The sequence below is a fragment of the Streptomyces sp. APSN-46.1 genome, from assembly GCF_022815725.1.
Classification (GTDB): Bacteria; Actinomycetota; Actinomycetes; order Streptomycetales; family Streptomycetaceae; genus Streptomyces.
Map to the genome: position 1 here is coordinate 170,767 of NZ_JALGRF010000011.1, position 42,402 is coordinate 213,168.

Genomic DNA, 42,402 nt, shown 5'->3' on the forward strand with positions numbered 1-42,402 from the left:
TGCGGCCGTCCTCGCCGCGTTTGGTCGACTCGTTCCCGACGTAACCGCCCGCGCCCTCGGCCGCCGTCCGGGCCGCGACGAGCGCCTTCTGCGCGTCTGCCGTCTCGATGGCCAGGTTCGCCGTACGGATGACATGCGGCCGGACCGCGGCCGACTGCTGTCCCTCCTTGGGGGCCGCGGGGGCCGCCGCCCCGGTACCGGGCTTGCCCGGGGCGGGAGCGGCCGCGCCCTCCTGCGGCTTGGCCGCCGCCTCGCCCACCGCCGCCTTGTCCGAGGAGCCGCTCATGCCGTCCGCCCCGCAACCGGTGAGCACGAGCGCCCCCGTCAGGGAGAGGGCGGCCAGGGCCGCCGCCGAACGGTGTCCGGCCGAACGGTGCCTGGACGAACGATTTCTGGCCGAACGAGTTTTGTGCGTGCTCTGATGCATGGCTGAAACCCCCGAGGATCGGCTGATGTCGCCGGTGTGACGTTCAGGGTCCTGCCGCGGGTTTCGCTTCCGCGGTCCCGAGCCGATCCCGATGCGGTCACGGTCCGGCGTCGGTGATCGGTCTGAGACGATGTGTCCATGGACGAAGCGGACACACGTACGGACCAGCCGGGTCGCGCCGGCCACGTCGTCGTGATCGGCGGCGGTATCGCCGGCCTCGCGGCGGCCCACCGGCTGCTCGCGGGCGGCGCCCAGGTCACGCTCCTGGAGGCCGGACCCCGGCTCGGCGGCAAGCTGCGCGGCGGCGAGCTCGCCGGCGCCCCCGTCGACCTCGGCGCCGAATCCATCCTCGCCCGCCGCCCCGAAGCCGTGGCCCTCGCCCGCGCGGTGGGCCTCGGCGAGGCCCTCCAGCCGCCCGCCACCGCGACGGCCCACCTGTGGACCCGGGGCGCGCTGCGGCCCATGCCGCGCGGCCATGTCATGGGCGTCCCCGGCGACTTGGGCCCGCTCGCCGCCTCCGGGGTGCTCTCCGCCGAGGGCTTGGCCCGGATCGAGGCCGAACACGCGCTGCCGCCCGCCGAGATCGGCGAGGACATCGCCGTCGGCGAGTACGTCGCCGCCCGGCTCGGCCGCGAGGTCGTCGACCGGCTCGTCGAACCGCTGCTCGGCGGGGTCTACGCCGGCAACGCCTACCGCATCTCGATGCGCGCCGCCGTGCCGAACCTCTTCGAGGCCGCCCGTACGCACGCGCTGCTCGGCGAGGGCGTACGGGAACTCCAGCGCCGCGCGGCCCAGCAGCCCCAGGCGGCCGGTCCCGTCTTCGCCGGCATCGAGGGCGGCATCGGACGCCTCCCGGTCGCCGTCGCCGAGGCCTGCCGCGCGGCCGGGGCTCGGATCCTCACCGAAACCCCCGTGCGCGAGGTCCTGCGTACCGGCGAGGGCTGGCGGGTCGTCGCCGGCGCCGAGGTCATCGACGCCGACGGCGTGGTCCTGGCCACCCCGGCCGGGCCCGCCGCCCGGCTGCTGGACGTGCTCGCGCCGACCGCGGCCGCCGAGCTGCGCGCGGTCGAGTACGCCTCGATGGCCCTGGTCACGATGGCCTTCCGGCGCTCCGAGCTGCCCGCCGCGATCGCCGAGGGCGGCGCCAGCGGGTTCCTCGTACCGCCCGTGGACGGCCGGACGATCAAGGCGTCCACCTTCTCCAGCAACAAGTGGTCCTGGGCCGGCGCCGACCCCGAGCTGTTCCTGCTGCGCACCTCGGTGGGCCGGCACGGCGACGAGAAGGACCTCGAACGGGAGGATGCCGAGCTGGTGGAGGTCTCCCTGCGCGACCTCGGCGCGGCCGTCGGCCTCGCGGCCCGGCCGGTCGCCTCCACGGTCACCCGCTGGGACGGCGGTCTGCCCCAGTACCCCGTCGGCCACCTGGGCCGCGTCGACCGGATCCGGGCCGCCGTCGCGGCGCTGCCCGGTCTCGCGGTGTGCGGCGCGCTCTACGACGGAGTGGGCATCCCGGCGTGCGTCGCGAGCGCCGGGAAGGCCGCCGACGTGGTGATGGCCACGTTGGGCACCCCTGGCACGGACCACTGATCAGCACACGGGACAATGGACACATGACTGCACCAGAGAAGATTCCCAACGCGGGGAAGAAGGCGAAGGACCTCAACGAGGTCATCCGCTACACCCTGTGGTCCGTCTTCAAGCTCAAGGACGTCCTCCCGGAAAACCGCGCCGGCTACGCCGACGAGGTCCAGGAGCTGTTCGACCAGCTGGCCGCCAAGGACATCACCGTCCGCGGCACCTATGACGTCTCCGGCCTGCGCGCCGACGCGGACATCATGATCTGGTGGCACGCCGAGACCTCGGACGAGCTGCAGACCGCGTACAACCTGTTCCGCCGCACCAAGCTGGGCCGCGCGCTGGAGCCGGTGTGGTCGAACATGGCCCTGCACCGCCCGGCCGAGTTCAACAAGTCGCACATCCCGGCCTTCCTGGCCGACGAGGTCGCCCGCGACTACGTCAGCGTGTACCCCTTCGTACGCTCGTACGACTGGTACCTGCTGCCCGACGAGGACCGCCGCCGCATGCTCGCCGACCACGGCAAGATGGCCCGCGGATACCCGGACGTGCGTGCCAACACCGTCGCCTCCTTCTCGCTGGGCGACTACGAGTGGATGCTGGCCTTCGAGGCCGACGAGCTGTACCGCATCGTCGACCTCATGCGTCACCTGCGTGCCTCCGAGGCCCGTATGCACGTCCGTGAAGAGGTGCCCTTCTACACCGGGCGCCGCAAGTCCGTCGCCGATCTGGTGGCCGGGCTCGCCTGAGACCTCCCCTGGGGGGAAGGGCCGGAGGACGACCACACCGTCAGGTGAGCGCCTCCGGTGGATCGGGAGGCCCTGCCCCCGAAACGACGCAGCCGGAGATCCCGCCCGGAAGTTCAGACGACTGGCGGCAGCGGCACCCCGCGGGTGCTTGCTGCCCGGTCGTCCAGCGACACCGGTGCGGGCTCCGGATGCGGCGCGCACGTGACACGCCACCCCGGGGTGGCTCCCGTCAGGAGGTACCGCTCCACGTGGCGGTCCACGCAGGCATTGCCTGCGCCGGTCACTCCGTGGCTGCCGGCTCCCACCTCCGTGACCAGAGCGGCCGCCCCGCCGAGCCGCCGTTGCAGCTCCAGCGCGCCCGGGTACGGGGTCGCGCCGTCCCGCTCCGCCGCGACGATCAGAGTCGGCGGGAGCCCCGCCGTCCGCGATCCCACGTCCACCGGGCGTTGCCGCTCCGGCACCGGCCAGTACGCGCACGGCAGGTTCAGAAAGGCGTTCGCCCAGGTCTCGAACGGTGCCCGGCGGGCCAGTTCGGTGTTGTCGCGGTCCCAGGTCTCCCAGTCGGCCGGCCAGGGGGCGTCGTTGCACAGCACCGCCGTGTAGACCGCCGTCGCGTTCTCCGCCTCGGCCGCCGCCGCCTCGGCCGCGGCCGGGTCCGGGGCGGGCCCGGCCAGGGCCGTCAGCGGGCCCGGATCACCCCTCAGGAACGCGCTGAGGGCCGCCGCGTGGTCCGGCCAGACGTCGTCGTAGTACGCGACGCGCAGGGCGGCCGCCTGGAGTTCGCCGGTGCCGACCACCCCACCCGCCGGAGTACGGGCCACCGCCGCCCGGACGCGCTCGTGGCTCGCCGCCACGGCCGCCGGGGTGGCGCCGAGCCGGTAGGCGTCGTGGTGCCGGGCCGCCCAGGCCCGGAAGTCGTACCAGCGGCGCTCGAAGCCCGGCGCCTGGTCGAGGTTGTCGTGGTACCAGACGCGGCGCGGGTCGGGGTTGACCGCCGAGTCGAAGACCATCCGGCGCACGTACCGCGGGTAGAGCGTGGCGTAGACCGCCCCGAGGTAGGTGCCGTACGAGCCGCCCACGAAGGTCAGCCGGGGCTCGCCGAGCGCGGCGCGCAGCACGTGCAGATCGCGGACGTTGTTGAGGGTGGTGTAGTACGGGAGGGCCGCGCCGGCCCGTCGCGCGCAGCCGCGGGCGTACGCCTGGGCGGCGGCGACGCGTTCCTTCTTGTAAGCGGGGGAGGGCTGCTCCGGCACCTGGGTGGGGGCCTTCGGGCGGGCCGCCGGGTCCTGGCAGGACAGCGGGGCGGAGCGGCCGACTCCGCGCGGGGCGTAGCCGACGAGGTCGTAGACGGCGGCGATGCGGTGCCAGTCGGGCCGGTCGGCGAGGAGGGGGAAGGCCATGCCGGACGCGCCCGGTCCGCCGGGGTTGTGGACGAGGGACCCCTGGCGGGCGGCCCCGCCGCGGCCGGTGGCGGTGACCCGGCTGACGGTGAGGGAGATCTGCGGGCCGTCGGGGCGGGCGTAGTCGAGCGGGACGCGGAGGGTGGCGCAGCGGACGGGCTCCGGCAGCTGCTCGGCGTCGGGACAGGGCCGGAAGTCGAGCCGGTGTCCTCCGGCGGTGTGACGCTGTCCTCCGGCGGTGTGATGGGCGGCGGCGGCCGCGGTCTCGGCGGCTCGGCGGGCGACGAGTTCGGCCCCGGCATCCTCGGCGGCCTCAGCTGCGCGGGCGGCGGTGGCCGGGGCGGGGGCGCCGGGGTTCGGGGTACCGGGGCCGGCGGTGCCGGGGCTGGCGGGGCCGGGGTTCGGGGTGCCAGGGCCGGCGGGGCCGGCGGGGCCGGGGTTCGGCGTGGCGAGGCTGCCGGGGCCGGTGGTGGTGGGGTTTGGGGGGACGGGGCTTGGGGTGGCGTGGGTGGTGGTCGCGGGGGCCAGGGCGAGGGTGAGGGCGACGGCCAGGGGGAGCGCGTGGCGTGCGAGTGGCGTCCTCCGCATGGCGACGACCCCTTCATCTCATCGGCTGGTCCGATGAGATTCCGGGGTCGCCGCGTCCCGGTAAAGGCGCACCGCCCGGTGTCGCCCCGAATGCCCCCCGTTGCCGTAGCGCGGCAGGGTCAGGAACTGCTGGAGCAGCTGGAGCCGGACGAGCTGGAGCAGCTCGAACTGCTGCTGGAGCAACTGGAACCGCCGCTGCTCGCACAGCTGCTGGAGGACGACCCGCAGCTGGATCCCGAGGAGGCACAGCCCGAGACGCCGGAGCCTCCGCCGCAGCCGCTCGACCCGCCCCCGGATCCGCCGTCGCCGCTCGCGCACCACACGACGGGCAGCACCTCGGCGCCGGACCAGGAGGAACGCGAGCCCGACTGGGCCGCCGCCAGCCGGGTGCTCCGGGCGGCCGGCACGAGCAGCGCCCGCAGATACGGGTCGCGCAGCCCCGCCAGACCGAGCAACGCCGTCTGGACGTGCGGTGTCCGGTCGTACAGGTAGGCGGACCGCATCGCGCGCAGCGCCGTCCGCCCCGCCGGGGTGAGGCGCCGCCCGGCCCGCGCGACGGCGGCGCAGCCCATGACGACCCCGCCGATCAGTACGGGGAACACCTTCACGATGAACGGCACCTGGGAGCCGGAATCCACCGCCAACCCGACGAAAGTCAGCACCAGCGAGAACGGCAACAGGACCCCGCACACCACCGCCTGGGTCACCCCCCAGCGCCGCCACCGGCGCCCGGCGCCCGGCGGAGAGATCAGCCCGCGCGCGGCCAGCGCGTCCCCGGTCTCCTGGATCGCGGGGTCGAGCATGGCCCCGTACCGCACCTGGTACAGCCACCCGGACGGTGCGTTCGCGTGCGCCTGGAGCACGGCGCGCTCGGCGAAGTCGCCGGCCCGCGCCCCCGGGCTCACCCGCACGATGCCCGGGCCGCCGACGACCAGCCGCCCGTCCCCGAGCATCGAGACGAGCGCGGCGTCGACGACGGCGCCCGGGCCGCCCGCCAGGAACGCGGCCTCGGACAGGTCGTGCAGCCGGGGCTCGGGGCCGCCCGGCGCGGGCCGGGACCGGTTCAGGCCGCGAAAGAGCAGCACGGTCGAGGTGATGACGGCGACCCAGATCGCCGTGGCGAGGAGGTTCACGCTGCTCTCCCTACGAGGGCCCGGGCCCAGCGGACGATCCGGCGGGGCGGGCGCGCCCCGGCCCGGTCCTGCCACCAGGTGGTGAGACGGCGCCGGGCGGCCGGGTCGGCCGGCAGGTCCCGGACCAGCAGGTGCTCGGCGAAGTCCAGCGCGTCCCGGCGGTACCCCGCGGCGGTCATGGGACGGCTTCGGGCGTACCCGAGGAACGCCTCGCGGTACGCCTTCTGGCCGCCCAGGATCCCGGGTAGCTCCGGCGCCACCTTGGCCACGACCCCGGCCCGCTTGGCGGCCAGCGCCCGCGCCTGCACCCGGACCCGCTGCCGGTCGAACCCTTCGGGCACCGGCGTCCCCGCCACCAGGGCCGACAGCAGCGCGGCCTGCCCCAACCCCACCCGCGCCCGCGCGGCCTCCACCAGCGGCCCGACAGTCCGCTCGTGCACAGGACCGGCAGCGCCGGATCCGGCGCTGGGCCCCGCCGAGCCCGCGGGTCCGGGGTTGGGCCCTGCCGAGCCCGCAGGTCCGGTGGTGGGTACCGGCGAGTGTGCGGGTCCGGTGGTGGGTCCCGGCGAGCCTGCGGGTCCGGGGGTGGGTCCCGGCGGGGCCGGGGGGCCGCTGCGGGGCCGGGACGGGCGCGCCACGCGGCGGATCGCGGCGAGTTCGGCCTCCAGCTCAGCTTCCGGCGGGAAGTCGTCGTCCCGCTCCAGCAGCACGCCCGGCGGGTCCACCCGCTCGCGCAGCTCCGCCAGTACGTCCAGCACCACCGCCGGCACCGGGTGCGCGTGCGTGTCGTGCCAGACGCCGTCCCGCTCGATCCCGCCCGCGACGTGGACGTACGCCAGCGCCTCCAGCGGAATCGCGTCCAGTACGGCGGACGGGTCCTCGCCCCGGTTCACCCGGTTCGTGTGCAGGTTCGCCACGTCGATCAGCAGCCGCACCCCCGTGCGCTCCACGAGCTCCGTCAGGAACTGCCCCTCCGTCAGTTCCTCCCCGGGCCACGAGATCAGCGCGGCGATGTTCTCCAGCGCCAGCGGCACCGGCAGCGCGTCCTGGGCGATCCGCACGTTCTCGCACAGCACGTCCAGCGCGTCCCGCGTCCGCGGCACCGGCAGCAGGTGCCCCGCCTCCAGGGCCGGCGCCGGCGAGGAGGTCCGTACGAACGCGATGTGCTCGGTGACCAGCGGCGCCCCCAGCGCCACCGCCCGCTCCGCGAGTGCGGTCAGCTTCCCCGGGTCGGGCCGGTGCGCGCCGCCGAGACCCAGGGAGACCCCGTGCGGTACGACACGGACGCCGCGTTCGCGCAGCCGCAGCAGCGACGCGGGCAGGTGGCCCGGGCAGATGTTCTCGGCCACCACCTCGACCCAGTCCAGCCCCGCGAGCCGCTCCACCGCGTCCGCGATCTCCGGCCGCCAGCCGATGCCCACCCCCAGGTGTGCCATGGGCTTCATGTCCCCTCGCCCCCTCTCGTCGGTCCATGTGCCGGTGTCATGACCCCGACCGGGGCAACCCAACCGCCGCAGGCGAACGTTCAGAGCAACATTTGAGCTTCCCCGGCTCCCCGCTTCCCCGGCTCCGCGCCTCCCCGCCTCCCCGCCTCCCCCGGCGAGGTGTCAGCGCCGCGCCCGGAGCGCCGGGTGGTCCGCGATGACCGTGGCCGAGCCCGGGGCGATCTCCGTGAAACCGGCGTCGCGGACGACCGGCAGGCCGCTTCCGTTCAGCTCCGCCCAGCGCTCGCGCGGGGCCGTCCGTACGGCCAGCCGGAAACCGGAGGCCTGCCACAGGGCGCGCTCCGCGCGGGTCAGCTCCCACCACGCCAGCTGCGCCCCGTGCCCGGCCTGGGCCATCGCCTTGCCTGCGGACATCTCCAGATCCGGGTTCAGCCACAGCACCGGGATACCCGGCTCGACGGGGCCGGCCGGCTCAGGGTCGTCCAGGTCGGTCCCCGACACCTGGAGCTTGGCCAGCTCCTTGGGCCAGCCGTCGAGCGGAACGGGCGGGAACACCCGTACCTCCGCCGCGTCACCGTGCACCGTGACACCGGGCAGGGTCTGCGCCTTGCGCCACTCCGCCCCGCGCGCCCGCCGGACCACCTTGCGGATCCGCGCGTCCTGCCAGTCCCGGACGGCCCCGGCCCATTCGCCCTCGCCGAGGGACCGCTCGTCGCTCAGCAGCACCAGTACCGCGCGGGCCGCCGTCTCCAGCGCGTCCGTCCGGGCCGGGGGGTCGGCCTTCTCGATCCGCACGACCAGGGGGAGCACGAACTGCGGTGCCTCGTCGCGGGCGATCCGCTCCCGCCGGAACGGACTGTCCGCCCCGACGGCGGGTACCTCGGTGGTCTCGTGCGTGTTCCGGCTGCTCATCGTGCTGCTCTTCCCCTGCTCATGCCGCTGCTCATCCCCGCAAAGGATGCCAGCCTCCGCCTTGAGGAGGATGCCGCGGGGGTTCGGGCCGGGTGAGGATCGGGGCCATGAAGAGCGACCTTTTCGCGTCGGAGCACCTGGCTCAGCCGTCCGCCGCACCGGGCATGACCCTCCAGAACGCCAAGTCCGTGAAGTACGCCGTCAACGGTGAAATGCTCGCTCGCCAGGGCTCGATGGTCGCCTTCCGCGGCAACCTCCAGTTCGAGCGCAAGGGCCAGGGCATAGGCGGCATGCTCAAGCGCGCCGTCACCGGCGAGGGCCTGGCGCTGATGTCCGTACGCGGCCAGGGCGAGGCCTGGTTCGCCCACCAGGCCGGCCACTGCTTCATCATCGACTTCGAGCCGGGCGACGCCCTGACCGTCAACGGGCGCAACGTGCTCTGCTTCGACCCGACCCTGTCCTACGAGATCAAGATGCTGAAGGGCGCCGGCATGACCGGCGGCGGCCTCTTCAACAGCCTCTTCACCGGCACCGGCAAGCTCGCCGTGGTCTGCGACGGACACCCGGTCATCATCCCGGTCACCGCCCAGAACCCGGTGTACGTGGACACGGACGCGGTTGTCGGCTGGAGCGCCGCCCTGGAGACCGGCCTGCACCGCTCCCAGTCGGTCGGCTCGATGATCCGGGGCGGCTCGGGCGAAGCCGTCCAACTGATGCTGCGCGGCGAGGGCTTCGTCATCGTCCGCCCCAGCGAGGTGACCGAAACGGCGGCGGCGCACTGAACCTCACCGCTGTCGGCCGCCGCTACGGCCGACGGCGGCCCTGGGTGCTGCGCGGGGTCTCGCTGGAGCTGCCGCGCGGCAGCCTCGTCCGCGTCGAAGGCCGCAACGGCGGGGGCAAGTCCACCCTCCTCCGGCTCGCGGCCGGGATCGACACCCCGACCGAGGGCCGGATCACCGGCCGCCCGCGCCGGACGGCGTACGTGCCGGAGCGCTTTCCGGCGGCCCTGCCGCTCACCGCGGCGGCCTACCTGACCCACATGGGCCGGGTACACGGTCTGCCGCGCGCCGAAGCGGCGCGCCGGGCGGCCGAGTGGCTGGAGCGGTTCGGCGCCGCCGGGCACGCCCGCACGCCGCTGGCCGAACTGTCCAAGGGGAGCAGCCAGAAGGTGGCCGCCGCCCAGGCCCTCCTCGCCGAACCGGGCCTGCTCGTCCTGGACGAAGCGTGGACCGGGCTCGACGTGCCCGCGCGGGCGGAGCTGGACCGGGCCGTGGCCGAGCGGACCGCCGCCGGGGGCACCGTGCTGTTCGTGGACCACGACCCGGCGCGGCTCGCCGGGGGCGTCTCCGGCGGTTGCCGAGTGAGCGGGCCCGACGCGCACTACCGGGTCGAGGGGGCCGCGCTGGTGCCCGTACGGCCGACGTCCGTAGCGTCCGTACCGCCCGTACCGTCCGTACCGTCCGTACCGTCCGTACGACAAGGCGCCGACGCCGGGCCGTACGTACGGATCGAGGCCGCCGGACCGCCTGGTTCCGCGCCGCCCCCGGCGCTGGCGGCCGAGCCCGCGCCCGGCGGGGGCGTGCGGCTGACCGTGCCCGCCGTCCGGTCCGACGCCGTGTTGCGCGAGCTGCTCACCGCGCGGCCGCCGTGGCACATCCGGGAAGTGCGGTACCTGCCGTGAACGCTCTGCTGCGCTACCAGGGCGCCCTGCTGCTGCGCTCGCAGCGCTGGCTCCCGCCGGTGCTGCTGTACGTCGCCGTCCTGGCCGTCGGATTCCGGCCCGGGGACCCCGTGCCGGACTCGCTCGGGTACGCGGCGGCCCCGCTGGTCCCGGTGACGGCCTGGCTGGTGCGGGTCTGCGTCACCAGCGAACCCGACGCGGCCCGGGACTGCGCCGCCGCCGCTGCCGGTCCGCTGCGGGTGCACGCGGCGGCCCTGCTCACCGCGCTGGGCTGGGGCTCCGCCACCGGGGGCATCGGCGGGGCCGCGGTGCTGCTGCTCGGCGAGCACGCGGGGCTGGACATGCCGGCGACCGCCCTGGCCGGGGCCTCGGCGGTGCTGGTGTGCACCCTCACCGGCACGGCCGTGGGCGCACTGTGCGGCCGGCCGCTGATGAAGGCCCCTGGGTACGCAGTCCCGGCGGCGGCCCTCGGCAGCCTGCTGGCCCTGGTCACGGCGGGCTCCCCGGCCCGCGTGGCGGTGACCGGGCTGGTCACGGGCTCGGTGGAGGTCACGCCGGGCGCCCCGGCGGGGGCCGTGGCGCTGGCCTGCGCGGCGGGCGCGGTGGCCTGCGTGGCCAGTGCGCGGCGGGGCTGAGTACGCTCGTGGACATGGAAAAGACCGAGCGGAGCGAGTCGTACTGCCCCGCGCCGGCGGTGCCCGTCGCGGCCGTGGCGGGGCCGCCGTACGCGGACTGCCTGGAGTGCGGCGAGCCCACCGAGTACGGGGTGGACACCCCCGGCGTGGTGCTGTGCCCGGTCTGCGAGTGGCAGGACGCGCAGCGCACCGCCTGCTCGGGCTGAGCGGGCTGATCGACGGGGCTGACCGACGGGGCCGGTCGTCCTACTTTCCGATGAGTTCGGAGACCTTCACGAAGCGGTAGCCGCGCTTGCGCAGTTCCGGAACGATCTTTTCGATGGCCTCCTCGGTGACGGGCGCGGCGCTGCGGGTGCAGTGCATGACCACCACCGAGCCCGGCTTCACCCCGGCGATGACCTGCTCGGCCACCGCGTTCGCGTCCTTCGCGAAGGCGTCCCCGCTGACCACGTCCCACTGCACGGCCGTGACCTTGGCCGTGGACAGGGCCCGTAGCGTCTGGTCGTCGTAGCAGCCGCCGGGGAAGCGGAAGTACGGAACGGTGTTGACCGCCCCCGCCGTGCGGAAGGCCTCGAACGCCCGGTCCACGTCGGCCCGGGCGGCGGCGCCGTCGAGCGCGGGCAGTCCGTAGCAGGGGGACTTGAAGGCGTAGTGGCTGTACGAGTGGTTCGCGATCTCGAAGTTCGGATCGTTGCCGATGGACTTCGCCTGGTCCGGGTACTCCTCGGCCCAGCGGCCCGTCATGAAGATGGTCGAGGGCACCTTGAGCGTGCGCAGGGTGGAGATCAGCTGGGGGTTGTCGAAGCGCTCCCCGCCCGCGGCGCGCGGCCCCTGGTCGGCGGTCATGTCGGCGTCGAAGGTCAGTGCGACGGTCTTGTCCGTGTGCTGCTTCGCCCGCTCGAACACCGGGGTCAGCCCGTTCGGGCCGGGGGCCAGGGTCGGGGCCTTGCCGGGGGCGCCGGCCCGCGGGGAGCCCGACGGGGTTCCCCGGGGAGCCCCCGGGGCCGGGGCGGAGGCTGGGGCGGAGGCCGGGCCGGAGGCCGCGTTGGAGGCGTTGGGGGCGGAGGCCGCGGGGGTTCCCATACGGGCCTGGCCGCCGTCGGCCGACGTGCCGGCGCCGCCCCCGCAGCCGGCGAGGGCGGCGCCGAGGGCGCCACTGAGGGCGGCCGCGGCCGCCGCTTTGCGCAGTGAAAGGGTCACCTACGCAAAATATATGACTATGTGCCAATCAGACTGGCACGGCACTCGTCCACGTCGAACCGAGCCGTCGGATACTGCGGATCGATGGCCTCCAGGTGCTCCCGCAGCAGCGTGCTGATCGCCCAGTCGCGGTACCACTTGCGGTCCGCGGGGACGATGAACCAGGGCGCGGCGGCCGTGGAGCAGTGCTCCAGTGCCAGTTCGTACGCCTCCTGGTACGCGGGCCACAGGGCGCGCTCGTCGATGTCGGACGGGCTGAACTTCCATCGCTTGGCCGGATCGGCCAGCCGCGCCAGGAGCCGCTTGCGCTGCTCCTCGTGGCTGATGTGGAGGAAGACCTTCACTACGGTCACGCCGTCGTCCACGAGGGACTCCTCGAACCGGTTGATCTGCCCGTAGCGGCGGTCGAGCAGGCTCTGCGGCACCAGTTCGCGGACCCGGGCGACCAGGACGTCCTCGTACTGCGAACGGTCGAAGATGCCGATCTCGCCCGGACGGGGGAGTGCCCTCATGATGCGCCAGAGGAAGGGGTGGTCGCGCTCATCGGGCGTGGGCGCCTTGAAGGACTCGACCCGGCAGCCGGCGGGGTTGAAGAGGCCGATCACGTGCTTGACCGTGCCGCCCTTGCCACTGGTGTCCATGCCCTGGAGGACGAGGAGCAGGCGGCGGCGGTCGCCCGCGGTGCTCGCCGCGAAGAGCCGCTCCTGGAGGGCGGCGAGCGGGTCGGCCAGCTCGGTGATGGCCGCGAGGCCGGCCGCCTTTTCGGCGGGGCCGGCCGGGGTGGCGGCGGGGTCGAGCCGGCGCAGATCCGGCCGCTCGCCCTCCGGCACCCGCAGCAGCTCGCGCAGCGGGGTGGCCCGGGGCGTGGCCGGCGGCGTGCCCTCCGGCGCGGCGCGCGGCGGCGGACCGGACGTCCGCGCCTGCTGGCCGCCCTTACTCCGTTTGCCGTCCTTCCGGGCCACTGCTGCCCCCCTCGGTCGGGTCCCTCCGATCCTGCTACGGATCGGAAGGTCCCGCGACGGGAAGTCAGTGCCAGGGGCCGGTGACCGCGAACGTGCGATCGGGTAGACCTCGTCGCCCGGGGTCATGCCGAGGACGTAGAAGCCGGTGACGGCGTCACGAGATGGTCCGTGTCTCACACTCAGGCACGCGTGAGGCCGCCGTCAGGTTCCTGCCGACAGCGGCCTCACGACGTTGGCCCTGGGTAAGCAGTGGGCGGAGTCAGCCCGCGTCGGGCGTGAGCCGCAGCGAGATGGAGTTGATGCAGTAGCGCTGGTCGGTGGGCGTGGGATATCCCTCGCCCTCGAACACGTGGCCCAGGTGGGAGCCGCACTTCGCGCAGCGCACCTCGGTGCGGACCATGCCGTGCGAGACGTCCGCCACCAGCTCGACCGCGTCGGTGTCCTTCGGGTCGTAGAAGGACGGCCAGCCGCAGTGCGACTCGAACTTCGTGTCGGAGCGGAACAGCTCGGCCCCGCAGCCCCGACAGGAGTAGACGCCCTCCGTCTTGGTGTCGGTGTACTCACTGCGGAAGGCGGGCTCGGTGCCCGCCAGGCGCAGCACCTGGTACTCGGACGGGGTCAGCTCCGCCTGCCACTGCTCGTCCGTCTTCTCGACCTCGTACGACATGACTCCCGCTCCCTCTGGCCGTCAGTCCGACAGGCGGGCGAGGATGGCCGGACCGAGGTCCGTGACGTCGCCCGCGCCCATGGTGAGAACGAGATCGCCCGGCTTCGCCATTCCCGCGATGACGTCGGCGACGTCGTCCTTCTCGTGCTCGGCGCTGACGTCGGCGCCCGCGGCACGGGCCGCGGAGATGATGATCTCGCTGGTGACGCCGGGGATCGGGTCCTCACGGGCCGGGTAGATGTCCAGGACCACGGCGGAGTCGGCGAGCGCGAGGGCCTGGCCCATCTCCTTGCCGAGCTCCTGGGTGCGGGAGAACAGGTGCGGCTGGAAGACGACCAGGATCCGGGAGTCCGCGGCGGCGCCGCGGATGGCCTCCAGGTCGGCGGTCATCTCCGTCGGGTGGTGCGCGTAGGAGTCGATGACCTGCACGCCGGCCGCCTCGCCCTTGAGCTGGAGGCGGCGCTTGACGCCGGTGTACTTGCCGAGGGCCGAGGCCAGGTTGTGCGCCGGGATCCCGAGGGCGACACCGGCCGCGAGGGCGGCGACGGCGTTGTGCGCGTAGTGGCGGCCGGGGACCGAGACGGTGAAGGTGAGCATCCGGCCCCCGATGACGACCGTGACCTCGCTGGCCAGGCCGCGCGGGGTGATCTTGGTGATCCGGACGTCGGCGCCCTCTTCCTCGCCGTAGGTGACCACGGTCAGGCCGGCCGCCCCGGCGACGCGGCGGGCGATCTCGGCGGCGCCCGCCTGGCTGTGGGCCACGACCAGGGTGCCGCCGGGGACGATCTTGCCGACGAAGGTCTCGAACGACTCGTAGATCTCTTCCATCGACGCGTAGTTCGCGTGGTGGTCGAGTTCGGCGTTGAGGATGATCGCGACCTGCGGGGTGTACTTGTGGAAGCTGCGGTCGCTTTCATCCGCCTCGGCCACGAAGATGTCGCCCTCGCCGTGGTGGGCGTTGGAGCCCGGGGCGTCCAGGTCGCCGCCGATGGCGTACGAGGGGTCGAGGCCCAGGGCCGACAGGGACACCGCCAGCATCGAGGTGGTGGTGGTCTTGCCGTGCGTACCGGCGACGGCGATCGGGCGCAGGCCGTCCATCAGGCCCGCGAGGGCGTCGGAGCGGTGCACGACGGGGATGCCGAGCTCGGCGGCGCGGGCCAGCTCCGGGTTGTCGGAGCGGATGGCGCTGGAGACGACCACGCAGGTGGAGTCGGCGGCGAGGTGGCCGGCGGCGTGCCCGATGTGGACCGTGGCGCCGTGGGCGCGCAGCGCCTGGGCGGTCTCGGAGTCACGGGAGTCGCTGCCGGCGACCTTCGCGCCGCGCTGGGCGAGGATCTTCGCGATGCCGGACATCCCGGCGCCGCCGATGCCGATGAAGTGCGGACGTTCCATGGCGGTCGGCAGGCCGGGCGGCGTCATACGGGTTCTCCCCAAGGTGCGGGTCGGTACGTCGGAAGTCTCGGCACCCTCGGCGAGGGTGTCGGACGCCAGCCTATTCGTTGTGGGCGAAGAGCTTGAGCACGGGAACGCCGACCTTGTGCCGCGCCCGCGAGGCCCAGTCCCGGTGGAAGAACTCCTCCACGAAGTGCGGGGCGGTCAGAACGATCACCTCGTCGGCGTTGGTCTCTTCCACGACGGCCTTCAGTTTGTCGAGGGGATGGTGCTCGACGATCTGTCCGACGGCCGTGGCGCCCTTCGTGCGCAGGGCCTGCAGCGAGTGCTCCAGGGCGTTCTCGGCGGGACCCCGGGCGGCCTCGCCCTCGGGTTCGTCGGCTTCCCGGAGGGCCTCGGGGAGCTCACCGAGCGCTACGTCGTCGATGGCGCGCAGCAGTCGGTCCTGGTCGCCCCGGGGCTGCATGAGGACGACGAAGGAGACCGGGTCGTCTCCGTGAAGGGTGGTGACGAAGTCCACGTCGACCGGGGTCAGCGGCTGCTCGATCATCAATACGCTCGTGAACACGGACGCCCTCTCCTTCATGGGCCGAGGCCGGTCGGCCGGCCCCTGCGGAAACCATCCTGCCCCGCTGTCGCGCGGGGCCTCGCACGGATATATCTGCCCAGGAATGTGCCCATCGGAAGCTAAGCGGAACGACAAATTCCGCTTCTTCTCAGATCCGACGGTAGCTCGTGAAGAGGAACCCGGCCTCTTCCAGTACGGAGGCGGGCGCCAGCCGGTGCGGTACGGCGACCGAGGGGCCCCCGGCGATGCGCTGGGCGTCGCCCGCGGTGAGCATCGGGGAGATCGTCAGGCACAGCTCGTCCAGGGCGTCGGCGGCCACGAACTGGCCCAGCAGCCGGGGGCCGCCCTCCGTGAGCTGGCGCCGCAGACCCCGGTCCGCGAGCTCCCGTACGACCCGGGCCGGGTCCACGACCGAGCCGTCGCCCGCCAGGACGACCTCCGCCCCGGCCTTGGCGGCGGCGGCCACCCGGTCGGCGGGCGCGGCGGCGCCGGTGACCACCAGGGTGGGCACGAGCGGGGAGGTGAACAGGGGCAGCGAGAAGTCCAGGTCCAGGCTCGCGGTGATCACCGCGATGGCGGGGGCGGGGCCCTGGCCGGCCGCCTCGCGGCGGGCCGCGAAGGCCTCCCGGGCCCGGGCCGGGCGGTAGCCCTCCTGGCGAACCGTTTCCGCGCCGACGATCACCACATCGGCCAGTGCCCGCAGCGTGCCGAAGATCCGCATGTCGGTCTCGCCGGAGATGGGCTGCGAGCGCCCGTCGTGCTGGGCGGCCCCGTCGAGGGTGGAGACCATGTTCGCCCGCAGCCAGTGGGCGTCGCCGGCGAGCGGCGGGTACGCGTAGGCGTCCGCGAGCTCGTCCAACGACCACTCCCGGTCGGCCTGGGCCGCCGAGGTCGTCGCTGGTGTCGTCGCTGATGTCTGATCGGTCACAGGGAACAGGCGTCGCATCGGTGCAGTGTTACACGCCCCGTAGAGTGAAGGGCTGTGTCAACCTCTCTCTCGACCTCTGGTCCCGCCATCGGGCGGCAGCCGACAGCCGACGCCGGCCCGCTCGCCCTGTGCGCCCGCGAGCCGCACGTGCCCGCCGAGCGCCTGGTCGCAGAGATGGTGCCGCCGCCGCGCTTCGACGCAGTGCGCTTCGACACGTACGACCCGGACCCGGAGCAGCCGAGCCAGACCGAGGCCGTCACCGTCCTGAGCGGCTTCGCGGCCGGTCTGGGCGGGGCGCACGCGAGCGGCGCCGGCAAGCGGCGCTGGTTCGCGAAGAAGCCTGCCGCGCCGACCGCCCCGCGCGGGGTCTACCTCGACGGCGGCTACGGCGTCGGCAAGACCCACCTGCTGGCCTCGCTGTGGCACGCCACCCCGGCCGAGCCCGCGCTCAAGGCCTTCGGCACCTTCGTGGAGCTGACCAACCTGGTCGGCGCGCTGGGCTTCCAGCAGACGGTGCGGACGCTGGGCGGGCACCGGCTGCTGTGCATCGACGAGTTCGAGCTGGACGACCCGGGCGACACCGTGCTGGTGTCCTCGCTGCTGAGCCGGCTGGTCGAACAGGGCGTGGCGCTGGCCGCGACCTCCAACACCCTGCCCGGCAAGCTCGGGGAGGGCCGGTTCGCCGCCGTCGACTTCCTCCGGGAGATCCAGGGCCTGTCCGCGCACTTCCGGCCGCTGCGGATCGACGGCCAGGACTACCGCCACCGCGGCCTGCCCGAAGCCCCGGCACCGTTCTCCGAAGAGCAGGTGGCCAAGGCCGCGTACGCGACCCCGGGCGCGAGCCTGGACGACTTCCCGGGCCTGCTGGAGCACCTGGCGCGGGTGCACCCCAGCCGGTACGGGGCCCTGACGGACGGGATAGCGGCCGTCTGCCTGACGGACGTCGGCCCGGTGCCGGACCAGTCGACGGCGCTGCGGCTGGTCGTCCTGGCGGACCGCCTCTACGACCGCGAGATACCGGTGCTGGCGTCGGGCGTGCCGTTCGACCGCCTCTTCAGTGAAGAGATGCTGAACGGCGGTTACCGCAAGAAGTACTTCCGCGCCATATCGCGGCTCACCGCCCTGGCGCGCGACGCGAAGGGGCTTGTGGCCCAGTAGGTTTGGGGCGCCGGGCTGCTTCCGCTGACGCGGCCCGGCCGTTTCCACTTCTGCGAAGGGATCCACCATGGCCGCCACACGCAATGCGCACGCCGTCTGGGAAGGCGACCTGCTCACGGGCAAGGGCGTCGTCACGCTCGACTCGTCCGGCCTCGGCAACTACCCCGTCTCCTGGCCCGCGCGCACCGACGAGCTGGCGAACGGGCGGACCAGCCCGGAAGAGCTCATCGCCGCCGCGCACTCCAGCTGCTTCAACATGGCGTTCTCGAACGGGCTGGCGAAGGCGGGCAACCCGCCCACCAAGCTGACCACCTCGGCCGCCGTGACCTTCGTGCCCGGCCAGGGCATCACCGGCATCCACCTCACGGTCGAGGGTGAGGTCCCGGGCCTGGACAACGACGCCTTCGTCGCCGCCGCCGAGGACGCGAAGAAGAACTGCCCGGTCAGCCAGGCCCTGACGGGCACGACGATCACCCTCTCGGCCAAGCTCGCCTAACGGCTACCCGCCACGTCCCCCGGCCCCCCGGGCTCCGCCCCACCTTCAGTCCCGCCATCTTCAGCCTCGCCGGCGTTTGAGGCCCCGCCGGGCAAAATCAGCCTCGCCGGCGAGGCTGAAATGCGGGCCCGCTGCCTCAACCGCCGGCAGGGCGGGATGTACCCGGCGGGGCTGAAGATGGCCGGTCAGGCCGAAGGCGGCGGGGCTGAAAGGGTGACGCGGTCGGGGCGGGTCGAACGCGGCGGGGGGAGGAACGCGGCCCGGCGTGGTACCACGGCCCGGTCCACATCTCCAGTCCCGCCACGGGGAGTTGCCGATGCCCCTCACCCGCCGCACCCTGCTCGCCGCAGGCGGCATCGCGTTCACCGGGACCCTCGGCGCCCTCTTCGCCGGGAGCGTCGGCGCGGCCCGCCCGGCCCGCCCGGCCGCCACCCGGGGGTACGGGCCCCTGCTCCCCGACCCCCGCGGCCTTCTCGACCTGCCCGCCGGATTCTCCTACCGCGTGCTCTCGCGCGCCGGCGACCCCCTGCGCTCCGGCGAGGGCACCGTCCCGGCCAACTGCGACGGCATGGCCGCCTTCGGGGCCCCCGGAGACCGGGTCCGCCTCGTCCGCAACCACGAGAACCGCACCACCGCCGCCCTCCGCGTCCCTCCCGTCGACGGGCTGACGTACGACCCGGACGCCCTCGGCGGCTGCACCGTGCTCACCCTCGACGCCACCGGCCGCCGGGTCTCCGCCGAGCGGGTCGCCCTCGCCGGTACCGCCGTCAACTGCGCGGGCGGACGTACCCCCTGGAACACCTGGCTCAGCTGCGAGGAGACCGAGGACCGCGCCGGCACCTCCGGGTACGCCCGCGACCACGGCTACGTCTTCGAGGTGGACCCGGCCGACCCGCACCGCTCCGGCGCCGTCCCCCTCACCGCGATGGGCCGGTTCGCGCACGAGGCCGTCGCCGTGGACCCGTACCGCGGCGTCGTCTACGAGACCGAGGACGCCTTCGTCAAGCCGTTCGGCCTGTTCTACCGGTTCCTGCCGGCCCGCCCCCTCGGCGGACTCGGCTCGCTCCGGGCAGGCGGCGCCCTGGAGGCCCTGCGCGTCCCCGGCCTGCCGGACCTGGCCGTGGTGGACGAGCCCGGGGCCGAGTTCCCGGTGGAGTGGGTGCCCGTACCGGACCCCTCGGCCGCCGGGACCCCCATCCGCCTCCAGGACTTCGGCCCGGGCGGGATCACCCACGCCCAGAAGCTGGAGGGCTGCTACTGGGGCGACGGCGGCGTCCATTTCGTCTCCAGCTTCGCCCGCGGCAGCGAGGGCGCGGGCGCCGACCACCACGGGCAGGTGTGGTTCTACGACCCGCGCCGCGCCCGGCTCCGGCTGGACGTGCGCTTCGGCCCGGCCGCCGACGTACAGCTGCCGGGGGACTCACCCGACAACATCTGCCTGGCTCCCGACGGCGGCCTGATGGTGTGCGAGGACGGCGGCGGTGCGCAGTACGTCCTCGGGGTCACCCCGGGCGGCGAGGTCTACCCGATGGCCCGCAACGCGGACGACATCGGGCAGCCGGGGGCCCCGGAGTGGGGGGAGTTCGCCGGGGTCACCTTCTCCCCCGACGCCCGCACGATGTACCTCAACGCTTACGCTCCGGGCACCACCTTCGCGGTGACGGGGCCCTGGCGCTGACCTCGCGGTCCCGTCCGAAACGGTCGGATCCGTAGGGCGTGTCACCGACCGGCGCCCCTCGGGCCACAGCACGTGTACCGGAATCCGTTGTGTTCGGCGTGGACCGCCGGTCTGGGTCAGACAGTGGCGCCGATCCTCTGGGCGAACCGGCGCAAGCCGGGGATCTCGCCATTGAGTGCGAGCAGTTCCGAAGCGATCGACCGGACCTTGGGGCGTCGCGCTTCCTGGGGGGCGTAGCGCTCCAGGGCCCGGAGGGTATGGAACGCCTTCTCCGGCTCTCCCATGTCCCGCCACACCCGGGCAACGTCCATGCACATCCGTCCGCGCCGTTCGGCATTGGGCAGGCGCTCGGGAGGGATCTCGGCGGCGTAGTTGAGGGCTTGGTCGCCTTCACCGAGTGCGTGATGGACGGAGATCCTGAAGACGCGGGTCTGGTCGATTCCGAACACGCCGGGGATGTAGAGCTTCTGGGATTCGGTCTCCCGGCGACCGGCCGTCTCTTCGGCTTCGCCCATGTAGTCCGTGGCCTGGCCGCGCCAGCCGGCCTGGGCTGCGCTGTAGCCGGCGGTCAGCAGCAGGGTGCCTTTCATGGCGAGCTCGTCGGGGCGGCGTCCGAGCCGTCCGGCGGCTTCGTTGAGGTGGTCGATGGCGGCCTGATATTCGCCGGCGCGGCGCATGGCGATACCCATGGAGTGTGCTGCCTCACCCATCACGACGGGGTTGCCGGTCAGGTGGGCTTGCGTGCGGGCCCGGTCGGCTGCCACCCATGCGAACCCTTGATAGTTCTTGATCGCCAACTGGGCCAGCAGGACGTAGGAGCGGGCGGCGACGTCATGCGCGTTGGATGCGAGCGATCCCGCGATGAGCTGGGGAAGCTTGCGTCCCAGCTCCGTGTACTGAGCTTCCTGGAAGAGGGTCCGTGTCTGGGTGAGCGCGGTGACGAGTGATTCTCGGGTGACCGGCCGGGCGTTGGGGAGACGGAACAGCGAGCGTTCCACCAGGTCTTTCGGATCAGCCGTCGCAGCCACGGAGGAGGCGGGGAGGGCGGCGGCGATCCCCACGCCTAGCCCGAGGGTCAAAACCTTACGCCGGTGCACATCGTCCCTTTCCAGTCCCACAGCTTCTGCGGACACATCCAGGACATCACATAAGGCTGCCAGCGTGGCGGAATCCGGTGAGACCTTGCCGTTCTCCACCCGGGACATCCACGACGCGGAGTACCCCACCCTGGCGCCGACTTCCCCCTGAGACAGTCGCTTGGACTGCCGTCCGCGCCTGATCACGTCGCCCAACGTCTCACCCATGCACACAGTGTGCCGATGCGTGCACAGGATTTGCAGGCCCTCGGCAAGTCATAACCCGATTGGCGCCAGCGGCCGTTGAATCGTCATCAGCGCCTCGATCCCCCTCCCGTCAGCACGGGTTGAGACGCGATGGCTCCCCGTCCCTCCCTTCCGGGACGGGCAGTCCGTTCCCATACCTCGACCATCTTCCAGGGCGGCGGCGATGATTACGACGTACCTTACGGAGTACACCGAACGACACTTCCCTCGTGCCATCGCGCTTCCCCCTTCGCGCTGGCCGAGACCGGGCACCATCGTCCGGGCCATGAACGCCCCCGACCTCGTCGTAGGCGTTCTCGCCCGGTACGGCGTCTTGACCGACGCCTTCCCCGGAACCCCCTACGTACGCCCCCTCGGCGGAGGCCGCGAGTGGACCGCGAACCCCGAGTACCTCCGGCCGGCTCACCCGATGGAGATCAGCGCGGCCCGCATGCAGGAGTGGGCCCGGTGACCGCCACCGTGGACATCCCCGCCATCCGCACCGACCGGCTCACCCCCGCGCAGGAGACCGGCCGGTCCTGCTGCTGGTGCTCGTACTGGGCATCGCCCGACCGGCCAGTCGCCGCCCCGCGCACCGAACTGCGGCTTCGGGCCTGTCAGCGCTGCGCCGACCTGTACGGCATCGAGACCACGGGGACCTCTGGGTGAACGGCGCCCTCCCGTGGGTCGGAGACCTGGTCGAAGACGAAGACGGCCACATTGCGATCGTCACCGACGTCGCGGCGGCGCTGTCTGGTTCCTGCGCCACCCGGACTCCCTTCTCTCCGAACCGTGGGTCACCACCGACCCCCACAGCCTGCACGTAATCAAGACGCGCACCCAACGCCACGCGTCGCACCAACCCCACCGCATGACGCCGAAAAACCGTCGCAGGTCAGCATCCTGACCGCGCCATACTGCCCCCTTCACCCACCACGTGAAGGAGAGAAGCCATGGACGCCGTACAGCGCGTCAAGGGGGCTCTGATCGAAGCCGGACACAGCGGGGACATCACCGAACTCCCCGAACCGGCGCCCACCGCCCAGGCCGCAGCCGATCAGCTCGGCTGCCCGGTCGGGGCCATCGCCAACAGTCTCGTCTTCTCCGTCAACAACGCGCCCCTGCTGATCCTCACCAGCGGGGACCACCGCGTCGACACCCGCAAGGTCGCAGCCCTCCTCGGGGTCGGCCGGGGCAAGATCCGCCGCGCCGACCCCGAGTTCGTACACGCCGTCACCGGCCAGCACGCCGGAGGCGTCGCCCCCATCGGACACCCGGCACCCATCCGGACCCTCGTGGACACCCACCTGGGCACCTACAACCCCATCTGGGCCGGCGCCGGTCTCCACCACGCCCTCTTCCGGACGACACTTCCTGAGCTGCTCCAGCTCACCTGCGGCGAGACGGCGGAGGTCGGCGAGACGTAAAGCCGCAGCACTCCTTCATGCACCAGAGAGGTGATCCGTCATGGACAGCACGCGGTACATCCTGTTCATCAACGCGAATGACACCGCCCGGCACACCTCCAGCGCCAACACCGCGATCTACCCGAACCTGGGGCTGCTGACCCTCATGAGCGCCGTCCGGCCGCGTCTTGTCGGCACGGACCTGAGGGTCGGCTACTTCGACGGCACCCTCCACGGGAACCCGGCCCTGGAAGCGTTCATCGAGGCAAAGGCCGACCAGATCGCCGCCCTGTGCTTCTCGACGCTCACCGCCAACTACGGTGCCTCGATCACCATGGCCAAGCGGGCCAAGGCCCTGAACCCGGAAACACTAGTGGTCCTCGGGAATGACCACTTCTCCGCCCTGTACGAGCGGATCATGGCCAATCAGCCGGTCGTGGACTACGGCTTCCACGGCAACGACGTGGTGGAGGGCTTCGCCGACTTCATCACCGACGTGCTGACCGGCACCACCAGGCCCGGAATGGACTACCCGGGCCTGGTCCACCGTGACGCGGCCGGAACCGTACACTGCCAGCCCGAGGACCCCACCGAGTACCACCGCCTGCCCCTGGTGGACTACTCCCTCACCGACACCCTCATGCCCCACGCCCCCCGATATCTGGACGGACAGCGGCAGGTGTACTTCTTCATGCGGGACCGCGAATTCAACAGCCAGGTCATCGACATCGGCCGAGGATGCGTGAAGTTCGCCGGCGAACGCCTCGAAGGCGTCCCCCTCAACGCCTGCGACTTCTGCGGCATCATCCCCGGCTCCAAGGAAATCACCATGCCCGAGGCCGCTCGGGCATGGGCGATCATCGAGAACGCCTGGCGGCAGGGATTCAACTACCTGTACGTCACCGCCGACGAACTCCCCCTGACCATGTGGCGGATGCTCCGCAACATGGCCGCCAACCAGCCAACCTGGTACCAGTCCCTCCCCGTCGGCGACCGGCCCAAGATGTTCGGATACGCCCGCGCCGAAGCCTTCGCCACCGGCCCCGACCGCATCGATCTCCTCGTCAACCAGCTCGGCCTGGACCACTTCTTCATCGGCTTCGACGGCCTCTCCGACCTCTCCCTGCGGGTGATGAACAAGCAGCCAGTGGGAGGCCGCGGTCGCGCCGACCGGCCCATGGAACACAACCTCCGGGCACTGGACGGCGTCATCAAGCGCGGCGGGATGATCACGGCCGGCCTGGTCCTCACCCACCTCGGGATCACCGCCGACATCATGGCCGCCAACCACGCGGAACTCACCCGCATCGTGGACAGCACACCCCGCACCTTCGCCGCCCTCGACTTCGGCCCCCTGTGCCCGATCCCCGGATCCCAGTCCTTCCGCTACCTCACCCATCCCACCTACGCGGCCCGCCGCGCGGCCTCCTTCGGCCTGGTCGTCAACCAGGACTACCTCGAAGCCCGAGCAGCGTTCTACCGCACCGCCGACGAACTCGACATGGACCAGATGATCGGCGACTTCGTCACCGGCTGCTGCCCCAAGATCGACATGGACACGGTGGAGGAGTACATCTCCAAGACCGGCGACCTCGCCAACCGGCACGGCATCGTCATCGGCGGCGGCGTCTAGCGGCTCCTGCCGCCGGCGCCGGGCCGTTCAATCGGCGGCGGGCCGGGCCGCCCGGGCCAGGTAGTCGTCCAGGGTTCGGCGCGGGCTCCAGCCCTGGGCGTATGCCCGGGTGAGGTCCAGGACCACCGGGTGGGCGAGCTGGTCCACCGCGTAGCGGCTGAGGGCCGGTTCGCCGCCGCCGGCCCGGGCGAGGGCCTCCGCCGCGCGGGCCGCCGTACGGGCCAGGCCCAGCGGCAGGTGCCGGACCCGGGCGCGGACCCCGTGGGCCCGCAGGACCCGGCCCACGGCGGCGTCGCGGGCGTAGGGCTCCGCGTCGGCCACGTTGTACGCGCCCGGGGCCCAGTCGGCCGCCGAGAGGCAGGCATCGGCCAGGTTCTCCACCGCCGTCAGGCTCAGCCGGACGTCCGGCCCCGGCAGCAGCAGCGTCCCGGCCCGGACCCGGGAGAGCAGCCGGGGCAGCAGCTGCGTGTCGCCGGGGCCGTAGACGGCGCGCGGGCGCAGCACCACCGCCCCGGCCGCGAGGGCCAGGGCCTCGCCCGCCGCCTTGGTACGGCCGTAGGCGTTCAGGTGCCCCGTGCGCGGGTGGTCCTCCCCGACCAGGGCGCGGTCGCGGCGCGGGTCGTAGACGCTGGCGCTGCTCACCCAGACCACACTCCGGCCGCCGGCGGCCCGCAGCAGCCGCTCGGTGCCGCCGACGTTGACCGCGTACATCTCCGCCTCGGCCGCCGAACCGGGGGCCGGGTCGCCGACCGCAGCCGCGCAGTGCACGACGAGGTCGATGCCCGAAAGGTCCGGCAGCTCGCGGGCGGCGTCCCAGAAGCGGTGCGCGCCGACCGGGCCCGGCCTGCGCCCCACGCACACCACCTCGGCCCCGCGCGCCGCCGCGGCGCGTGCCACGTGGCCGCCGCAGAAGCCGCTCGCACCGGTGACCGCGATCGAGATACGGGAACTCACGCGCCCGCCCGAACGGTCAGCGAGCGCCAGCCGGGCAGGGCCGCCCGCCGGTCCACCCGGGCCCGCGCCACGACCGGCCGGTGCGGAGCGAGCGCCGCCAGTACGTCGGCCAGCTGTACGCGGGCCAGCCGGGCGCCGGGGCACACGTGCGGCCCCGCGCCGAACACCAGGTGGGAGACGGCCGCGTCCGCCGGGCGGCGGCCGTCGGGGTCGCGCCGGTGCGCCTCGGCGGCGTGCCGGGCGACCAGTACCAGCCGGTCGCCGCCGCGCACCGGGCAGCCGCCGACCGACCCGGCGCCGGCGGCCACCCGGGGCAGTACCGGCGAGGCCGCGGTGACCCGCAGCAACTCGTCGGCCAGCCGGGGGAGCAGCTCCGGGTCCGCGGCCTGGTCCCACAGCCCGGCGTCCGCGCACCAGGCCACGGCCCGGGGCAGCGCGGCCACCGAGGTGTTGACGGCGGCGACCGCCACCATGACGGCCAGGGCGTCGTCCGTACGGCCGAGCAGCCGCTGGAGCCGCGCCGCGGTACGGGCCGCCTCGGCCCGCGCACCCGGGCGGCGCGGGCCGGGCAGATGGCTGCGCACCGAGGCCGCCGCGGCCTCGGCGGCGGCCCGCGCGACGGCGCGCGAATCGGCGCCCGAGTCCAGGAGCGCGCACACCACCGACCCGGCCAGCTCCCGCGCCAGGTCCACCAGGTCCACCTCGCCGCCCCGGGCCAGCGGCGCGACCCCGCGTACCAGCAACGGCCGCCACACCGACCGCAGTTCCGACACACCGGCCGCGCCCAGCCGCTCGGCCAGGCCCCGCCGGTCCGCGCGATGGCCGCCGCCCTCCTGGTCGAACAGGACGCCCCCGCCTTCCGGCAGCGCGGCGCGCGCCGCCCCGCCGGTGGTGCCGGCGGCCGTACGGTCGAGTGGCAGCCGGGTCAGCGCCTCCCGGTAGGCGCCCGCGTCATGCACCAGCAGGGTCCGGCCGAGCCTGCGCACGGCGCGCCCGCGCGTGGCGGCGAGCAGCCCGAACAGCAGGGGATGGCCGCGCAGATAGACGCGGCGGTCGCGGCGGCGGGCCCGCGCGTGCGAGGGGGACATCGGACGTGTACCTCCGTGGTGTCGGCGGACCGGTCCCCGTACCGGAGCGGGGCCAGGTACGGGTGCGGGGTCCGGTACCGGAGCGGGGCCAGGTACGGGTACGGGTACGGGTGCGGGGTCCGGTGCCGGGGCGGGGCCAGGTACGGGTGCCGGGTCCGGTGCCGGAGCAGGGCCAAGTACGGGTGTGGGCTCCGGTACCGGAGCGGGGTCCGGAGTCTGCGGCCCGCGCGCCCCGCCCGTCAGCGGCAGCCCCGTCATGTCCGGCCGCCCTTCAGCAGGGCCGCCGCCAGGGCCGCCGTCGCCGGGCGGTCCGGCTTGCGCGAACGCCCCGACAGCGGGATCTCCGCGAACACCAGGGCGTCGGGCCGGGCCGTGCCCATGCCCCGCAGCGGCTCCGACAGGGCGGCGCGCAGGGTCGCTTCGGCGGTCCCCCGGCGCGGCTGGACCACGGCCACGAGCCGTTCGTCGCCGTCGCCCGCCGGGACGCCGACCAGGACGCCCAGTTCCACACCCGGTACGTGCAGCGCGGGTTCGTACAGGCCCGGGTAGATGTTCTCCGCCCGCCGCAGCACCATGTCCTTGCTGCGGCCCTCCAGGACGATCCGGCCCGCGCCGTCCAGCCGCGCCCGGTCCCCCGTACGCACCCACGGGTCGGGCTCCTCGCCGAGGTAGCGGTGCCGGGCGGCCGGCCCGGACAGCAGCAGCTGCGCGTCGGGCCCGGCGGACACCTCGGCCCGTACGCCGGGCAGCGGCGCGCCGACCAGGTCCCCGGGGCCCTCGAAGGCGGCCTTCTCCCGCGATTCGACCGCCGCGGCCGGGAACAGCTCGGTCAGGGCGTAGACCCCCCAGGCCTCGTCGGCTCCCGCGTCCCGGACCCGGCCGAGCAGCTCGGCACTGGCCGGGGCCGAGCCCGTCCACACCCGGCCCCCGAACCGGGCACCCGCGCCGAGCGCGTCCCGCAGCTGGGGCGGGGTGAGATAGGTGTCCTGGGGCCGCAGCCGGCGCAGCTGCCGGGCGAGCACCCGGGGCGAGCGCGCCGGCAGGGCGACGGGCGCGCCCCGCGTGAGGGCGGGGACGAGGACGAAGAAGGTTCCGCCGAGCACCGGCTCGTCGGGGCGGGCGGCGGCGAACAGCGCGGACACCGTCTCCATGCCGGCCGCCAGACCGGCCCGGGTGTGCACCACGGCCCGCGGCCGCGAGGTGGTCCCGGAGGTGAACACGATCACGGCGTCGTCGTCCCGGTCGCCGTCGGAGCCGCCGTGGACGGGAACACCGGCCCGCGTCGCGCCCAGGTCCAGCCCCGGCGCGCAGCCCGGCAGCCGCGGCCCCACCGTGGCCACCGGCCCCAGCTCCGCCAGGTCCGGCAGCGCCAGTCGGGCCCGCCGGGCCAGCGGCCGGGCCCACCCCGCCACCGCCTGCGCGGCGGCGTCGGCGAGCACCAGCGAGGGCCGGGCCAGCGCGAGGCGGGCCCGTAGCACCTCGGGCCCCGCGCCGGGGTCGAGGACGGCCCCGCGCAGCCCGAGCCGCCACAGCGCGAGCAGCACGGCGAGCGCCCGCGGCCCGGGACGTACGGCGACGCCGACGGTGTCCCCGGCCCGCAGCCCCCGCGCGTGCAGCGCGGCGGCGAACGCGTCGGACAGCTCGGCGAGTTCGCCGCGGGTGGCGCGCACCCGGGGCGCGCCGCCGCGGGTGGCGGTGAGGACGGCGGGCCGCTCGGGGCGGGCGCGCAGCGCGTGGTCGAGTCGGTCCAGCATCAGCGCGGGTCGTCCGTTCCGTGCGTACCGCTGCCCTGGTCGAGGTACCAGCGGGCGGTGCCCGCGAGGCCGTACGCCCGCAGCCGCCGCGTCGAGTTCTCCACGATCATCGACCGGCAGTGCGTGATCCGGTCGGTGTGACGGCGTACGGCGTTCAGGAAGAGCCGGTCCGTCGGCGACGGGCGCCGGGGCATACCGCCGACGGCCAGGTACAGATCGGCGGTGATCGCCATGTTGTTCCCGGCGTGCATGCGGTACGGGGCCCGGAAGCCGTTCCTACGGGAGTGCTGGGGCCGCAGCCGCCCGAAGAGCGCGGCGAGCGCGACCAGCGCGCCGAAGCCGGCCCGGCCGAGGGGGCCGTGCTCATCGCGGCGTGCGACGATCCGCCCGCAGACGAGCCCCGGCTCGCGCGCCAGCGCGGCGCGCGCGGCGCCCGTCCACCCGGGCCTCGGCAGGCAGTCGGCGTCGGTCCGGGCGAGCAGGGTCGCGCCCCGCCCGATCGCGTACCGGAATCCGGTGTCCACGGCCGAGCCGACGCCCTTCTCCGGCTCCTCGATCACCTCCACCGGGAACGGGGCCCTCGCCGCGAACTCCCGCGCGAGGGCACCGGTGCCGTCCGCCGACGCGTTGTCGACGACCAGCAGGGTGAAGTCCCGGTCCCGCTGGGCCGCGAGGGCGCCCAGGGTGTCGGCCAGCCGGGCCTCCTCCTCGTGCGCGGGCACGACCACCCACATCCGGCTCACGACTTCTCCCAGACCATCGTCATGATGCTGATGCCGCCGCCGAGACCGACGAACAGCACCCGCTCTCCCGGCGCCAGTTCGCCGTACACCCGGTCCAGCTGCACCCCGATGCTCGCGCTCGCGATATTGCCGAGCTCGGGCACGGTGACCACCAGCTTCCCGGCCGGCACCCCGGTCAGTTCCGCGAACCGCTCCAGATAGGGCATCGTCACCTGGTGCACCAGCACCTTGGCGAAGCCGTCCCAGTCCATTCCCGTGCGGTGCAGGGTCCGGTCGATGACCGCCGTTCCCACCTTCTCGAAGACCCCGCGCAGTTCGTGCCCGTCACCCCGGAAGTACGTGTACGCGTCCCCGCGCGGGTGCCGGGACCCGCCGCCCGGGATGCCCCCGACCTCCCAGTGCTCGGAGTGCGTCTCGGAGTCCACGTCGAGGATCCCGCCGCGCTCCACGGCCTCCACCACCACGGCCGCCCCCGCGTCGCCGAAGGTATACCCGGCGAAGCCGTCGCGGAACTCGGCGAAGTCGGCGGGCGCCGTGCGGACGGCCCGGCTCGGGGTCTCCCCGGTGACCACCAGCGCGCGCCGGGCCCGCCCGGCGAGGATCATGGAGCGGGCCAGATCGATCCCGTTGACGAAGCTGTTGCAGGCGTTGGTGACGTCCAGGGCGTGGGCCCGCGAGCCGAGTTCCGCCTGCACGATGTGCGCGGTGGCCGGTTCGACCATGTCGCGGGACGCGGAGGCGAACACCAGCAGGTCGATGTCGAGCGGGGTGAGACCGGCGGCGGCCAGCGCCCGGCGCGCCGCGCCCGCGGCGAGCGTCGAGGCGTACACCCCCTCGCCCGCGACCCGGCGGGAGACGATCCCGGTGGCCTGGGTCAGCAGCCTCGGCGGCAGCGCGAGGCCGCCGCGGCGCGCCACCTCCCGCTGGAGGTCCTCCGAGGACAGCACGTCCTCGGGCAGGAGGCTGCCGACGGCGGTTATCCCGGCGCGCGGCCGTGGGTCACTTGGCTGAAAGGGCATGCCCACACGATGACAAGCCGCCATCTCCCGGACCTGAGTACGGATGCTCAAATCGGTGCACGGGCCGGATGAGTACCCCCGGTCAGCGCCCTGACCGCGAAGTGGAGCGACTCCGGGGACTGTTGAGTTGCCGATGGTTCCCCTACCGTCTTCGCCAGACGCGCGGGCCGTCGGCAGTGACCCTTCCGTTCTCCGGCTGTACGGCCAGCTGTCAGACAGGGATCTCCGTCCGGTACCCCGGGGGCGTTGTCCTTGGGGCGCCCCTCGAACCCCCCTCACCCGCAGAGGTCGTCACGCCATGGCAGAACTCAACCGCCGCAGGTTCCTCCAGATCGCCGGCGGCACCGCCGCGATCGCGATGCTGAACGAGAGCATCGCGCGCGCCGCCGCCATCCAGGCGCAGGGCACCACCGGCACGATCCAGGACATCGAGCACATCGTCGTCCTGATGCAGGAGAACCGGTCCTTCGACCACTACTTCGGCGCGATGAAGGGGGTCCGGGGCTTCGGCGACCCGCGGCCCGTCCTCCAGGACAACGGCAAGTCCGTCTTTCACCAGTCCAACGGGACGAAGGACATCCTCCCCTTCAACCCGCAGATCGAGGACCTCGGGATGCAGTTCCTGGAGGGCCTGAACCACGACTGGGCCGGCGGCCACCAGGCGTACAACAACGGCAAGTACGACAAGTGGGTCCCTGCCAAGACGGCCACGACCATGTCGTACATGACCCGGAACGACATCCCGTTCCACTACGCCCTGGCCGACGCCTTCACCGTGTGCGACGCCTACCACTGCTCGTTCATCGGCGCCACCGACCCCAACCGCTACTACATGTGGACGGGTTACACGGGCAACGACGGCACCGGCGGCGGCCCGGTTCTCGGCAACCAGGAGGCCGGCTACGGCTGGAAGACCTACCCCGAGCGTCTGGAGTCGGCCGGAGTCTCCTGGAAGGTCTACCAGGACATCGGCGACGGCCTGAACGCGGCCGGCTCCTGGGGCTGGATCAACGACGCCTTCCGCGGCAACTACGGCGACAACTCGCTGCTGTACTTCAACACCTACCGCAACGCCCAGCCCGGCAGCGCCCTGTACGAGAAGGCCCGTACGGGCACCAACGTCAAGGCGGGCGACGGTTACTTCGACCGGCTGCGCGCCGACGTGGTGAACGGCGCCCTGCCCCAGGTCTCCTACATCACCGCCCCCGAGGCGTTCAGCGAGCACTCCAACTGGCCGACGAACTTCGGCGCCTGGTACATCTCGCAGGTCCTGGACGCGCTGACCGCGAACCCGGCGGTGTGGGCGAAGACCGCCCTCTTCATCACCTACGACGAGAACGACGGCTTCTTCGACCACGTGGTCCCGCCGTACCCGCCCACCTCCTCGGCCTGGGGCCTGTCCACGGCGAGCGTGACCGGCGACCTCTACAACGGTGGCGGCGGCTACGCGGCCGGTCCGTACGGGCTCGGCCCGCGCGTCCCGATGATCGTCGTCTCGCCGTGGAGCAAGGGCGGCTACGTCTGCTCCGAGACCTTCGACCACACCTCGTTGATCCGCTTCATGGAGAAGCGCTTCGGTGTGCAGGAGCCCAACATCTCCCCGTGGCGCCGCGCGGTGTGCGGAGACCTGACCTCGGCGTTCGACTTCACCCAGGCGGACGCCGCGCCGGCCGCCCTGCCCTCCACGGCCGGCTACATCCCGCCGGACAAGGACCGTCACCCGTCCTACCACCCGACCCCGCCGGCCACGGGAACCCTGCCCCGGCAGGAGGCGGGCTCCAAGCCGACCCGCGCCCTGGGCTACAGCCCGTACGTGGACGGCAAGGCCGCCTTCTCGACGGGCAAGTTCACCCTGACCTTCGCCAGTGGTCCCACCCTCGGCGCCCACTTCCACAGCACCTCGGGCAACCGTACGGACGGCCCCTGGCCCTACACGGTCGAGGCGGGCAAGACCCTCTCGGACACCTGGAGCACCAGCGGCTCCACCGGCAACCAGATCAACCTCACGGTCTGGGGCCCGAACGGCTTCCTGCGGACCTGGAAGGGCCCGGCGAAGAAGGCCGGCCCCGAGGTCACGGCCCGCCACGACGCGGCCACCGGCAACCTCAACCTCACCCTGGTCAACTCCGGTTCGGCGGCGGTCAACCTCACGGTGACCAACGCCTACGGCGGCGCCGCCCAGACCTTCAGGGTCACCGCCGGCGCGTCGGTCACCCACACGGTGGACCTGCGCACCACCGGCCGCTGGTACGACGTCAAGGTCGTCTCCGACCTCGACGCCACGTTCCTGCGCCGCTTCGCCGGCCACGTGGAGACGGGCGCCCCGGGCGTCTCCGACCCGGCGCTCAAGACCGTCTGACCCGTTCTCGTCCGGGTGAACCCGCCGCTTCCACCGCCGGCCGGAGGCGGACGCGAAAAACCCCTGGGGTACGAGGAGACCTCGTACCCCAGGGGATCAGGGTGAGTGACGGGACTTGAACCCGCGGCCACCTGGACCACAACCAGGTGCTCTACCAACTGAGCTACACCCACCACGACGGGCGGCGGACCGCCCGTTCGATGTGCATGCACAGCATAGCTGATCAGAAGGGTGGTTCCGCGACGCGTTATCCGGCGGACCGGCTGCCCACCAGGGTGGCGGCGAGCCTGGCCGTCACGCTGTCCGAGCGGCGGGCGGCGTGCGCGACGGCCGCCGCCGCGAGGGCCTTCACCACCGGGTGCGGCCGGGTGCCGTCCCCGGCCAGCTCCGGCTGGAACAGCGTGGCCAGGAAGAAAGGGTGCCCCGGCAGCTCCGCGATGCGGACCTGGCCGTCCTCGTCGTGCCCCGACAGCCGCAGCCCGTGCGCGGTGAGCGCCGGCAGGTGCCGGGGCGCCGGCCCGTAGTCGCAGTGGTAGCGCTCCATGGACCGCTCGGCGCCGAGCGCGGACTCGGCGAGCGATCCGGGCTCGGCCCGTACGAGGCCCTCGTGCCCGACGAGCGAACACGCGAGCGGCGTGATCAGCAGGTCCTCGGCGGCGACCTCATCGGGGGAGGCGTTCTCGGCGTGCGCGGCCCCGGTCAGCCCGCACACGGAGCGGGCGTACTCCAGGAGAGTGTGCTGGAAGCCGCCGCAGGTCCCGAGGAAGGGGATGCCCTCCTCCCGGGCCACCCGGATCGCGGCAAGCGCCCCCGCCTCGCTGGCGTACGGGCTGCCGGGCAGGATCCACACCGCGTCGAACCGGGCCAGCGCGCCGGAGGCGGCCTCGGCCTCGGCGTCGCCGGTCGGGATCCAGTAGGCGTCCAGGACCAGGCCGTCCCGGGAGGCGAGGGCGTCGAGGAGGAGCGGGATCCGGGTGTGGGACGTCACGTGCGGGGAGCGGTCGCCGACGAGGGCGATCCGGGCGATCTGTGCGGTGGTCATGTGGATCATCCTGGGGGCGGGGCCCGCTTCAGCGCCAACGATTGTTCCTGCATGATCGATAAGCAATGCTGATGACCATGGATCCGCACCTGCTCCGCACCTTCGTGACCGTCGCCCGGCTGTCCTCCTTCTCCGCCGCGGCCCGCGAGCTCGGCTACACCCAGTCGGCGGTCTCGCAGCACATCGCCGCGCTGGAGGGGGACCTGCGCACCGAGCTGCTCACCCGGCGGCCCGTGGAACCGACCCCGGCCGGGGTGCGGCTGCTGGAACACGCCGCGCCGCTGCTGCTGCGGCTCGACGCGGCCCGGGCCGATGTGCTGCGGCTGGCCTCCGCGCCGCCCGGGCGGATCACGCTCGCGGCCTCCCCGCTCGCCGTCGGGCCCCGGCTGCTCGCGGCGCTGCCCGCCACCGGGGTCACCCTGCGGGTGCTGCCGCCGGCCGAGGTGCCGGCCGCCGTCGCCACCGGGGACTGCGATCTCGGGCTGGTCGACGGACCGGCCGCGCCCAGCGATCCGCTGCGGCTGCCCGATGTGGCCCCGCTGGCGGTGACCGGCGTGGCGGAGGAGGAGCTGGCCGTCCTCCTTCCGGCCGGGCACCCCCTCGCCGGGCGGGCCGCCGTCCGGCTGGACGACCTGGCCGACGCGCGCTGGCTCGACGCCCCGGGCGTGGGCGTGCCGCCCGGCCTGGCCCGGACGGCGCCTGCCCTGCGCTACGAGGGCACCGACCTGCGTACCCTGTGCGCCCTCGCGGCCGCGGGCCACGGCCTGGCCCTGCTGCCGCTCCGGGTGGCGCGGACGGCGGGCGCGGGGGTCGCCGTACCGCTCGACGCGCCGCGCCTGGTCCACCGTACGGAGCTGCTGTCGCCCGGAAATTTGACCGGCGCGGCCGCTGCGCTCGCCGCACGGCTCGCGGGAGGATCCCCGTATGGACCATGAACCCGCACCTGTGAAGGGCTCCGAGCCCGAGCCGTTCACCTCCGCCGACTACGCCGCCCGGATGACCGCCGCCGCGGCGGCCGCCGCCGACGCCGGGCTCGCCGGGCTGCTGATCGCGCCCGGGCCCGACCTCACCCACCTCACCGGGTACCGCCCGACCGCCGAGACCGAGCGGATGACCCTGCTCGTGCTTGCCGCCGGGCAGGACCCGGTGCTCGTCGTGCCCGCGCTGGAGGCCCCCGACGCGGCCAAGGCCCCGGGCGCCGGGGCGCTGACCCTGCGCGACTGGACCGACGGGAAGAGCCCGTACGCGGCGACCGCCCCGCTGCTGGACGTGGCCGGCCGGTTCGGGGTGAGCGACAACACCTGGTCGCTCCATCTCCTGAACCTCCAGCGGGAGTTGCCCGCCACCTCGTACGTCCCGCTCACCGATGCCCTGCCGATGCTCCGGGCCGTCAAGGACGAGCGGGAGCTGGCCCGTCTCGCGGCGGCCGGCGCCGCCGCCGACGCGGCGTACGCGCAGGTCCTCCACCTCCCCTTCGCCGGCCGCCGGGAGAGCGACGTCGCCGCCGACCTGGCCGGGCTGCTGCGCGTCCACGGCCACTCCCAGGTCGACTTCACGGTGGTCGGCTCCGGTCCGAACGGCGCCAATCCCCACCACAAGGCCGGGGACCGGGTCATCCGGCGCGGCGACATGGTGGTCCTCGACTTCGGCGGCCTCATGGACGGCTACGGCTCCGACATCTCCCGTACCGTCCACGTCGGCGAGCCCACCACCGAGGAGCAGCGCGTCCACGACATCGTCCGCGAGGCCCAGCAGGCCGGCGTGGCGGCCGTCCGGCCGGGCGTCTCCTGCCAGGAGGTGGACCGGGCGGCCCGCGCGGTGATCACCGAGTTCGGCTACGGCGACCGCTTCATCCACCGCACCGGGCACGGCATCGGAGTCACCACCCACGAGCCCCCGTACATGGTGGAGGGCGAGGAGCAGCCGATGGTGCCCGGGATGTGCTTCTCCGTGGAGCCGGGCATCTATCTGCCCGGACGGTTCGGGGTCCGCATCGAGGACATCGTCACGGTGACCGGGGACGGCGGGCGCCGCCTCAACCACGCACCGCGCGAACTGGCGGTCGTGGAGTAGCGGAGCAGGGGAGTAGTGGCGTAGGGGAGTAGCCGTCCGGTCGGCGGCCCCCACCCCCAAGCCCCTCACGGGCCGAGTACCACCGCCGACTCGCCCGGTACGTGGATCCGCCCGTCCGGCCCCGGGTGGTCGAGGGGCTCCCAGGAGGCCAGGACCCGGACCCCGTTGCGGCCGAGCGCGATGGTCGCCGCCTCCGCGGACAGGTTGACCACGATACGGACATCCCCGCGCCGGAAGGTCAGCCAGCGGCGCTCCTCGTCGTAGGCGACCCGGACCGCCGCGAGGTCCGGATCGCGCAGGTCGGGGTGGCCGCGACGGAGCGCGACGAGGGTCCGGTACCAGGACAGCAGGCGGGCGTGCGGCTCCTGCCCGGGCTCGGTCCAGTCCAGGCGGGAGCGGTCCCGGGTGGCGGGGTCCTGCGGGTCCGGGATCTCTTCGGCCTTCCAGCCGTGCGCGGCGAACTCCCGGCGCCGCCCGGCGCGTACCGCCTCGGCGAGCGCCGGGTCGGGGTGGTCGGTGAAGTACTGCCACGGCGTGCCGGCGCCCCACTCCTCGCCCATGAACAGCATCGGTACGAACGGCCCGGTCAGCACCAGCGTCGCGGCGCAGGCCAGCAGGCCGGGCGAGAGCGAGGCGGCGAGCCGGTCGCCCAGCGCCCGGTTGCCGATCTGGTCGTGGGTCTGGGCGTAGCCGAGGAAGCGGTGCGCCGGCGTCCGGCGGCGGTCCACGGGGCGGCCGTGGCTGCGGCCCCGGAAGGAGGACCAGGTCCCGTCGTGGAAGAAGGCCCGGGTCAAGGTCTTGGCGAGGGCCGCGAGCGGGGCCTCGGCGAAGTCCGCGTAGTACGCCTGGGATTCGCCGGTCAGCGCACAGTGCAGGGCGTGGTGGAAGTCGTCGTTCCACTGCGCGTGCAGCCCCAGGCCCCCGGCGGCGCGCGGGGTGGTGGTGCGCGGGTCGCACCGGTCGGACTCGGCGATCAGGAACAGCGGACGGCCGCTCTCCGCCGCCAGTTCGTCGACGGCCGCCGCCAGTTCCTCCAGGAAGGTCAGCGCCCGCCCGTCGGCCAGCGCGTGGACGGCGTCCAGGCGGAGCCCGTCGACGCGGTAGTCCCGCAGCCAGGCGAGGGCGCTGCCGAGGAAGTACGCCCGGACCTCGTCGGAGCCGGGCGCGTCCAGGTTGACGGCCGCGCCCCAGGGGGTGTGGTGGGCGTCCGTGAAGTACGGGCCGAAGGCGGGCAGATGGTTCCCCGAGGGCCCGAGGTGGTTGTGGACCACGTCCAGCACCACCCCCAGCCCCGCCGCGTGCGCCGCGTCCACGAACCGGGCGAGGCCGGCCGGGCCGCCGTACGGTTCGTGGACCGCCCACGGAGCGACCCCGTCGTACCCCCAGCCGTGCCGGCCGGGGAAGGGGCAGACCGGCATCAGCTCCACGTGCGTGACGCCGAGCGCGGTCAGGTGCGGGAGGCGGGCGGCGGCCGCGTCGAAGGTGCCCTCGGGGGTGAAGGTGCCGATGTGCAGCTCGTACAGGACGGCGTCCTGGAGCGGGACGCGCGGCGGCCGCGCCCCGGGGCGCGGCGCCTCGGGCCGTAGCGCCTCGACGTCCACCACCGCGCTGAGCCCGCCGGGGCCGTCCGGCAGGCGCCGCCCGCGCGGGTCCGGCCGTACGAGGTCCCGCTCGCGCTCGTCGCCGAGCAGGAATCCGTACCGGTCCCCGTCGGCGGCCGGGGCCTCCACGGTCCACCAGCCGTCCCGGCCGGGTCCGCGCGGGTCGGGTGACATGTCGTAGGTGGCGCCGTTCAGCCGCAGCGCGACCCGGTCGGTCAGCGGTGCCCACACCTCGAATTGCACGGACGGTCCCCTCGTCTGCGGCGGTGCCCAGCATGCGTCTCGCGCCCATCATCGCGGGCCCGGCGGGGCCGTTCTGGACACTCCGGCCCTGACGGGCCGACAATCACCCTGTGACGTCGAGTTTCGAGTTTCCCGCCTACCCCGCGCCGCGGCTGTCCGACGCGGAGCGCGACCGGGCGCTGGGCCAGCTCAGGGAGGGCGCGGCCCTCGGCCAACTGTCGCACGACACCTTCCTGCGCCGCATGGAACTCGCGCTGGTCGCCCGCCGATCCGAGGACCTCGCCGTCCTCACGGCCGACCTCGAAGGCCGGGAGCGTGCCGAAAGCCCGTGGAGCCGCCGCCTGTTCGGCTGGGTCGGACGGGCCTCGGCCGTGTCCGTCGGCGTCCGGCGGGCCTGGGCGGCCGAGCGGCTGCCCACACTGCTCTTCCCGCATCCCGGCTACGGGCCCCTGCGCATCGGCCGCGATCCCGGCAACGGGCTGCGGCTCACCCACGAGACCGTTTCGCGGGCGCATGCCGAGCTGACCTTCCACGACGGCCTGTGGGTGCTCAAGGACCTCGGCTCCACCAACGGCACCACCGTCAACGGCCGCCGGGTCACCGGCTCGGCCGTGGTCCGTGACGGGGACCAGGTCGGCTTCGGGCGGGTCACGTACCGGCTGTCGGCGAGCTGACCTCCGGGGGCGGGTCAGGGGGAGGGCGTCACCGGTGGCACCCCCGCGAGCCGTTCGTACGCCGCCAGTACGGTCCGGGACTGGTGCTCCACCTGCGTGGCCACCGGCACCCAGCGGGCCTGGAACCGGGCCGCGAACTCCTCGCACCAGCCGGTGACCAGGCGATCCAGCGCGGGCGCCGCCGGGTCGCCCTGGGCGCGCAGTACGCGGAGCAGCATCGCGGCGGCGCGCAGCGACAGGCGCCGCCCGAAGGCGTCGAGGCTGCCGATGTGCGCGGCGGTGGCCTCCGCGGGCGCCCCGGCCCCCGTCCACTCGGCGGCGACCAGGGGGATCAGCGCCAGCGTCCAGTCCACCGCCCGCAGGAGCGGCGCGGCGGCGGGATCGGCGTGGTGGACGAGGTCCGGGACCCCGGCGCGGACGGCGGCCACCCGCGCGGCGTCCTCGGTGAGCCGGGCGGCGAGCATCCGCAGGGCGCCGCGCGGGTCGGGGTGCGGGGCCGGGTCGTCAACCAGGTCGGAGGCCCACATGGGGACTTCGACGATCGCGGTGGTGCCGGCGTAGCGGTGGGCGTGGTACCAGGTGCTGAGCCGTGTGTCCTCCGTGTGGAAGGCCCCGGCGGCGTTGCTTCCGGGCTCCGGGATGACGAAGATCCCCGGCCCGGGGGAGGGCCAGCCGACCGCGTCGGAGGCGGCGGTCTCCACGGGGATGCGCAGCTCGGCGGCGGATTTGCCGAACGGCTCGGCGAGGCCCGGAACGTCGCGGGTGAGCTGGACCCAGGACCCGCCGAGGTCGGTGCCGTGGAGGGAGACCTGGAGGAAGGGCCGCAGCTCGTCGATGACGGCGGTCAGCGCACGGGTCTCGGGCGGCAGCCGGTCCGGGGGCAGCAAGGACGGGGCCCACTCGGGCTGTTCGGGGCCGGGCGGCCGGAAGAAGTTCCGGTGGTAGTCGAGGAGGGAGTACGGGCGGGGCGTGCGGTGCAGGGCCGCGCCGTCGGGGTCCGCGCAGAGGAGGAAGTGCCAGCCGCACCCGACGCGGTGGGCGGGGTCGCGGATGAGCCGACGGGCGAGCGCGAGCGCGGTGGCCCCGCCGACGGGCTCGTTGGCATGCGCCCCGGCGACCACGAGCACCCCGCCCCCGCCCCTCTGCACCCCGCTGCGAAAGCCACCCCGCGGCCCGCCACCGGAGCCGTCGTCCGGGCCGTCGTCCGAGCCGTCGTCCGATCTGACGTCCGGGCTGCCGTCCGAGCCGTCGTCCGGGCTGCCGCCCGATCTGACGTCCGGGCCGCCGCTCGGGCCGCTGCTCGGGCCGCTGCTCGGGCCGCTGCTCGGGCCGACGGAGAGCAGCCAGAGGGGGGCTCCGCCCCGGGAGGTGCCGACCTGGCGGAGCCGGACCAGAGCGGGGTGTTCGTCCGCGAGGGCGCGGGCGGCGAGTGCCAGTTCATGCGGCGTGGGGTAGCACATGTCACGGATGAGGGTCACAAGGGATGCCATGCCCGCCGCGCACGCCCCCTACTGCTCCGCACGGGCCGCCATTTCCCCCCGTATCCCCCTGGTTGAAGCGGTACCACCCGCTCCGGGGATCGGCTACTGCTGGTGGAGGCCGCGGCCCGCGAGGGTGAGGAAGGCCTCGCCCACCGCCTCCGACAGGGTCGGGTGGGCGTGGATGTGGCGGGCCACGTCCGACGGCTCCGCGTCCCATCCCACGATCAGCTGGCTCTCCGCGATCATCTCCGACACGTGCGGCCCCACCAGGTGCACGCCCAGCACCCGCCCGCCGCCCCGCTCCGCGACGACCTTCACGGAGCCGCCCTGCCCGTGGACCATCCCCTTGGCCACCGCCGTCAACGGCATCGTGTTCACCACCACGTCGTACGACGCGTCCCGCGCCTGCGCCTCCGTCAGCCCGACGGCGGCCGTCTGCGGCGAGGAGTACGTCACGCGGGGCACCGCCGCGTAGTCCACCGGCGCGCTCGCCACCCCCGCCAGGGTCTCCGCCACCAGCAGCCCCTCCGCGAACGACGCGTGGGCCAGCCCCAGCGACGGCGGCGGCAGCAGATCGCCCACCACGTGGATCCCCGGCACCGCGGTCTCCAGCCGGGACCAGTCGGCCGGCGCCACGAACCCCCGCTCGTCGGGGGCCAGTCCGGCCGCCGCCAGGTCCAGACCGTCGGTCACCGGAACCCGCCCGACCGCCACGAGCAGCCGCTCCGCCGTGATCTCCCGTACCTCCCCGCGAGCCGTCCGCACGGTCGCCCGTACGCCGCCCCCGTCCGGGAGCCGCTCGGCCCCCTCCAGCCGGGCCCCCGTAGCCACGTCGATCCCGCGCCTCTTCAGCCCCCGCGTCAGATGCCGGGACACGTCCGCGTCCTCCAGCGGAACCAGCCGGTCGGCCGCCTCCACCAGCGTCACCTCCGCGCCCATCGAGCGGTGGAACGAGGCGTACTCCACCCCGATCGCCCCGCCGCCCAGTACCAGCACCGACCCCGGCAGCCCCGGCGCGAACAGCGCGTCGTCACTGGTGACGACGGTGTGCCCGTCCGGCTCCAGGCCCGGCAGGGTGCGCGGCCGCGAACCGGTGGCCAGCACGATCCCGCGCGCGGCGGTGAACTCCCGCCCGTCCTCCACCCGCACCGAGCGCGGCCCGGTCAGCCGGGCACCGCCGCGCACCACCCGTACGCCGGCGTGCTCCAAGTGCCCCTCCACGCCCCTGTGGTTGCGGGAGACGATGCCGTCCCGCGTCGCGGTCAGCGCCGCCCAGTCCACGGACTCCACCCTCGCCCGGACCCCCCACCGCTCGCGCGCCTCGGCTATGCCGTCCACGAGTTCGGCCGCGTGCAGCATCGCCTTGCTGGGGATGCACCCGCGGTGCAGGCAGGTCCCGCCGACCTTGTCGCGTTCCGCGAGGACGACGGTCAGGCCGAGGGCCGCGGCGCGCAGGGCGGTGCTGTAGCCGCCCGTGCCGCCGCCGATCACGATCACATCAACGGTGTTCATGCTCATGCTCATGCTCATGTGCCCAGCCTGCGGGGCCCGTTCCGATAAATCCAAGGCAATGATCTTCTCGCTTCCATGCACGCTCTTTATGCTTCCCGGTCATGAGCCTGCGCCAGATGGAGTACTTCCTCACCGTCGTGGAGGAGTCCTCCTTCACCCGGGCCGCCGAGGCCCTGCACGTCACCCAGCCCGCCCTCTCCCACCAGGTCAAAGCCCTGGAACGGTCCGTGGGCGGCGAGTTGCTGGAACGCCTGCCGCGCGCGGTCCGGCTCACCCCCATGGGCCGCGCCTTCCTGCCGCACGCCCAGCTCGCCGTCCGCAGCGCCCGCCAGGCGGAGCGGGCCGCCCGCGCCGCCGCCGGGGCGGCCGGCGGCGAGCTGCACATCGCCACCGTCCACGCCGTCGCCGTCGGCCTGCTCCCCGCCGTCGCCGCCCGCTGGCGCTCCCTGCACCCGGGCGTGGCGCTGGTGCTGCGCGAGTACGGGTCCACCGACGCCCTGGAGGAGCAGCTGGAGCGGGGCGCCGCCGACCTGGCCGTGGGGCCGGAGCCCGCGCGGTGGAAGGGGCCGGTGCTTCCGGTCGGGCGGGAGGAACTCGTCCTGGTCGTGCCGTTCGACGATCCGCTCGCCGCGCGGGGCGGCGCCGTCCGCCTCACCGAGCTCGCCGACCGGGACTGGATCCGCTGCGCGATGGAACCGGTGGTCCAGGGCGAGCCGTTCATCGACTGGGCGTGCGGCCGGGTGGGGTTCACCCCGCGCACGGTGCTCCGTACGGAACACACCTCGACGGCGGTACGGATGGCCGCCGCCGGGGTCGGCGTCGTCGTGGCCCCGGCCCACATGGTCCGGGGCGCCGTCGGCGAGGACTGCGTGCTGCTCTCCCTCGACCCGCCGTGGCACCGGCCGCTCGCGGTCTTCTCCCGGGTCCCGCTGACCGGGGCCGCCGCGGCCTTCGCCCGGCTACTCGACGCGCAGTAGCGCCACCGCCGGCCGGGCCCGCAGCAGCTCGGCGAGCCGTACGCCGCCGTGGTACGAGGCCTCGTGGTCCAGGGGTGCCCAGCGGCCCGGCGGCAGGTCCAGGGTGGTGTCGCGCCAGCCGCCCGCCCCGGCCAGCCGGTGCGAGAGCCGGGTGGCCACCGCGAGCAGCCCGGCCGTGCCGCGCCCCCGGGCGAAGGCCACGCAGTGCCGCGCCGCCGGGCCCCGCGCCGCGAGCGGGGTGTAGCCGGTGAAGAGCCCGGGCCGGTCGCGGCGCAGCCGCAGCAGGGCCGCCGTCAGCGCGAGTTTCTCCTCGGCCGGGCCCTGGGGGGCGGCGCCCGCGTCCAGCCGGGCCAGCGCCTCGCGGGGGAAGCGGGCCGGGCGCCGGTTGTCCGGGTCGACGAGGGCCCGGTACTCGGTCTCGGCGCCCTGGTACACCTCCGGGACCCCCGGCATGGCCAGGTGCAGCAGCGCCATCCCGAGGAGGTTGGCCCGGGCGGCCGCCGCGAGCTCCGCCGGGAGCTCCGCCGCCTCGGGCACCAGGGCCTCGATGCCGCTCTCGTACGCCGGGTCCGGGTCGGTCCAGCTGGTGCGCAGCCCGGCCTCGCGGGCCGACTTCAGCAGGGCCCCGGCCAGCCGGGGCACCCGATCCGGGACATCGCCAAGCCCCAGCGCGGTCTGCCACGCCACCCACGCGAGCTGCGCATCGCCCCCGCCCCCCGGTCCCACGGACCCCCCGGCCCAGCCCGGCCCGCCGCCGGGGGCGCCCCCGGGCAACTCCAGCCTCGCCAGCGTGTGAGGCTCCGCGCCGGGCACATCCAGCCTCGCCGGCTTTTGAGGCTCCGCGCCGGGCAAATCCAGCCTCGCCGGCGTTTGAGGCGCGGGTCCGGGCGGAGCCCGGTGCCCGGCGGAGCCGGGGTTCGGGGGGGG

General features: G+C 74.1%; 40 protein-coding genes and 1 tRNA gene (1 of these 41 only partly in view). 18 read left to right on the top strand and 23 right to left on the bottom strand.

Annotation, left to right across the window (positions count from 1 at the left end; translation table 11 throughout):
* Positions 1-286: the 5' portion of a DUF4349 domain-containing protein gene (locus MTF65_RS24855; RefSeq protein ID WP_243631159.1), read on the bottom strand. It extends 677 nt beyond the left edge of the window; the window shows 286 of its 963 coding nt (coding positions 1-286); the start codon lies at positions 284-286; its stop codon lies beyond the left edge, outside the window.
* 279 nt (positions 287-565) lie between these two features.
* Here MTF65_RS24855 and hemG point away from each other — a divergent pair, with 279 nt between their 5' ends.
* Both hemG and hemQ read left to right on the top strand, forming a co-directional pair.
* Entirely contained in the window at positions 566-2,014 is a 1,449-nt protein-coding gene (gene hemG, locus MTF65_RS24860; RefSeq protein WP_243631160.1) for a protoporphyrinogen oxidase, read from the top strand.
* A 23-nt stretch (positions 2,015-2,037) separates the two neighbouring features.
* Positions 2,038-2,751 (top strand): hydrogen peroxide-dependent heme synthase, encoded by a 714-nt coding sequence (gene hemQ / locus MTF65_RS24865; protein ID WP_243631161.1) that lies wholly within the window; start codon positions 2,038-2,040, stop codon positions 2,749-2,751.
* A 113-nt stretch (positions 2,752-2,864) separates the two neighbouring features.
* Here hemQ and MTF65_RS24870 read toward each other — a convergent pair whose 3' ends face one another.
* The 4 genes from MTF65_RS24870 to MTF65_RS24885 form a co-directional block, all read right to left on the bottom strand.
* Positions 2,865-4,739, bottom strand: a complete 1,875-nt coding sequence (locus MTF65_RS24870; protein ID WP_243631162.1) for an alpha/beta hydrolase — start codon at positions 4,737-4,739, stop codon at positions 2,865-2,867.
* A gap of 119 nt (positions 4,740-4,858) precedes the next feature.
* Positions 4,859-5,872 (bottom strand): TIGR04222 domain-containing membrane protein, encoded by a 1,014-nt coding sequence (locus tag MTF65_RS24875; protein WP_243631163.1) that lies wholly within the window; start codon positions 5,870-5,872, stop codon positions 4,859-4,861.
* The gene (locus MTF65_RS24880; RefSeq protein WP_243631164.1) at positions 5,869-7,317 is read right to left on the bottom strand and encodes a DUF692 family multinuclear iron-containing protein; all 1,449 of its coding nucleotides are present in this window, start codon (positions 7,315-7,317) and stop codon (positions 5,869-5,871) included. The genes MTF65_RS24875 and MTF65_RS24880 overlap by 4 nt, the downstream gene beginning before the upstream one ends.
* 162 nt (positions 7,318-7,479) lie before the next feature.
* Positions 7,480-8,229, bottom strand: a complete 750-nt coding sequence (locus tag MTF65_RS24885; RefSeq protein ID WP_243631165.1) for an aminoacyl-tRNA hydrolase — start codon at positions 8,227-8,229, stop codon at positions 7,480-7,482.
* Between the two features lie 107 nt (positions 8,230-8,336).
* Between MTF65_RS24885 and MTF65_RS24890 the strand changes: the two genes are divergently transcribed.
* The 4 genes from MTF65_RS24890 to MTF65_RS24905 are packed head-to-tail and all read left to right on the top strand — an operon-like array spanning position 8,337 to position 10,751.
* The gene (locus MTF65_RS24890) at positions 8,337-9,011 is read left to right on the top strand and encodes an AIM24 family protein (RefSeq protein WP_243631166.1); all 675 of its coding nucleotides are present in this window, start codon (positions 8,337-8,339) and stop codon (positions 9,009-9,011) included.
* Positions 9,008-9,910: an ATP-binding cassette domain-containing protein gene (locus tag MTF65_RS24895; protein ID WP_243631200.1), complete on the top strand. Its 903-nt coding sequence runs from the start codon at positions 9,008-9,010 to the stop codon at positions 9,908-9,910. Before MTF65_RS24890 ends, MTF65_RS24895 begins: the two co-directional genes overlap by 4 nt.
* Positions 9,907-10,545 (top strand): ABC transporter, encoded by a 639-nt coding sequence (locus MTF65_RS24900; RefSeq protein ID WP_243631167.1) that lies wholly within the window; start codon positions 9,907-9,909, stop codon positions 10,543-10,545. The genes MTF65_RS24895 and MTF65_RS24900 overlap by 4 nt, the downstream gene beginning before the upstream one ends.
* A 14-nt stretch (positions 10,546-10,559) precedes the next feature.
* Positions 10,560-10,751 carry a hypothetical protein gene (locus MTF65_RS24905; protein WP_243631168.1) on the top strand — a complete coding sequence of 64 codons (192 nt, stop codon included), beginning with the start codon at positions 10,560-10,562 and terminating at the stop codon, positions 10,749-10,751.
* 40 nt (positions 10,752-10,791) lie between these two features.
* Here the strand turns inward: MTF65_RS24905 and MTF65_RS24910 are convergent, their stop codons facing one another.
* The 6 genes from MTF65_RS24910 to MTF65_RS24935 all read right to left on the bottom strand — a co-directional run bounded on the left by MTF65_RS24910 (position 10,792) and on the right by MTF65_RS24935 (position 16,280).
* The gene (locus tag MTF65_RS24910; protein WP_243631169.1) at positions 10,792-11,745 is read right to left on the bottom strand and encodes a polysaccharide deacetylase family protein; all 954 of its coding nucleotides are present in this window, start codon (positions 11,743-11,745) and stop codon (positions 10,792-10,794) included.
* 17 nt (positions 11,746-11,762) lie between these two features.
* Positions 11,763-12,707 (bottom strand): PPK2 family polyphosphate kinase, encoded by a 945-nt coding sequence (locus MTF65_RS24915; RefSeq protein ID WP_374207292.1) that lies wholly within the window; start codon positions 12,705-12,707, stop codon positions 11,763-11,765.
* Positions 12,708-12,966: 259 nt separating this feature from the next.
* Positions 12,967-13,374 (bottom strand): peptide-methionine (R)-S-oxide reductase MsrB, encoded by a 408-nt coding sequence (gene msrB, locus MTF65_RS24920; protein ID WP_243631170.1) that lies wholly within the window; start codon positions 13,372-13,374, stop codon positions 12,967-12,969.
* Positions 13,375-13,395: 21 nt separating this feature from the next.
* Positions 13,396-14,793, bottom strand: a complete 1,398-nt coding sequence (murC, locus tag MTF65_RS24925) for a UDP-N-acetylmuramate--L-alanine ligase (RefSeq protein WP_243631171.1) — start codon at positions 14,791-14,793, stop codon at positions 13,396-13,398.
* A gap of 73 nt (positions 14,794-14,866) precedes the next feature.
* Positions 14,867-15,334 (bottom strand): indole-3-glycerol phosphate synthase, encoded by a 468-nt coding sequence (locus MTF65_RS24930; RefSeq protein WP_243631172.1) that lies wholly within the window; start codon positions 15,332-15,334, stop codon positions 14,867-14,869.
* 148 nt (positions 15,335-15,482) lie between these two features.
* Entirely contained in the window at positions 15,483-16,280 is a 798-nt protein-coding gene (locus tag MTF65_RS24935; protein WP_243631173.1) for a pyrimidine reductase family protein, read from the bottom strand.
* 69 nt (positions 16,281-16,349) lie between these two features.
* On the opposite strand from MTF65_RS24935, the gene zapE reads away from it, so the two are divergent.
* From zapE to MTF65_RS24950, 3 genes are all read left to right on the top strand, one after another.
* Positions 16,350-17,420: a cell division protein ZapE gene (zapE, locus tag MTF65_RS24940; protein WP_374207293.1), complete on the top strand. Its 1,071-nt coding sequence runs from the start codon at positions 16,350-16,352 to the stop codon at positions 17,418-17,420.
* 67 nt (positions 17,421-17,487) lie between these two features.
* A complete protein-coding gene (locus MTF65_RS24945; RefSeq protein WP_243631175.1) occupies positions 17,488-17,916 on the top strand; it encodes an OsmC family protein in 429 nt (142 codons plus the stop codon).
* 316 nt (positions 17,917-18,232) lie between these two features.
* Positions 18,233-19,594, top strand: coding sequence for an alkaline phosphatase PhoX (locus MTF65_RS24950; protein ID WP_243631176.1), 1,362 nt, complete (start codon positions 18,233-18,235; stop codon positions 19,592-19,594).
* A 116-nt stretch (positions 19,595-19,710) separates the two neighbouring features.
* Here the strand turns inward: MTF65_RS24950 and MTF65_RS24955 are convergent, their stop codons facing one another.
* Positions 19,711-20,898: a helix-turn-helix domain-containing protein gene (locus MTF65_RS24955; protein WP_243631177.1), complete on the bottom strand. Its 1,188-nt coding sequence runs from the start codon at positions 20,896-20,898 to the stop codon at positions 19,711-19,713.
* A gap of 304 nt (positions 20,899-21,202) precedes the next feature.
* On the opposite strand from MTF65_RS24955, the gene MTF65_RS24960 reads away from it, so the two are divergent.
* The 4 genes from MTF65_RS24960 (at position 21,203) to MTF65_RS24975 (ending at position 23,955) form a co-directional block, all read left to right on the top strand.
* A complete protein-coding gene (locus tag MTF65_RS24960; protein WP_243631178.1) occupies positions 21,203-21,388 on the top strand; it encodes a hypothetical protein in 186 nt (61 codons plus the stop codon).
* Positions 21,385-21,585: a hypothetical protein gene (locus tag MTF65_RS24965; RefSeq protein WP_243631179.1), complete on the top strand. Its 201-nt coding sequence runs from the start codon at positions 21,385-21,387 to the stop codon at positions 21,583-21,585. Before MTF65_RS24960 ends, MTF65_RS24965 begins: the two co-directional genes overlap by 4 nt.
* Before the next feature lie 284 nt (positions 21,586-21,869).
* Positions 21,870-22,343 (top strand): YbaK/EbsC family protein, encoded by a 474-nt coding sequence (locus MTF65_RS24970; protein WP_243631180.1) that lies wholly within the window; start codon positions 21,870-21,872, stop codon positions 22,341-22,343.
* Positions 22,344-22,383: 40 nt separating this feature from the next.
* Positions 22,384-23,955: a hypothetical protein gene (locus MTF65_RS24975; RefSeq protein ID WP_243631181.1), complete on the top strand. Its 1,572-nt coding sequence runs from the start codon at positions 22,384-22,386 to the stop codon at positions 23,953-23,955.
* Between the two features lie 27 nt (positions 23,956-23,982).
* Here the strand turns inward: MTF65_RS24975 and MTF65_RS24980 are convergent, their stop codons facing one another.
* The 5 genes from MTF65_RS24980 to MTF65_RS25000 form a co-directional block, all read right to left on the bottom strand.
* Positions 23,983-24,909 (bottom strand): NAD(P)-dependent oxidoreductase, encoded by a 927-nt coding sequence (locus MTF65_RS24980; protein ID WP_243631182.1) that lies wholly within the window; start codon positions 24,907-24,909, stop codon positions 23,983-23,985.
* Entirely contained in the window at positions 24,906-25,997 is a 1,092-nt protein-coding gene (locus MTF65_RS24985; RefSeq protein WP_243631183.1) for a cytochrome P450, read from the bottom strand. The genes MTF65_RS24980 and MTF65_RS24985 overlap by 4 nt, the downstream gene beginning before the upstream one ends.
* Positions 25,998-26,251: 254 nt before the next feature.
* Positions 26,252-27,751 carry a class I adenylate-forming enzyme family protein gene (locus MTF65_RS24990; RefSeq protein ID WP_243631184.1) on the bottom strand — a complete coding sequence of 500 codons (1,500 nt, stop codon included), beginning with the start codon at positions 27,749-27,751 and terminating at the stop codon, positions 26,252-26,254.
* Positions 27,751-28,485: a glycosyltransferase family A protein gene (locus tag MTF65_RS24995; RefSeq protein WP_243631202.1), complete on the bottom strand. Its 735-nt coding sequence runs from the start codon at positions 28,483-28,485 to the stop codon at positions 27,751-27,753. Before MTF65_RS24995 ends, MTF65_RS24990 begins: the two co-directional genes overlap by 1 nt.
* Before the next feature lie 5 nt (positions 28,486-28,490).
* Positions 28,491-29,513, bottom strand: coding sequence for a 3-oxoacyl-ACP synthase III family protein (locus tag MTF65_RS25000; RefSeq protein ID WP_243631185.1), 1,023 nt, complete (start codon positions 29,511-29,513; stop codon positions 28,491-28,493).
* 298 nt (positions 29,514-29,811) lie between these two features.
* Between MTF65_RS25000 and MTF65_RS25005 the strand changes: the two genes are divergently transcribed.
* Entirely contained in the window at positions 29,812-31,872 is a 2,061-nt protein-coding gene (locus MTF65_RS25005) for a phosphocholine-specific phospholipase C (RefSeq protein ID WP_243631186.1), read from the top strand.
* A gap of 100 nt (positions 31,873-31,972) precedes the next feature.
* Here the strand turns inward: MTF65_RS25005 and MTF65_RS25010 are convergent.
* Positions 31,973-32,045: transfer RNA gene (locus tag MTF65_RS25010), tRNA-His, on the bottom strand.
* Positions 32,046-32,119: 74 nt separating this feature from the next.
* Positions 32,120-32,914, bottom strand: coding sequence for a glutamine amidotransferase-related protein (locus MTF65_RS25015; protein WP_243631187.1), 795 nt, complete (start codon positions 32,912-32,914; stop codon positions 32,120-32,122).
* A 77-nt stretch (positions 32,915-32,991) separates the two neighbouring features.
* On the opposite strand from MTF65_RS25015, the gene MTF65_RS25020 reads away from it, so the two are divergent.
* Together MTF65_RS25020 and MTF65_RS25025 are read left to right on the top strand one after the other, a co-directional pair.
* Positions 32,992-33,849, top strand: coding sequence for a LysR family transcriptional regulator (locus MTF65_RS25020; RefSeq protein ID WP_243631203.1), 858 nt, complete (start codon positions 32,992-32,994; stop codon positions 33,847-33,849).
* Complete coding sequence (locus tag MTF65_RS25025) at positions 33,839-34,987, top strand: aminopeptidase P family protein (RefSeq protein WP_243631188.1); 1,149 nt, start codon at positions 33,839-33,841, stop codon at positions 34,985-34,987. Before MTF65_RS25020 ends, MTF65_RS25025 begins: the two co-directional genes overlap by 11 nt.
* 65 nt (positions 34,988-35,052) lie before the next feature.
* Here the strand turns inward: MTF65_RS25025 and treZ are convergent, their stop codons facing one another.
* On the bottom strand, positions 35,053-36,831 hold the full coding sequence (gene treZ, locus MTF65_RS25030) for a malto-oligosyltrehalose trehalohydrolase (RefSeq protein ID WP_243631189.1): 1,779 nt from the start codon (positions 36,829-36,831) through the stop codon (positions 35,053-35,055).
* A gap of 110 nt (positions 36,832-36,941) precedes the next feature.
* Here treZ and MTF65_RS25035 point away from each other — a divergent pair, with 110 nt between their 5' ends.
* Positions 36,942-37,505, top strand: a complete 564-nt coding sequence (locus MTF65_RS25035) for a DUF1707 and FHA domain-containing protein (protein WP_243631190.1) — start codon at positions 36,942-36,944, stop codon at positions 37,503-37,505.
* Positions 37,506-37,519: 14 nt separating this feature from the next.
* Here MTF65_RS25035 and MTF65_RS25040 read toward each other — a convergent pair whose 3' ends face one another.
* Together MTF65_RS25040 and lpdA are read right to left on the bottom strand one after the other, a co-directional pair.
* Positions 37,520-38,995 (bottom strand): M14 family zinc carboxypeptidase, encoded by a 1,476-nt coding sequence (locus MTF65_RS25040; protein WP_243631191.1) that lies wholly within the window; start codon positions 38,993-38,995, stop codon positions 37,520-37,522.
* Between the two features lie 93 nt (positions 38,996-39,088).
* Entirely contained in the window at positions 39,089-40,498 is a 1,410-nt protein-coding gene (gene lpdA, locus MTF65_RS25045) for a dihydrolipoyl dehydrogenase (protein WP_374207294.1), read from the bottom strand.
* Positions 40,499-40,599: 101 nt separating this feature from the next.
* Here lpdA and MTF65_RS25050 point away from each other — a divergent pair, with 101 nt between their 5' ends.
* Positions 40,600-41,475: a LysR family transcriptional regulator gene (locus MTF65_RS25050; RefSeq protein ID WP_243631193.1), complete on the top strand. Its 876-nt coding sequence runs from the start codon at positions 40,600-40,602 to the stop codon at positions 41,473-41,475.
* On the opposite strand, the gene MTF65_RS25055 is transcribed toward MTF65_RS25050, so the two are convergent.
* On the bottom strand, positions 41,458-42,162 hold the full coding sequence (locus MTF65_RS25055; protein ID WP_243631194.1) for a hypothetical protein: 705 nt from the start codon (positions 42,160-42,162) through the stop codon (positions 41,458-41,460). The two genes, MTF65_RS25050 and MTF65_RS25055, sit on opposite strands and share 18 nt — an antisense overlap.
* Between the last annotated feature and the right edge of the window lie 240 nt (positions 42,163-42,402).

What these genes read in the sequence shown, in the direction of transcription:
- MTF65_RS25015 (WP_243631187.1), bottom strand. Translation starts at nt 32,914, where the DNA reads ATGACCACCGCACAGATCGCCCGGATCGCCCTCGTCGGCGACCGCTCC.
- lpdA (WP_374207294.1), bottom strand. Translation starts at nt 40,498, where the DNA reads ATGAACACCGTTGATGTGATCGTGATCGGCGGCGGCACGGGCGGCTAC.
- MTF65_RS25000 (WP_243631185.1), bottom strand. Translation starts at nt 29,513, where the DNA reads ATGCCCTTTCAGCCAAGTGACCCACGGCCGCGCGCCGGGATAACCGCC.
- MTF65_RS24990 (WP_243631184.1), bottom strand. Translation starts at nt 27,751, where the DNA reads ATGCTGGACCGACTCGACCACGCGCTGCGCGCCCGCCCCGAGCGGCCC.
- hemQ (WP_243631161.1), top strand. Translation starts at nt 2,038, where the DNA reads ATGACTGCACCAGAGAAGATTCCCAACGCGGGGAAGAAGGCGAAGGAC.
- MTF65_RS25025 (WP_243631188.1), top strand. Translation starts at nt 33,839, where the DNA reads ATGGACCATGAACCCGCACCTGTGAAGGGCTCCGAGCCCGAGCCGTTC.
- MTF65_RS24945 (WP_243631175.1), top strand. Translation starts at nt 17,488, where the DNA reads ATGGCCGCCACACGCAATGCGCACGCCGTCTGGGAAGGCGACCTGCTC.
- MTF65_RS24960 (WP_243631178.1), top strand. Translation starts at nt 21,203, where the DNA reads ATGAACGCCCCCGACCTCGTCGTAGGCGTTCTCGCCCGGTACGGCGTC.
- MTF65_RS24870 (WP_243631162.1), bottom strand. Translation starts at nt 4,739, where the DNA reads ATGCGGAGGACGCCACTCGCACGCCACGCGCTCCCCCTGGCCGTCGCC.
- hemG (WP_243631160.1), top strand. Translation starts at nt 566, where the DNA reads ATGGACGAAGCGGACACACGTACGGACCAGCCGGGTCGCGCCGGCCAC.
- MTF65_RS24985 (WP_243631183.1), bottom strand. Translation starts at nt 25,997, where the DNA reads ATGTCCCCCTCGCACGCGCGGGCCCGCCGCCGCGACCGCCGCGTCTAT.
- MTF65_RS24890 (WP_243631166.1), top strand. Translation starts at nt 8,337, where the DNA reads ATGAAGAGCGACCTTTTCGCGTCGGAGCACCTGGCTCAGCCGTCCGCC.
- MTF65_RS24905 (WP_243631168.1), top strand. Translation starts at nt 10,560, where the DNA reads ATGGAAAAGACCGAGCGGAGCGAGTCGTACTGCCCCGCGCCGGCGGTG.
- murC (WP_243631171.1), bottom strand. Translation starts at nt 14,793, where the DNA reads ATGACGCCGCCCGGCCTGCCGACCGCCATGGAACGTCCGCACTTCATC.
- MTF65_RS24885 (WP_243631165.1), bottom strand. Translation starts at nt 8,229, where the DNA reads ATGAGCAGCCGGAACACGCACGAGACCACCGAGGTACCCGCCGTCGGG.
- MTF65_RS24975 (WP_243631181.1), top strand. Translation starts at nt 22,384, where the DNA reads ATGGACAGCACGCGGTACATCCTGTTCATCAACGCGAATGACACCGCC.
- MTF65_RS25005 (WP_243631186.1), top strand. Translation starts at nt 29,812, where the DNA reads ATGGCAGAACTCAACCGCCGCAGGTTCCTCCAGATCGCCGGCGGCACC.
- MTF65_RS24880 (WP_243631164.1), bottom strand. Translation starts at nt 7,317, where the DNA reads ATGAAGCCCATGGCACACCTGGGGGTGGGCATCGGCTGGCGGCCGGAG.
- MTF65_RS24955 (WP_243631177.1), bottom strand. Translation starts at nt 20,898, where the DNA reads ATGGGTGAGACGTTGGGCGACGTGATCAGGCGCGGACGGCAGTCCAAG.
- MTF65_RS25020 (WP_243631203.1), top strand. Translation starts at nt 32,992, where the DNA reads ATGGATCCGCACCTGCTCCGCACCTTCGTGACCGTCGCCCGGCTGTCC.
- MTF65_RS25050 (WP_243631193.1), top strand. Translation starts at nt 40,600, where the DNA reads ATGAGCCTGCGCCAGATGGAGTACTTCCTCACCGTCGTGGAGGAGTCC.
- msrB (WP_243631170.1), bottom strand. Translation starts at nt 13,374, where the DNA reads ATGTCGTACGAGGTCGAGAAGACGGACGAGCAGTGGCAGGCGGAGCTG.
- MTF65_RS24935 (WP_243631173.1), bottom strand. Translation starts at nt 16,280, where the DNA reads ATGCGACGCCTGTTCCCTGTGACCGATCAGACATCAGCGACGACACCA.
- MTF65_RS24970 (WP_243631180.1), top strand. Translation starts at nt 21,870, where the DNA reads ATGGACGCCGTACAGCGCGTCAAGGGGGCTCTGATCGAAGCCGGACAC.
- MTF65_RS24995 (WP_243631202.1), bottom strand. Translation starts at nt 28,485, where the DNA reads ATGTGGGTGGTCGTGCCCGCGCACGAGGAGGAGGCCCGGCTGGCCGAC.
- MTF65_RS24950 (WP_243631176.1), top strand. Translation starts at nt 18,233, where the DNA reads ATGCCCCTCACCCGCCGCACCCTGCTCGCCGCAGGCGGCATCGCGTTC.
- MTF65_RS25040 (WP_243631191.1), bottom strand. Translation starts at nt 38,995, where the DNA reads ATGGCATCCCTTGTGACCCTCATCCGTGACATGTGCTACCCCACGCCG.